The following is a 57,671-nucleotide window of genomic DNA, read 5'->3' on the forward strand; positions in this document are numbered from 1 at the left end:
GGTTTTCCAGTCATGCCAAGCTCCGTTTTCGATTTGAATGATTGCCTGAGATTGTTCACCTCTTCCTCACTTTTCCCTCCTATGGTCATATCGGACTCTATCCAGCCGGGGGCAATGGCATTGACTCTCACGTGCCAGTCCATCAGGTCAAATGCAAGTCTTTTAGTGAGCATTGTTATTGCGGCTTTTGTCATGGAATAAAATGTTGTTCCCTTAGCAGCAGTTCCAACACCTGCATTGGATGCCAGGTTAATAATAATTCCATGCTGTTTTTTCAGGTCTTCAATGCATTCCCGGGTTGTGTATACTGGCCCCATAAGATTTACGTCAAATATTTTTTTCACTCTGGCATCATCAAACTCATCCCATGTGATTGCGCTGAGAATTCCCGCATTATTAACTAAAATGTCTATTGTTCCCATTTTCCTGTGTATTTCATTTACCATGTTGCGAACTGCTGCATGGTCAGATACGTCAGCCTGGAAAATTTCAGATCCAGCGAGCATGTTTTTTAATTCCATAGCCGATTTCTGGTCCCTGTTATAATTGATTGCTATTCTTGCCCCTTCAGAGGCAAATTTCATGGCTATTGCCTTTCCCAATCCCCGGGAAGACCCGGTTATTAATACTATTTTATTGTCAAGTTTTCCCATGTTTATAATATATTTCCAGATTATAAAAGCCTTATTCTTAATGAAAAGATTTTAAAACCCTGCAAAGTAATTTCAATGTTTCGCCAGTTCAACTTCAAAGAATTTATATATCTATTTTAAATTTGATTTTAATGATCAATAACTATGAGGCAGTCTACAAAAAACAGCATTATGGGCTTGTGGGCAGCCATTCTGCAGTGAAAGTATGCCACTGGACGAAAAGCGAATTGCTGGGCAAAGCACCATGTTATAAAAATACATTTTACGGAATAAAATCACACCAGTGCATACAGATGACACCGGCGTTGAACCAGTGCTCCGAAAACTGTGATTTTTGCTGGAGATTCCAGGGATTTGATTCAATGCATATAAATGAGGAAGATGATCCGGAATTTATACTTGAAGAAAGCATAAAGGCGCATCTCAAGCTTATTTCCGGCTTCAAGGGCAATCCTAAAGTAAAGAAGGAGCTTTTCGAAGAGGCTTCACATCCAAGGCATATGGCAATATCATTGACGGGCGAGCCCACATTGTATACCAGGCTGGGTGAACTTATAGAAGCGGCTACCAGGAGGGGAATTACAACATTTGTTGTAAGCAATGGAACAATGCCTAAGGTGCTTGAAACACTGAACCCGTTGCCTACCCAGCTATACATCACGGTAGCAGGGCCTACAAAGGAGATATTTAACGATGTGCTTCACCCCGCAATAGGAAATGCCTGGGAGAACTTCAATAAAACTCTTGATTTGCTGCCATCACTGGATACAAGGACGGTAATAAGGCATACAATGGTAAAAAATGTTAATTTCCCATTCTATGACGAATATGAGAAAATGGACAGGAGGGCAGACCCTGATTTTATCGAATCAAAGGGTTATGTGCATGTAGGCCAGTCCGAAGGCCGGCTTACTGCTGAAAATATGCCTTCCCATGATGAAATTATGGAATTCTCGTCAACACTTGCAAAAAGGCTTGGATATACTGAATATGCGGATAGATTTGAAAGCCGCGTTGCAATGATAGCAAAACATCCTGAAGATGCAAAAATAGATGTGGACAGAGAAATAAGGAAAACACTTGATAAACTTGAAATAACAGAAAATTAAATTATTTTATCTCTATTTTGCTCAGTTGTTTAACCGGTTTTTTTGTTTCCTGGTTGTTGCCTATTATTCTGGACCCGAACCTTAGAAGTTCAATTCCTCCATCGAAAAATTTCTTGCTTTCTTTAACTACTGTGCCCACGATATGTGGCACCTCTATATTTATCTGTATTATAGTTTTTTGATCCATGTATAGTAATCAACTTAATGTTATATATAGGTAACCATCCTTCAATTCTGCTCCTGATGGCTGGAGGTTGGCCATGGTCTGGGGGAGGTACAGTATCCGTTTCCAGTTGTTTACTTCCACTATGAGTTCCCCGGTTTTGTTGTAGAGGTTGAGATTTTTTTTATCTGCAAATGGCAATTTCAATTTTACAACACTGTTCCCATTTTTCCTGATGAACTCCAATGGTTTACCCTTATAAAAAACGGAATATGGATCAAGGTCGCCATACAGGTCCTGGCCAAATTTTAAAGCCTTCTCCTGCCCTACCAGTTCATTATTCTGAAGATAGCTTTTCAATATTTTTATTTCCGGGAATGCAGCGTCAAGATCGCCCAGTATTCCTGACTGTGTTTCCCTCCATTTCTGGAAAAAATCACCGGTGTCTTCCGTATATATTTTATTGGCTATCACAGCATCCACAGGATATCCATATAAAAGGAGATAGGTAAATGCCCTCTTTGTTTCATTAAAAGACATCTGGTCTGCGTTTGTTACAAGCCTTATGGATGTTATATCCGGGTTCTCAAGTATTGTGTGGATATCTCCAAGATCATCGTAAAGTGTTTCCGCACTTTTAAATACCTTATCATTTGGCATGGGTATGCCAGAAAATGGCCTCATCAATGGCCTTGCTATCTTTGCTGCAGTCCTGCTAATGGGGAATACTTTCTCCATGTACCAGCGCATTACCTCTGGAAACGAAAGCATCCTGAGCGCCTCGCCTGTTGGTGCGCTATCAACCACAATAACATCATATGAGTTATTTTTAATATAATCGTTTATGTAAAGCAGGTATGTGGCCTCCTCAAATCCAGGGAGTATTGCTATTTCATCTGCAGATATGGGGTCAAGTCCCTGATACTGGAACAGGGCAGTTAAATATTCACGCAAATCACTCCAGTGGGATTGTATCGCATCGTTGATGTTAACTTCCTGGGCAAATAAATTTTTGGATATCTCTGTCGGAGATGATTTAATTTCAGCCTGGAGGGAGTCCCCGAGGCTATGTGCAGGATCGGTGGACATCACTATTGTTTTCTTATTCTGCTTAGCCAGCATGGATGCGGTGGAAGCCGCCACAGTTGTTTTTCCAACTCCTCCTTTGCCTGTATATAATAATACTCTTGCCATTCATATCACTCCTGATTCATTAATTCTATCAACTACTATAAGCGCCAGATCCATTAGAAGGCCCAGGTCATCCGATCTCCCGATGCCATTCAGGTTTTCAACGGATTTTAATATGTAGTCCTTTGCAATTTTAAATGTGTACTCCAGAGAACCGGATTTAAAAAGTATATCACGGAACTTGGATTTATAATCACTGTCTGTGTATTTTCCTGTTAGTATGTTAACCAGTGTACGCTTATTCTCACCGGTAACATGAGATAATGCGTGTATTATGGGAAGTGTTATCACATCATGGTTAAGATCAACCATTGTAGGCTTCCCCATTTCCTTTTCATTTCCAACAATATCAAGTATATCATCTGTTATCTGAAAGGCCATCCCCATATTGTAAGCAAATTTGCTGAGCTTGTCCCTTACATTGTCTGGTGCCATAGCCGCTATTGTGGCACCTTCAGCACATGCTGAAAAGAAATAAGCAGTTTTGTTCATTATAATTTTGTTATACGTCTCTATATCCAGAGACAGATTGCCAATATTCAATGCTTCAATTATCTGGCCTTCCGCAAGATGCGATGAACCATCGGCCATAACCTTTGAGACAACTTTTCCGTATCTCGACCCAAGTTCATATGCCTTGGCAAAAAGGTAATCGCCAACCACAATGGCATTGTCTATGCCATACCTGGATGCCAGTGTTTCGCGCCCTCTCCTGTATTTCGATTTATCTATAATGTCGTCGTGTATGAGGCTTGCTGTATGTATAAGCTCATAGCCTGAAGCAAGGTCAAGTATACTGTCATAGGGTTCGTTGCATGAAATTTCATAGGATAATATGGTAAGCAGTGGCCTGAAACGTTTTCCACCTGCGTCTATGGTATACTTGGACATTTCAAAAAGATATGGTTGGTCAGTTTTAATAGCCTGTAGAAGCCTTGAGTTAACCTCATTTATTTTGTCCCGTAAACCATATTGCCACTCATAGAAATTTTTCATTGAAACACCAGAGATATTTTATGTATTGAAAATTATGATTTAAGGTTTTGTAGAAATTTTTCTAAATTGAAGGTATAAAACTTTATTTTGCCAGGATTATTTCAATTGATGAAACATTAGATGGCCCGTTTTCTCCCTCAAGGGTTTCTGTATCAAGCTTTATACTCTCGTATTTCGCAGTCTGTATAAATTTATGTTTCGTAATTTCGGCTATATCTACTGCCTTGCTTATAGCTTTCCCCCTTGCTTTAATCACAATTCTAGGCATATCAGAGTTGTTGAATTGTGTCACTATAGCCAGTACATAGTTCATAGTTGGTTTTTTCCCCACAAAGATTATGTTTTCTTCAGACATGTAAATTACCCAATTGTTGATTTATTATAAATATATAATAATATCGTTACAAACTATGGCAATTATATCCTGTTGTGCAAACAACATTAATTGTCCTGATTATCCTTGCAATTGGCATGAAAAATAATTATTCTTCTGACCTAATATAATTACTACAGGCTACATATTCATTTAAGCCGTACCATGGTATCTGTATTTACCACGCCTTTTAAGTCCCTGATTTTGTCCACCTCCATATTAAGCTCTTCTATGGTGTTTTTTGATATTCTCACAGCAACGTCAATGCTTCCGGAGAATTCGTATATGTCACTGTAGAGGCTTTTTAAAGTTTTTAATGTGTTTGACGCTTGCCTGGAATCAAGTTCTATCAATACAATGCCTTCAATTGATAAGGAAGTTTCTATGGTAAATTTCCTGATAATGCCACTATTTACAAGATTCATTATCCGCTTTCTAATTGTGCCTTCTGAAACATTAAGCTTCCTGGCTATTTCCATATTTGTTTCACGTGAATCTTCCCTCAAAAAGTCAATAATTTTATAATCGGTCTCATCCATGATACAGAATTGCCGGAAGAGATTTAAATCTATTTGTACGAATATTTTATTATCTGTACAGCCCTTTATCTGTATCCGCCTTTTTAGCTACAGATTCTTTAGGAACCCGCATCATCCTTATCATAGGGGCAGCATTGATGCTGTACTGTGGAAGCCCGGTATTCGGGTCATTTCCTACTTTCATTATTGACATGATTTCAGTCTTGATTTCCAGTACGGTTCCATCTTCCAGTGTCACGCGTATCCATTTAGGCTCTTCGTCCAGCTTGAAGCCCATTACTGCATTGTTATTATCATCCATAATATCTTAGTTAAATGTCTTATAAATATTATACTATGTGCATTTGCATTGTCCGGTTAGCTCTTAAAAAAACTTATTAATCAAAAACATATTAGCTGCATGTAAGCAAGGGTAACTAAGCTTGGCCAAAGGTGTAGGACTTAAGATTCTATCTCGAAGGAGTTCGCGGGTTCAAATCCCGTCCCTTGCATAATTCTAAAAGTATAATGGAGAGTTAACCTGTATTTTCATGTAATAACATTATAAAAATTTAAGTATTATAATTTAATTATTCGCAGGTGGTTTAATCGATTACACTAATACTAGAAAAGGGCTTATAGAAATACTTTCATCTACCGTAATCTGGGGGTCAATACCCCTATTTGCAATATGGTCACTGTTACCATCCCCAATATTTGTATTCTTCAGGGTTTTAATATCTGCCTTATTATTGACAGTAATACTTCACAGGGATTTGAAAAGCAATATCAGGAAGTTGTTTAATCCTTATATAATACTTTCAGGAGTACTATTATCATTAAACTGGGTATTTCTGTTTTATGCGGTATTTATGATACCGGTATCTGAAGCGATAATATTCTATTATACCGGGCCGGTAATAGCAATACTATTTTCACCATTATTAAAGGAGAAAATAGGGAAAGGTGGATTATTGAATATCAGCATATCGTTCGCCGGCATAATAATTATGTCTGCAGGTTCGCTTTCTATAAATATAATTGGAATTCTGCTGGCATTATTTTCGGGAATAACCTACGGTTTACTGTCAATAACAAGCAAATTTTCAGCAAAGTATGTGAGTTCAATGAATTTAGTATTTCTCCAATCCATAATCTCTATGATAATATTATTGCCATTCGTCTTTGTCATCAGGTTTACCATAAACTATGACGTAATAATAATTATAGTGATCTCCGGATCTGTTCAGACCGTTCTGGCCTTATTTTTATGGTACGATTCGCTGAAAAATCTAAATATACAGATTGTTTCAATACTGAGTTATCTTGACCCGGTATTTGCAATAATTTTTGCCCTTGTTTTTCTCGGGCAGATCCCTTCACTGTATACTATAATTGGTGGAATATTGCTAATAGGAAGCGGGATGCTGGTTACGGGAAATACAATAAGGAAATATAACAGGCATTTAATAAACAATATAAATAATACTTAGAGAGTTCATTAAGTACCGGTGACATATAAAAATAGGGTGAGTACTGTATAAGAAATAACACATACCAAAAAGCAACTGTTAGAAATGCGTAAAAAATTTCCAGTAAACTATATCAAGCTATAATGACATGTAAATAATATTCCCCTTATCTATCCGCTCATCTTTATCCGGGAAATTTATAATTTCTTTTTAAAATCATTATAGTCTTTATATATAGATATAAGAAAAGAATCTCTTGTCAGCTTGTGTTTATTTGACCATTCAACATCCTTCTCTATATATGATAAATGGCTACTCTTATTTTCATTGGAAATATAATCGTCGCCATGCATATATGCCGTTATATTTTTTACTATTTCATCTGCGTCTACGTCCTTTAACAATCCCAGGGATTGGCGCATTTTTATCATGCGTATTTCCGATTCATATGTTGCACGGGCAATTTGTTCTACTGACATCCAATTTGTATAATAATTTAAAAAATCTGTCCAGATCTTTCCATTTTCTAAAAGATTAAAATAATCCGTTATGGTTTTTGCAGTAATTTTAAAGCCGTAAGTTTCCGGGTGTTCGTATATCAATGACCCGGGGTCTATGAATGGAGTGAGTGGAGATATAAATGTATAAAGCTTTTCCTTAGCACTGGAAAATTTTTTCATTAATTTTTCACTATAATCAATATCTGCATTAACATCATTAACAGTTTGGCCACTCATGCCTATAGTGAAATAAACATCAATTTTTTTTGCTCCCGCGGTAACAGCGTTTTGAAGAAAATCTTCAAGACCTTTATTGCTGTATGGTCTTCCGTTTCTATTTCTTATCACTTCGCTGGAAGATTCTGGCGATATTTCAACAGTAAAATCTGGAAATCTGTGGCTAAGTTCATTTAAATACTCTTTACCAGGTGGGGTAAAATATTCTGTTAAAAGTGGCAAACTAACTTTTCTATCTTTTAATTCCTTGAAAAGTGAGGAATAAAATTTTTCTCCAGCATTGTTCATATCACCTGTAATAAATACCGGGCTCCCGAGCATTTCTTCCACAAGTGATATCTCTTCTGCTATAACTGAAGGCTTTCTATACAGGGGTGCAACACTATTATAATTATTCTTATAAGCAAAATTAGACCCCCCGCAGAATGCACAGTTAAAACTACAACCATGTTCTATTACGGTCATAGCTTCTGTGTTATCCAGCCATGAAGCATATGGCAGGTGTCCTTTAATGTCATGATATTTTATTGCGTTTTTCATCAGAAGGCCATAATTCAAAAAAACATCGTCTATAGATGAATATTCTATTTTGTTATGGATTATCCTGTTATTCTTTCTGTAAATCAAATTGGGGACGCGATCAAGTGCCTGATAACTATCCTCTGCGCCAGCAAGTTTGACAATGTTTGTTTCCTGTAGGTCGCCTTTCAAAATATAATCTATATAACCATAATGTGTCATTATGTCATCGGCAAAATAACTGGCAGAGAAACCACCAAGCAATACCTTTGAATCTGGATGCAAATCTTTTATAATTTTTGCAACTTTTAAGGCGCCATTTGCATGTGGGAGCCAGTGAAGGTCAATACCATATATTTTTGATTTGACATGTTTCAGGTATTTTACCGGATCAAACGATGCTGATGAAACCATCATGGCTGCTACATTACATATTCTCGCATTGTAACCTGAACTTATAAGTGAGTTGAGCATACTTATAAATCCAACTGGATACATCTCAAATACAGGGGTTGATGGAATAACATCACTAATAGGCCCCAATTTAATATCCCGGGTTCTGAAGTCAAAAATGCTGGGAGCATGTACTAATGATATATCTGCATCCATATAAATGATACAATTTGAATATATATAAACATATGTTTATTACCTATGGCGGGCATTGGTTATATGTAATATTTTTGAATCTGTTATAGAGAGTATAGAAATACGGGATTTGCAATATAAATGGCTCAGAAGCCAATTGAGGTGTACAGAAAAATATCTAAAAGTACTACGAGTTCTTATACCTGCATGGTAATGGGCAGTCGCTCAATGACCAGCATAGGTATATAAGATACATTTTAATATTTCAGTTGCATATTAATTAATATGGGGGCCTTAACGTTGAAGATTGCAGTTGTAATAATGGCATTATTGCTTCTGGCAATGGTTATTTTCGGTACTATTTTTTATTGAAAATGCCGCGCGTTTGATAAAACATATAATATAGAATGGTGCCTGAGATTTATACGTTGATCCGCAGAAAGGCGTCGGATGTAAATATAATAAGCTAGAAAGAAAAGAGCACTGGAATTACTTATAGATTTTACAGACTCGCAAGAATTAAAATATGTTTATGTGATACTTGGAAGCCCGTGTGGGGTAATTTGGATATCCTGAAGGCCTGCGGAGCCTTAGATTCGGGTTCAAATCCCGGCGCGGGCGTTATACAGTAAGTTTCAGGCAAATAATTCATGATAGAACTGTATAAATAACCCCCTTTTCACTGTAGAGTCTGTTTTCTGCTTCATCAAAAACTACACTATGTATTCCTTCTATTATTTCATCAGTTACTTCCAGCCCCCTTCTTGCGGGGAGGCAGTGCATAAATATATAATTTTTATCTGCAAAATCGGCAAGTTCTTCATTTACCTGGTATCCCTTGAATAGTTTTTCTTTCTGGTCCTTTTCTTTTTCTTCGCCCATGGACACCCATACATCTGTGTATATAATATCGGCCGAATCTACCGCTGTTCTGGCATCCCTTAATATCTCTATCCTGCTGCCGGTTTTCAATGCAAGGTCCTTAGCCCTGTACAGTATATCTCTGTCCGGTTCACGGTGTTCCGGGCAGGCAACTGAAATGTCCATGCCTGTCAATGCAGCACCCAGAAGCAGGGAATTGGATACATTGTTTCCATCACCCACATATGCCAGTTTAAGATTTTCAAGCCTGTGCTTCTTTTCCATAATGGTCATAAAATCTGCAACAATTTGCAGAGGATGTTCCATATTGTCCAGTGCATTCAGTACCGGAACATCGGCATATTTTGCCAGTTCCCTGACATTCCTGTAATCATATGCCCTGTATGAAATAATATCCAGGAATCTGGACATGACCCTTGCTGTATCCGCAATAGTTTCACCATCGCCAAGGTGCATTTCATGTGGGCTAAGGTATATAGCATGCCCGTTGAGCTGTTCCATTGCTGCCTCAAGGGATATCCTTGTCCTTGTACTGGGTTTCTCAAAAATCATGCCAAGCAATTTCTTATCTGAAAATTTTATTGTCCTGTCCTTTTTCAATTTTATAGATGTGCCTATTATCTGATCAAAATCATTTTCCATATCTGCTACTGATAGAATGTCTCTTTTCATAGATGGAAAGAAAGAAAATAAATTTAAAACTTTTTATTTATGATATCGGTATAAAGCGTAATTGCGGCTTTGCTTCCATCGCCAACTGCTGTCGCTATCTGTTCTTCGCTTCCTGCAAGTACGTCGCCTGCTCCATATATGCCAGGAATATTTGTCCTTCCCTTTTCATCTGCTATAATAAATCCGTGCTTGTCCAGTTTAACCCCTATGTTTTTGAGGAACGATGTCTGTGGTATAACGCCAATATAGACAAATATTCCATCGAGGTTCTCTGTTTTTTCTTCCCCTGTAGCAAGGTCTTTGTATTTGAGTCCTGTAAGTTTTTTGCCATCGCCGATGAATTCTTCAGTTTCCGCGTTAAGTATGAATGGAATTTTCTTTTCGTCTATTGATTTTATATACGCATCCTCGCATTTTTTTATTTTTGAGTGTGCTATTATGGAAACGTTCTTTGCTATGCCCTTCAGGTAAAGTGCTGAGATAGCGCCGGAATTTCCGCCACCAATGACTGCAACGTTCTTGTCTTTGAAAAGATAGCCGTCACATGTGGAACAATAGGATATGCCCTTTCCATAATACTCGTCTTCGCCTTTAACATTCATCTTTCTATGGGTTGTCCCTGTTGTTACAATGATGGCTTTCGCTGTAAAGTCTGATCTGTTTGTAATTATCCTGAACTTATCCCCCTCCTTTTTAATATCACGTACATCAATTTCAGTGATAATTTTTCCATACTGGGCATAATGTTTTCTGAAATCTTCAGCCAGGTCTGCGCCCTCTATAGCTTTATATCCCAGATAATTTTCTACCAGAGGGGATACTGCTGTATTTCCTCCGGGAACTGATTCCCTTTCCAGTATAGCTACGCTCATACCTGACCTCTTGATGTAAACACCGGCTGAATAGCCTGCCGCACCAGCCCCGATGATAATTACATCATAATCAGTCTCATAATCCCTTTCAGTTGAACTAATGTTAAATTGCATCATTATAAATCACCTTTAAAACATTGTAAAATCGTATATATACTTTTAAAAAATAAAAAAATTATAAAAATTAGTATCCGCCCATGCCTGGAGGCATTCCGCCACCCATGCCGCCAGCTCCGCCCTGTGGGGCAGATGACTTCTTGCTGGCTATTACATCATCGATCCTGAGTATCATGGTGGCAACTTCCACAGCGCTTGATATTGCATGGGTTTTAACACGGAATGTGTCGAATACCCCTGCCTTTATCATATCTGTTATTTTGTTTGCTTCCATGTCAACACCGAAGTTTTTGTTTCCCTTCTCGTGCTCTGACTTAAGAGATATCAGAGTATTAATAGGATCCATCCCGGCATTTTCTGCAAGTGTCCTTGGAATTATTTCCAGGGCCTTTGCAAAGGCTTCTATGGAAAGCTGCTCCCTTCCGCCTACGCTGTTGGAATATGACCTTAGCTTCATTGCAAGCTCGGCCTCTGTGGCTCCTCCGCCTGGAAGGTATCTTCCATCTTCCTTTGTTATTGCAACAACCCTTATTGCATCGTTAAGGGACCTGTCGATTTCATCAACAACATGTTCTGTTCCGCCCCTGATAAGTATATTGACAGCCTTGGGATTTTTGCATCCTGTTACAAATGTCATCCTGTCGTCCCCTATTTTTCTTTCCTCAACGGTTTCGGCTTTTCCCATGGTTTCTTCGGTTATGTCATCAAGGTCGGTTATCATTTTTGCGCCTGTGGCTTTTGCAAGCTTTTCCATATCGCTCTGCTTTACCCTTCTGACACCGTATATTCCATATTTGGCAAGATAGTACTGTACTGTGTCGTCTATTCCCTTCTGGCAAAGGACAACATTGGCTCCTGATTTCTTTATCTTCTCGGCCATTTCCTTTAATGTGTCGCTCTCCTGGTCAAGGAATTCCTGTATCTTTGATGGGTCTGTTATCTGTACCTTGGCGTCTATTTCGGTTTTCTTTATTTCAAGTGCAGAGTTTATAAGTGCTATTTTTGCATTTTTTACAACAGAAGGCATTTTTGAGTGAACCTTTTCCTTGTCAATTATAAGCCCGTTTATGAATTTTGTATCTGCTGCGCTTCCACCGCTCTTCTTGTCTACTTTAATATTTGCGGTATCAACTATGATTTTATCTCCATCTGTTTCAGTAACAGAGTTTATTGCATTTACAACAAGGTCTGCAAGAAATTCCGGTGCAACTCCTGTGTTTTTCCCGGAAAGTGCTGTTATAGCTATCTTTCTGAGCATAGCATCATCCTTTGCACTTACAGACATTGCTAGAAGCTGTTTCCTTGCTTCCTCTGCAGCCAGATGGTACCCATCAGCTATAATAGTTGAATGCACTCCCTGGTCAAGCAGGGCTTCTGCCTGTTTAAGAAGTTCGCCAGCAAATACAACAACAGTTGTGGTTCCGTCTCCAACTGCTGTATCCTGGGATTTTGAAGCCTCAACAATCATTTTTGCTGTAGGATGGTCTACATCCATTTCTTTCAATATGGTTGCCCCATCATTGGAGATTATTATATCCCCTATTGAATCAACCATCATTTTGTCCATTCCCTTCGGGCCCAGTGTTGTCCTTACTGCATCTGCAATTGCCTTTGCGGCTTCAATGTTGTTTTTCTGGGCATTCTTACCCTGTTGCCTTTCTGTACCTTCCTTTAATATTAATATTGGCGTTTGACCTGACATCATAACAATCGATTCATAAATATGTTCTTCAATATAAATGTTTCTAAAATTAAAATATTTAAATTAAATGTATAGAATAATTTTAATCGTTTTCCCCGGATAATGTCTTTCTCCTGCTTTCTTTCTTTACCTCGGATGGCAGTCTCCCGAGCCTGTAATCCCCTGTATCAACAAATTTAATCAGTGTGGCAAGGTGCGGGTGTATTTTTTTAATCTCACTGTAAATATCAAGTGCAACCTCCCTAAGGTCGGGATGAACCTGCTGGTTGGACCTCAGTTCTATGAAATATGTTAATTCGTTAAGGTTTGAACTGAAAACTACCGGGTATTTATATGCATATGGAACAACGTACTGGGCAATTTTTCTTCCGGACCTGCCCATAATATCATTATACAGTATGCGCGCTTCATCCATTAATTCTACATATCTGGATCTGAGTTCAGGAATCTTTCCGAGATTTTCTGGAATATCGTATCCATATTGTGTGGATAAAGGTTTTCTGATTATTGAGAAAAAGCGGTGGCGCTGGAATTCCCTGAAGGCGCCGTAGTTCATATTTACTTCGAATGAGTAGGTTATGCCCTCAAAGGCCCTGCCAAGCTTATGCCTGCGATTTCCCCTCAATGATTCGAGTTCCTTTAGAATGCTGTACTGTTTTTCCGGTGGGATATCTACATTGCTGGAACCTGCAGAACTGCCATATAGCAACATTCCTGTAGCAAGGTCTATTGCCCTTTTTTCATCCATAAAATTTATAACTTTTATATCGGGCACCTTTGCTGTATCATTTGAAAAAGAGTTGCCAATAGAATCCCTCGCGTTATTATACTTTATCTGTGCTATTCCATGGGCAGATACAGCATCTTCTATAAGTTCCGGGAGCTCTGGCTCAAGCTCTCTGTATATTAATTCCCCGTATTTCTCTGCCTCAGGTGTCCCGTATGCCTTAAGCCTTTCTATAAGTGATATGAATGCACGCCCATTGCCGGATATGCCAATATTTGTCAATGTGGAAGCAGGCAGCAATGCCCTTATCTCATCCAGTACTGCAGACCTCAGGGAGGATTTGTATGACTTTGACAGTGTGTTTTCATCCACGGATTCCAGATTCGTGTATTTATAATTCTTTCCGCCGATTTCAAATGTGAAGTTTTCTATTGGATTTGCATCTTCCATGTATTTCATCATCTCAGGATAGGCAGCGGAATAAAAGTCAAAAAGATCGTTGCAGTAGCTGTTATACTTGGATTCCATGGCTCCTACGCCGGCATTCTCTCCCCGGAGAAACAGGTAGTTTCCATTAACTTTTTTGTTGTATTTCACATACCTTGATGATTTTTCCAGATATGAAAGGCCTATCCTCGGTTCCTCTATGACCTTGGTGACTATGTTGGAAACGTTCTGTATTCCCATCTGTGCTGTGGTTAATTCTGCAACTGATTCATCGCCATAATCCAGAAATATTCTCTTATAAAAATTGCTTGCCCTGTCAGGATTATTTTTAAATTCCTTCCCGTATACCTCCCTTATATCAAGATTTGCGGTTCTGCTATATCTTGACATGAGAGCTCCCCTGTCTATCATATCAGTCTTTATCAGGAAAACATCCCGGTCATTATTGGAAAAATCGTCCATGAAAATAGTATCAGTCCGGTGGATAAAAATATAACGATGCATATTAATTGTATTATGATAATAGCTATATAATATTTTTATATGGATAGTATATATCCCTTTATGAAATTGATAGTTTTAGGAGGATCAGGATTTGTTGGAAGCAACATCTTGAAGCAGATGGATGCCGAAGAAAAGGCTTATTTTTCAAGAAATAACTCGGATGAACTTGACAAACTTGGCATAAAATATATAAAAGGCGATGTAAGGGAATATGATGATGTAAAAAGTGCCATAGCCGACTACGATGTTATTGTCCATGCAATTGACGTACTTGCGGAAACAGAAGAGACACATGAAGACCTGTCATTGAAAGGGGTTAAAAATGTCGTAAATGCCATGCAGGAACTGAGGGGAAACAAGAAACTTGTATATTTTTCAGCCATAAATGCGGATAAGGGAAGCACGGACTATTTCAGGTACAAAAGGCTGGGAGAAGATAATGCAAACCTGCTCAAGAATTCATTAATAATCAGGCCTTCAACTATGTTTGGCCCCGGAGACAAATTTACGAAGATGCTTATTGAGGTTGCAAAGGGAAAAGTTCCCATGTTGCCAAAAAGTGGCAATATGGCTCCGGTACACATCAATGATGTTATCACGGTAATAAAAAATTCCATGGAAAGGTCAGGTACAATAGATATATGCTCCAGGGAACGCGTAACATTTGCTGATATGTTTAATATTGTACGTGCTAAACTGGGCATGCCACCGGTAAAGGAGATTTCATCTATTGTATTCAAGCCATTTGTCGGATCTTTGCAGAAGCGCGGACTGCTGACAAAGGAACAGTTTTACATGCTCCAGCTGGATTATTACAAAGAGAATACATCTTTATTCAGGTATGTCAAAGAGCCCATAACATTTAAAGATTATATAAATTCAACCGACATAAATAAATTATAAAAGTACGTTGCCCATGGCTTCGTTATTTATCATATTTATCAATTTTTGCATGAACTCAAGTGGGTATTCTGTTATATGATCTGAAAAATCAGGCAATTTTGACAATCTCCATAGATATGAGAGCGCTATGCGCAGATTTGATGCTGCAAGCACAAGGTACGCTGTATATTTATCACCATTATCCATCTTCTGATCAATATCAATCCATTCCTTTGTTTCCCGCCTCAGCTGCTTCCTTACATTATCGGCGAGAACGGTTTCATTATCGTATAAATTTTGATTCAGTGTGTCCAGTATATCCAGCATAGTCCTTAATTTTTCAACGTTTCTTGCCTCTGATACTGCAAGCCCTAGAAAAGATTTAACTATTTTTACATGTGATTCATAGAGAAAAAAATCATGGTCAGGGGGCAGGTTCCTGTCAATTAATTCACAGTATTCGCCTGATTGTTCGTCTTCCATAATAGTGAATTTAAATGTGTTTAATTAAATTATTCAATAAAATGTAACTACAATAGCTCCGGGCAGATTCGAACTGCCGTCTGCTGGTCCAGAGCCAGTAATGCTTGGCCACTACACCACGGAGCTGTGTATAGTTATTGCTATTTGATATAAAAATATTAATAAATTATAACATTATTGTGTCTGTATGTTTTCACTGGGCAATGAAATCAAGCTTACTGTTTTTGGATCCTCACATGGGCCTTACATAGGCGGCACGGTGGACGGGCTTCCTGCAGGATTGGCAATTGATCAGGAATTTATACAGAAGTGGCTTGACAGGAGAAAACCCGGGCAGAGCCTGATTACAACTCCGAGAAATGAGGACGATAAAATAGAAATAATTGGTGGAAGCAGGAAAGGATTCACAGATGGCTCCCCGCTTGCCTTTATTTTTAAAAACAAAGATTATATTGATAAGCATTATGATGATTTAAGGGACAATCCACGCCCCGGGCATGCAGATTTAACAATGTTTTACAAATATGGCGAATACAGGAATTATGAAGGGGGCGGTTTTTTTTCCGGAAGGATGACAATGCCGCTGGTTGCTGCAGGCGCTTTTGCAATGGGCGTTCTGAAGAGATATAATATAAAAATAGTTACATATATAAAATCCGCAGGGGGAATAAGCATAGACAATGAACCACAGGAAGATGAGGATTATGTGTATGGCTTCAGTACACGGATGCCGGATCGGGAAAAAGATTCATTGCTGTATAATAAGATATTAGAGTCCATAAAGAATGGAGATAGCATGGGAAGCGTGATCAGCACGCATATATACAACGTTCCGCCAGGAATCGGCGAGCCATTCTTCAATTCTGTTGAAAGCGAAATATCAAGGGCAATGTTTTCCATACCGGGATTAAAGGCTATTGAATTTGGTTCAGGATTCAAGTTAGGCAATATGTATGGTTCAGAAGCAAACGATGAATTTTATGCGGAAAATGGAAAAATACTCTCAAGGACGAATAATTCCGGTGGCGTACTTGGTGGCATCACAAATGGAATGCCGGTGGTGTTCAATATAGCCATGAAGCCCACATCCTCAATCAGAATCCCCCAGAAAACAGTAAACCTGAAAAGCATGGAGCCCTCTGAGGTGCAGGTAAAAGGCAGGCATGACCCGTTTATATCTTTCAGGGCGGTGCCGGTGATACAGGCAATGGCTGCATTTGTTATGCTTGACCTTATAATGTGCAGAAAATCCTTATAGATGCAAAACCATGTAGCGGAATGAAAAGGACGAGACAAGTATTGATATCAGCAAAATGAAAGCAATAGAATATTTAGCCTTGCGCAGTGATGCAATAACTATCTCCATGAGGTTATGGAATGCATTTTCTTCCCCCATTGTAACGGTTATATTTTCTGTATAGGTGCCTGCTGTTGCAGGTGACGCATCTTCAATAGCCTGCAGGACTGTCCTGTTTATAAGGTCTGCAACCACCTGTGGCTCACAGTGCATGCCCAGTGGGTTTATATCCAGTTCACTCACATTTACAACATGGTTGTCAGTTGTATAGATATCCATGTTTTTTACCCTCTTATCAACACCACTTCTTGCCATCTTTATAACTTCCCTTCCTATATTGTTGGAATCTGTAAGCACTATTACATTGTAATAATCATTGATTTTTATTGCCAGTACCTGAACTCCCATAGAAGCAAGGCCATCGATTTTTTCATAATTTCTTGCATAACCAATAATGGCAGGATATGTGGATCCGGTTGCTTTAAATTTTTCAATAAGCGGGTTTATTATCATGTCGCAGTTATCAAGTTCCTTAGCATCCCTGGTAAAGCTGTTCTGTGCATCAAGCAATGCAAAATTTTCTGCACCGTTTTTTTTCAGGGCAGCTACAACTTTCAAGCCTGCATCAATGGAGATATCGTCAAATTGCTTCTTAAATGGTATTACTGCCGAAATACCGGAATTTCCAAATTTCTGAAGTGAAACGTCATAACCATCCACATTAAATTTTACAAAGTCGGATACTGTATCTGAATATTTCATTTTTTTGATTGAATCCTTAACAGATTCCGCTATGTTTTTTATATCATTTTTCCCGCTGCAGTTATTGCTATTGGTAGTTGCGGTGTGGAATACCATAATATTGTCCCTGCCCATCTCTGAACTGATCTTTACAGGAAGGTTGCTTGTGCATAGATTCCCAAATGGACCAGGATGGACATACGGGAATACAAGGGTGACAAGGTCTCTGTTTTCCTTTCTAATATTTGTGGTAATGACCGGAATTTGCCTTTTCTTGTTATAAACATGGGTAAAGAATTTCTCGCCTATAGCCCCATCATTGTCCCTGTTAAGGAAAAAATCAATGAGTTCCGATGGGCGTGATTTATATTTCCTTGTGAATCCTATTGTGGTAAATACCAGGAATATATAGGAGAATAATACGTATATTACAGTTGCAGCAATAAGTGGTATAATGAATTTTATTGCAATTTTGCTTATGTCATAGAAAATTAAAGCTATGATTATATATGAAAATGTATAGTTCATTGATAGTGTTGCAGCCAGGTATATGTTTGATGGATAATAAATGTAAAGGACAAGAAATCTCAAAAAAGCCGGAAATGCAATAGCCAGTGCAAGGATATAGTATAAGGGCATCCGTATAACTGGATATAAAAGGACACCGATCCAGAAGAATAGTGTTACCAGTGTAAGGGATATAAAATCCAGATACATAATCCGGTTATTGTTGAATTTTTTATTGGTAAGCTTTATGGTTAAAGCATCCAGCAATAAGAAGAAGATGAAGGGCAAAATAGACATGAAGGAAAGTGCATCAAGATTTCTAAGTATAATGCCATCTATTAAAAATATAGCAATTATTGGAATCAGAAAATAATACCATTTTGGTGATTTTTTGATATACCTTGAGAGCCCTGCAAGGGTTTTTTCTTTCTGCACACCCGGGAATTGAAATATAACATATAAATTATTGCGATTTTTAGCTATTAGCACACCGTTAAAAATTTACCCTCATTATTTTAAATTGTCCGTAGCCAGTAAGTACCCTTATGAATTTTGGAACTGAAATATCTTTATCAGATATGTCTACAGCTAATCCGCTGAGGCTTATAAGTTTCTCCGGGGTGGATATAACTGATATATTTTCAAACCCTGCCTTTTTTATAATTCTGCCTGAAAGTTGCTGGTTCCCCCTGCCAAGGAGGAATCCCTGGCCACCTATAATTGATATTATTATATGCACACTGCCAGAAGCGGCATACCGGTATATGTCCTCCTCGCCTGCATCCTCCACTATAAGCTTTTTGCCCTTAACTATATCAAAACCAAGCATATTGGTATGGAACCCCAGAGATGTTGTTATAGCTTTGCATGTGGTTCCCGGGCCTATTATGTAATAAAAATCATTAACCATATTGTCAATAATATATTCTGCCATATCGTAGGAAGAAGATGGTGGATATTCCGCCTTTGAGGAACTGATTATTCCTGAAGAATCCGGAATTTTTAATGTTCCAAACTGTTTAACATCCAGTTTCCCGCTTCTATATTCATCTTCATTTATGTCTGCTACCCCTGCATCCTTGAGAGTTATCTCATTTCCGCAGAAATTATCGAATACATCTATTGCATGCTTTACATTCATAGAAAATACAGAGCTGTACATCTTTACACCGGCAGGTATTCCAAGCACAGGCAAATCTGTGCCTGACCTCAGGATATCCCTTGCCGTTCCGTCTCCGCCCAGGAAACATATAATATCGGCTCCTGCTGCCGAATGTATAAAATTTATTGTGTCCATTGCCGTTGTTGGATTTCCCGGAGAATATGAAATTGTGTATTTCAGATTAGCCTTATCCATTTCCAGTGCGCCCATTGGCCCATCAGGGACTATAAATTGTATATCCCTGCATTTAATTCCGGATAAAAATTCTATGGCACGGCCTATTGAAACAGATTCACCAATGTTCTGCAGATGCATATTGTCTGAACCCTTATTATTACGGATGCCTCCGTATCCGGCCAGAGGGTTAACAAAGAATGCTGCCACTTTTACTTTCATGTCCTACCACTTAATTTTATTGAGTTTTACTATCATATTTTGTTCTGGAGATTGCCATGGTACCCAGGTTATACTATTATATTATAGAATAAAAATTTTTACTGGCAAATCTTTCAATTGAATCCTTATAATATTAATAAAAACCGGTGTGGTACTACTATTAATATCTGTGGGCTTTTTAGCTGTTAAAAATCTCATGCACTGCCATTTTCTCTATTATGCCGTACAGATTGGTTGAATTAACCACAAAATCAGCTGCATCAACAAGCTTCCTGGTGCCGGGGTTAAATGCCACAAAATATTTTGACCTTCTTCTCATTGATAAATCCATATAGGAATCGCCTACGCTTACTGTCTCTGCAGGGGATATGCCATACCTGGATTGTATATCCTTTACATTAGTATCCTTCTTTGCAGGGTCCACATTTTTAATGAAACAATGGTTTTTAACATTGACCTCATTTCCAATAAAATTGTCTATGCCAAACAATTCGGAAAGGTACCCGGCAAATACATGGGAACCTGCCGAAACTATAGCTGTTTTAATATTACGATCCTTAAGGTATCCAATAGTCCTCGCTATATTTGATGTTACGTCGTTGAGGTTTAGATAGGTCATGATTTTTGTTTCTGTTAAATTTTCGTATAACCTGTCCGGCACTCCATTCTGGTATATGTAATCAAATGTTAGTTGCATTCCGGTGCCTGTAGTGGTTTTATTCATTGACCTGTTTATTATAACATCCCATGAATTTCTATTCTTTAACAGTACCCCATCCATGTCAAATACCATCAGCTTTATGTTTTCCAGATAGTCTGCTTCTGGATTTATATTCGTTTTCTTTTTTCTATCTACTATTTCTATCATTAAATATATATTATAACCATATATTAAGCATTTACTATATATTTTATATTAATATATATACAATAATCCATCAATCCATGACGGAATATTTAATTTATTATTTTTATACAAAAGATATGGGATAAACAATTTATATCTCTACACTATACACTCTATAATGTCCATTGTGCTGTTGCATTATGTATTATTTAATGCAAAGAGGAGTTTATTTAACCCGGGGTGGTTCCTATGAGCATTTATTACATCATAGAATCTGCCGTTTTACTGATTTTGTTATTCGTTCTAGCTCTTAAATTCAGGATATTTGACCTCAAGGGAACTATTGCAGCACTTATTGTTGGCGTAATCATAGTTGTCCTGGGTTCCCTTTACTGGTTAATTTTAATGCTAATTTTTGCCATCACGGCCCAGATGGCCACCAAGTACAGGATTAAGGAAAAGACAAAAATGAAGCTACAGGAAGGGGAAAATGGTGAAAGGCACGCATCAAATGTAATATATGCTGCAGTTATAGGTATAGCGATTGCTGCCATGCATTTTGCGAAGATTGGAGGGTTCCCCTATTTTCTTATATTTGGTGTTTCATTCGCTTCGGTCAATGCAGATACTTTTGCTTCTGAAATAGGTGTATTTGACAGCAAGGTGTATATGATCACAGGATTTAAAAAAATAACGCCGGGAGTAAATGGAGGTGTGTCACTTCTGGGAGAAGGTGCAGCGCTCCTGGGGGCTTTTATAATAGGGTTATCGTATATTATTCTGGATTTTCATGGATTTGCGATTATACCTCTGTTGGCAATAACAATCCTCGGATTTGTTGGATGCCAGATAGATAGCATCCTGGGGGCGGTATTCGAGAACAAAGGAAAAATGTCCAAGGGGCAGGTAAATGCAGTATCAACGTTGCTTGCAGTTGCCCTCGCCTTTGTTATATTTATCTGATGCATGACTATTTTTTCAGTTATGTTTATTAATGTTTTTTAAATAACGTATTATGGCAAAAATATTCGTAATACTGACAAAAGGAAAGGATGACCTAAATATGGTTAATGTTGCTGCCAACTTTTCATACAACGCTGTAAAAAATGCTGGAGCCACAGTAAACTTTATGTTTCTTGGAAGGGGAGTTGAGAATTTATTAAAAGATTCAAATGGAATAAAACCCATAATAGACCTTGTGGATAAGATGAAGTCTGAAAATATAGAGGTTACCTATTGCAAGGTATCTACAAAGGGATTGGGGTTAAGTGAAGAACAGATGCTGGGGGGCATAGAACCTGTAATGGGCGGTGTCCAGACGGCTAAAAAAATAGATGAAGGTTTTTCTGTAATTACCTTCTAAAATACATTATTTTATTATCAGAAATATTTTCTGTTCGTTGCAATAAAAACAGTAGATTTATTAAATATTGTGTTTTAGATATGTATGTACGATGCATGGAATACTCTATGTGCTTTAGCTTTTACCGCGGATAAAATAGAAGTGCCAAAGTCAATAGGCAACCCTATGGAAACAGGATTATTTGTAAGATCTGTGGGTTCTCCCAGAGGACAGATCAGGGATTACAGGGGAAACGTTGATGGTTCAAACCTTGGCATCCATGTTGTTGAATTTCTAGGGCACTATGAAGTGCATGTAGACCGTTTTGACCCATACAAAAAACCTGTTGAGCATTTAATTGTTGATAGCCCGGGGACACTTCTGGAAATACCACTGCTTTTGAGGATGCTGAAAAAGAAGTAACATTGTCAAGTTGAGGCATAATTTCTGCCACATCCGGTATATTGTTCCTTTCATACAGATGTATTTTCTAAGTATTAATTTCAACTCCTGTTATTATTGCTAATGGTTGCCTTTTTCAAGTTCCAGAAGCTGCTTTTTAATTGCAACGCCTCCACCATAACCTCCTAAACCGCCATTGCTTTCTATGACTCTATGGCATGGGATAATTACAGCCATGGCATTTGCACCATCTGCATTTGCTACTGCACGTACAGCTTTTGCATTGCCTATATTTTCAGCCAGTTGCAGATAAGATATGGTGGTTCCGTATGGTATTTTTAGCAATGCATTCCACACATTTTTCTGGAAATCTGTTCCAACCATTAACAGTGGAATATAAAATTCTTTTCTATTTCCATCCAGATATTCCGCAACTTGTTTTTTAGTCTCTGCGAGTATTTCATCTTCTTCCTCTAAAAAGTTGGCTTTAAGCCCTGTTTTTATCCTGTTGTCAATGGTTGTTCTCTTTTTGCTATGCCTGAAATCAAGTATGCATAGATTGCCTTCAAAAGAACCAAGTATTAATTCACCAATTTTTGTTTTAAAATACTGTATTTTTATATTATTATTCTTCAATGCATATCATCCCCTTAATCATTTATAGTGTATACTGGCTATTCTTAGAGATATTCTCTACTAAATATAAACATATTCTTTGTAATAATTGATCGCATCCGGCAATTTACATTGAAATAATAAAAAATATTGTGTTGTCCTGGTATGGAAATATTTAAAAATTTTATTAATTTTTGAGTTTTTCAACAAGTTGAGGAACAATGGTAAATAGGTCTCCTACAAGGCCATAATCGCATTCTTCGAATATTGGTGCACTTTTGTCCTTGTTTATTGCTATGATAGTTTTTGAACCTCTGATTCCGGCTATATGCTGTATCTGACCGGATATACCAAGTGCTATATAGAATTCAGGCCTTACCTTCTTTCCTGATAGCCCTACCTGCTTATCCTCGCTAAGCCATTTATAGTCCAGGCAAACGGGCCTTGAACCTGATATCTCTGCATGCAAAACATCTACCAGCGGCATTACTTTTTCTATATTTTCCTGGCTTCCCAATCCCCTGCCAATTGAGACTATTACCTTTGCATTTCTGATATCTGTTCCAGCAGTTTTTTTGCTCTTTACATCTACTATTTTGTAATCGCTTTTTTCAAGGGTTAAATTCTTAACTTCAGATTTTTTGTCCGCTTTCTCAGCTTCGCATATCCCGGGTGATACGGTAAACATTTTGAAATTGCTTTCTTCCTCAACAACTGTTTTCCCACCATGGTAGAATCTTCTGGTAATGTTTTTTTCTTTATGTTCGAAAGAGAATATTTCTGGCATGCACTTCATTTTTAGCTTGAATGATAGTATTCCAGCCAGTTCCCTGCCCATATTTGTGGATGAAATAAAAATAAAGTCGTAGTTATTTTTTCCAATATAGTCAGCAAGGAATTTACCAAGATTGTCCACAAAGCCATTGCTGTAAAAGTATACAGTATTTGCCCCATACTCAGGCAATTCCTTATTTTCCTGTGATATTACGTCTATGTCCATCTTTCCCCTGAGATAAGTAATTATCTCCATAGCATTTTTTGGTTCGTTAGAAAATACCAGTGCTTTCATTTCACCACCTTCAATATTTTAGCAACTTCATCTATGCCTTTCCCATCCTCGTATATAATTTTCTTTCTCTCATTTTCCGGTGCCCTGTCGGAAAGTATTTTTGTATCATCTTCATATCCGGGGTTTCCATCCACAATATTAATATTTTTCTTGCCTGCCATCATAATTTGCATGACTTTCGGGAGCCTTGGCTCATTTATTTCCTGTGCCACAGAAACCACTGCCGGGAGGCCTGTTTCAACTGTAACGTCTTCATTTTCTGATTCCACTGTAACGTTTGCTATTTTATCCTTGACTTCTATATTAATAGCATTTGTTATTACATTTAAATCCAGTTCAGAAGCCAGCAAGCCTGCTAGAAGCCCGGAATAGGAATCGGATGACTGGTCTCCCAGAATAATAATGTCGTATTTTGCCTTTTTCAGCTCGGCGGCGATAACACCGGCGGTAACCAATGGGTCTGATTTCTGGTATCCTTTTATAACTGTGCCTTCATCCACGCCCATTGCATATGCTTCTTTCATTGTGGATGTTGATTTTTCAGTTCCAAAAATAAACCCTGTGACCTTCCCACTGTATTTTTCCTTTAACTGAACTGCCGCTTCGATAGCGTTTTTGCTCAGAATGTCCATTTTCAATGGGAGGTTGTCCATGATTGGCTCATTTTCGTCGTTCAGTTTGATCTGGTCCATATCGACCGTTTGCTTAACAAGGACTGCAATATCCATAATAGCCCATATTAAAACCCTATTTAATTTTTTCAATGTAGGAAATAACGCCTGTATACCATTATACATATTTCCTGAATTTTCAATATAATATTGGATGTTCATAGTATTTTATCCTAATTTATGGAAAAATACTGCCATTTTTATGGTTGGATATGAGAATTATATTTCATAAAAGATTAATTATTTTTCAAGGTTTGCCCTGAATTCAGAAGATCTTCTTTCTATTATCGCTGTAATTTCATTGATGTCTTCCTCTTTCAGCATGAAATTTTTATTTATGGTTTTATTTTTATCAATAACTCCCATTGTAAAACTACCGAATATATAACCCTTGAGAAATGAGATAAATTCATCTTCATTTTTAAAATTCCATAATTTATATGCTTCCTTTGAATTAATTTCTATTTCATCTATAAATTTTTCCAGGTCTCCTCTTTCCATAGATTTTAATGCCATAAATATAACAATATATAATAGAATAAATATTTTTTGTGATTTAAGGAATTTAATCTATAATTATAAATATTATAGATCACATTTTCCAGTTGGGCATGCGGGGTCGAAGGTTGCGCCGAGCTTCAGAAGTTTGTCTGGCATTTTCATTGTCAGGTCAATCTTGTGCTCTTCATCACTTTTTTTCTGGTTTGTGCCTGCATATAATACCTGCTGTGATTTGCTCCTGTCACGGTATACTGTAATTCCCTTGCAATGCAATTCCTTTGCCAGGCGGTATGATTTCGCAATATCTTCCCTTGTCGCATCAAATGGAAGGTTAATTGTTTTTGATACCCCAGAGTCACAGTATTTCTGGAATGTTGCCTGCATAAGCACGTGCCAGTCCGGGTCGATCTCCTGTGCAGTAATGAATAGATTTTTTACATCTTCCGGGAGATCCAGATTGCCGAGCTTTCCGGTTTCCGCTATCTTTTCCATTAACTCCTGTGTCCAGAGATTTCTGGATTTCAGGGCATTTTCAAGCAGTGGGTTCACTTCCAGCAATTCCTGCCCATTCAATACATGCCTTACAAATGCAAGGGCAAATAGTGGCTCTATGGATGAGGAGCATCCGGCTATTATGGATATTGTCCCGGTAGGTGCTATTGTTGTAGTTGTTGAATTTCTCATTTTTATGCCTTTTTCCTCATACTCTGATCCATACCATCCAGGAAATACGCCCCTTTCCGCTGCAAGCTTCTGTGATTCCATATGCGACTCGTCATTAAGGGTTTTCATCACATTCTCTGCAAATTCCAGGGCTTCATTGCTGTTATATGGTATTCCAAGCATTATAAGCGCATCGGCAAATCCCATTATGCCAAGACCTATTTTCCTTGTTTTCCTTGTCATATTTTTTATTGATTCAACAGGGAATTTGTTGGCGTCTACCACATTTTCCAGGAATCTTGTTGCCACATCAATGGTTTCCCTATACCTTTCATAGTTAAATTTTCCATCCTCGACAAATTTTGCAAGATTTATTGAGCCAAGGTTACATGATTCGTAAGGCAAAAGCGGCTGTTCACCACAGTTGTGCACTACTATTCCGTTAGCTACAAATGAATGTGTAGAGGGTTCAACCAAATCGTATACATCTTCCCTGCCTACGTATTCAATTTTATCAACACGGGCTAACCAGGAAGGCTTTACTGGAGCTTTTTTGTAGCTATTTACAGCCCCATTAAGCTTGCTGTTCTTCCTTTCCGATATAAAGCCTATAGAATCTGCATATTTTATCAGATTTTCAGCAGATATGTTTAATTCGTGGAAATCCTGTGTCGCATATAGCCTCATCTCCCTGTTTGAATCGGGCAACATTCTCATTCCGGCTTTTTTACGATTCTGATATATCCTGCTGTATATGCCAAAGTTAAGCAGCAGCATCTGAACCTGTTTTAACAGGTTTAAGCTGATTGATCCTAGCCTGACAGAATGCCTGGATTTTTGCCCGGAATATACAGTGCCATCTGCTTCGAATAAAGCCTGTAAAAAGCCTCTTTGCAGTTCCATGCTCCCTGCAAATACCTTATCAGGAACATTTAACTTTTCTTCTATTAGATCGTATTCAGAGGCAAATTCCTTTAATCTTTCCGATGCAATTGTTATGCAATTTCTACTTTCAATATTTACCATTCCCACATTATATTCCCGATTGTTTGTAGCAGGCCTTACTATATCATTTACATATTTTCTAAAGGTGTCGGCAAACACACGATCCTGGCTGTAAAAATTCAGAACAGCACGGTCATTGTTATTCCCATTGTTGATATGGCCATCGCCAACAAGCCAGCCAAGAACTCTGCCTTCTTCCAGTGTGCCAGAGCTGCCAAAGGAACCTCCTTCATTTAATATCCTTATTTTTTCATTCTCTTTCAGGTTCAAAGCCTCTGTCCAGCCATTCTTTTCGCTGTATATTTTATGATCTCCTGTAACTTTTATTTCAAAGCCTTCCTTTGTCTGTATTTTATATATATCCTTAAACCCTGTATATATAACATTTGAGGATGGCTTAAATTCGCCGCCAAATCTTCCATCTATTTTTACATTCAGCGGGTTTCCTTCTTCGTATAGTTGCCTGGCCTTTTTTACCCCTTCAGATGTAAATATTTTTGTATCCCCTGTAACGCATGGGTTGGTTGATTCGATATATCCTATGTTTTTTACGGGATTTTTCTTATTGATTTCGTCAAGGAATATCATACCTGGATCTGCTGTTAACCATGCATGGTCAATGATAGAATTCCAGAGTGTAGTTGCCTTCACCCTGCCTGTAACCTTTCCATCTCTTGGATTTATAAGGTCTACATTCTCATCATTGTCCAGTTTTTCGAAGAATTCGTCATTGACGCCAACCGATATATTGAAGTTGCTGAGAATTTTGTTTTCTACATCTTTGCTATTTATGAAATCCATTATATTCGGATGGTTGTAGTTCAATATGCCCATATTGGCTCCCCTTCTCTTTCCGCCCTGTTTTATAACATCAGTGGTAACATCGAATATTCTCATAAATGATACAGGCCCGGAGGCTACACCCTTTGTTGAGGCAACTATGTCGTCACTTGCCCTGAGGCGGCTGAATGAGAAACCGGTACCTCCTCCAGATTTATGTATTTCCGCTGTGGCTTTAAGTGTATCAAAAATTGAATCTATGCTGTCATCAACAGGTAGAACGAAACAGGCGCTCAATTGCCCCAGTGGCCCTCCTGCGTTCATAAGTGTGGGTGAATTCGGGACATATTCAAGTTTGATCATCATGTTTTCAAACTTTTCAATCCAGTAATTTATCATATTCTTCTTTGTTTTGATAAAATCTATAAATTCAGTGTAGGTGCCATCAATGGCCTTTTCCTTTTTCAGTTCATTGAATGCCCTTTGAAGCTCCTCATCCTGGGTTTTGGTTATACCTGTATATACAGTTCCCTTCTCATTTAATTTTCCAGTTTTTCTGTATGATATATAATCATAAAGACCCTGTATTATCCCCAGATGCACTGCAACCCTGTGGAACATCTGTTTGGGAGTTTCAATTATCTTGCCCTCTGAATCCTTGAACAGGTATCTGGCTTCAAGTACCTTAACGGCATTTAAGCTCAGTTTCAGGTCATCTTTGACGCCGATAAATTCTTTTTCCTGCCTTATTGTGTTTCTCTTTTCCCTGTAGAGGATATACGCTTTTGCTGCTGCGATATAAGAAACGTCGTTTATCCTGCGTGTCATTAAAACTTTTTCAACAGTATCCTGTATTAACTCAACTGTTGGCACTTCTGAAGAAGTTTCAAGTTCCTGTGCAACATAGTCTGCAAGCTTATTTGCTTCTTCCATGGACCCGATTTTCACGGAGAGCATGGCTTTGAATATGGCCATCGCTATTTTTTTCTTATCGAAGGGCACGCTGGATCCGTCTCTTTTAATTACTGTATTTAAAACCTTATTCATCTTGCATCACGAGTGTAAGAACAAAAGCACATGAATAGACTTAAAGTTTTTTTTTACTGGATATGTTATCATAGTAAAAGACTATGTTACCCATATTGAATAAATATATTTGAGCTAATTAGGTAATAAATAAAATATATAGTTATTATAAAAGTATATACATTTATCCATAATAAAAAGGGTAATGTTTTTGAAACAATGATTTATAACATATAATGGATCTTGATGAATATATATCCAGGTTGAAGAGTTCTTCAGCAACACCAGGAGGCGGCTCCGCATCTGCCATATCATCCATATTCGCTGCGTCGCTTAATTCTATGGCAGCATTGCTTTCTACCGGGAAGCCTAAATTGTCAGCATATGAAAATGATTTCAAACAGATATCTGAAGAATCAGACAATATTATTGAAAAGTTAAAAATCCTCAGCAATGAAGATGAAAAATCATTTCAGGGCATTATGGATGCATTGCATATGGATAAGGCCGATAAAAACAGGAGAACTGCAATAGATATGGCAATTCAAAATAGCATCGGGGTGTCTTGGGACATTGCCAGAATTTCTATACATAATATGGAAAATGCACTTTACCTCTGTGAACATGGAAACAGAAATTTAATCACAGATTCTATAACAGCAGCATATATGGCATACGCCACAGTGCATACATCATTAAACAACATAAAAATAAACCTGAAGTTCCAGAAATCCGTGGATTTTAAGGCTGAAGAGCTGTTAAAACTCAAATTTTTTATGGAAGCTGTGGAGTTTGTTATGGAAAAAGTTAAAAAAATAGAAAGTTCAGTTATTCCCTGAACAAAAATTTTTACTATATAATTGTTATTATCACACAATGTTACAGGATATACAGGAAATTTTGAAAAGTTTAGGAATAAATGATTACGAATTATATGGAAAATATGCCGCAAAAATTGGCATTTCAAACTGCAATGGTGGAAAACGCCATGGAAAACTGATACTTATGACTGCAATGACGCCCACGCCTGCAGGTGAAGGCAAAACAACAACTGCAATAGGACTTGCCCAGGCATTGAAAAAATTAGGCAAAAATGCTGGTATTGCAATACGTGAGCCTTCACTTGGCCCGTGCTTCGGTGTTAAGGGAGGGGCAACAGGCGGTGGCAAATCCACAGTGGAACCCTCAGATAAAATTAACCTTATATTTACAGGGGATTTCCCCGCAATTTCGGCTGCGCATAATTTACTATCTGCAATGATTAACAATCATATATATTTCGGCAATGAACTTGGCATTGACCCTAAAAAAATAACCTTTCCAAGGACTGTGGATATGGATGACCGGTCCTTAAGATCAATAATAGTGGGAAATGGAGGAAAAAGCAATGGGGTTCTGGCAAATGATTCCTTTGTAATTACAGCGGCATCCGAGATAATGGCAATAATGGCACTTTCGAAAAGTTTCCAGGATCTGAAGAACAGACTGGGAAATATAATAATAGGATATACGCCAAATAATCGCCCTGTCTTTGCTAGGGATATAAAGGCAAACGGCGCTATGGCAGCGTTGCTGGCTGACGCACTGAAGCCAAATATTGCTCAGAGCGTGGAAAATGTGCCAGCAATTATACACACAGGGCCATTTGGAAATATTGCCCATGGAACTTCAAGCATCCTTGGAGATTATGCAGCACTGAATATGTTTGAATATACTGTTACTGAGGCAGGATTTGGATCAGACCTTGGCTTTGAAAAATTCATGGATATAGTAACAAGGGAGGCAGAATTGCCGGTAAACGCTGTGGTTATTGTCGCTACAATCAGGGCTATAAAGCACCATGGCAATGCGGAAAATATAGATTCTGAAAACCTACCTGCTATTGAAAAGGGTATTGGTAACCTCCTTGCACACGTTAAAAATGTGAGGAATTTCGGGATTGAGCCTGTTGTTGCATTGAATATCCACCCCCTGGACACCGAACAGGAAATTAAAAAAGTATGCGGGCTGCTTGATTCTGCCGGAATAAAATATGCTGAATCAAGGGTATATTCCAGTGGAGGGGAAGGTGGCGTTGACCTTGCCAGAAAAGTCCTGGAATCTATAGGTGAAAATAAGATTAATTATGCATACAGCATGGATGATCCCATAAAAGCCAAGATTGAAAAGATAGCTAAAACAGTTTACGGCGCAGATGGGGTAGAATATTCAAAAGAAGCACTTATGGATATTAAACACGCAGAACGTAACGGCTTTTCCTCATTCTATGTATGCATGGCAAAGACACAATCTTCGTTATCCGACAATCCATCTTTGATAAATGTACCTGTAAATTTCAAAGTAAAGGTGAATTCTGTGTCTATAAATGCCGGGTCAAAGTTCATAATACCAATACTGGGAAGCATAATGACAATGCCAGGGTTGCCACGCCATCCTGCAGCCGAGAACATCGATATAGATGATAAAGGAGTTATCACAGGTCTGTCATGAATATTCAAATAGTCAACTACTTAAAGTTTATTTAGGCATACCTAATTATCAGGAATGGAAAGACAGGTAAAGAAAAAGCCTGTTGCTAATGCATATTACATTTCAATCGGCGCCATTAGCATTTTCGTTGCAAGCTACAATATAGCTATAATATCTGTAGCACTAAAACCCATAGAAAATGCATTTCAAACCGGCACCGGTATAGTATATCTTCTGGGTGCATTGATATTTGTTGGCGCCATGATAGGTGCGATAATAAGTGGGGTATTTTCTGACAGGTTTGGCAGGGTCAGCATACTTACAATAGATATAGTAACGTTTATAGGTGCAGGCATCGGGAGTGCATTATCCACCAATATCGCAATGCTGATGTTTTTCCGGACACTGGTAGGAGTTGGTGTTGGAATTGATTATGTTGTAATTTTCACATATATTTCTGAGATTCTTGCCACAAAAAATTCTACAAGGAATTTAGCCCTGATAATGTTCTTTGCCAATTTTGGAATATTATTTTCTTACCTCATAGGAGGAACGTTGTTGACTCTTGGATCTACAGGCTGGAGATATGCACTGCTCTCCGGAGCCATATTGGCAATAGTCCCCCTGATTATGAGAAGCAGGCTCAAGGAATCCACCCTATGGAAATTTAAGAGAATAAAGTCTATAAAAACCATATTAAAAGATGTAACGTCAAGGGAAAACAGAAAATATCTTTACAGATTTTCCATTCCATGGTTCCTTTACCAGATTGGGGACCAGAGCCTTACGATGTTTCTGCCATTTATACTTATATCTGCACTGGGTATTTCTGTAGTCAGCGGGGCGTTTTCGGCTGTGCTTGTCAAAGCATTTACCATACCTGCATCAATAGTAGCATTTTTAATCATACAGAGGCTTGGAACAAGAAAACTCCAGGCTACTGGATTTATTATAAGGTCAGTATTTCTCGGGATACTTGGGTTCGGCCTATATTTCGCATTAAGGTTTACCGGAATAGAAATTATAATACTTCTGGGATTTGCATTCTTCTTCGGTTCCATGGGGCCGGATAAGACCACAGTAATAATGCCAGTTGAAAAATATGACGAATCGATTCGTGGTTCAGGGCAGGGATTCAATGAAATGGCCGGGAGATTTGGCGGGCTTATAGGTATCCTTGCATTTGCCCTCTTCGGGATGGCGGGCATAGACATAGGGCTTATATTTCTATCCATCACGTGTATTCTCGGATTCATAATAACGGTTATATGCCGAGATAAAAATATAGTGGAAAATATTTCTAAAAATGCAAAGGAAGAATACTATGCCAGGACAAAGTAAACATCATTTACAATGAAAACCTGAATTTCCTTACTGTTATTCATCGATTTAATCAATTTTATAAAATTTAACTAAATTATTAAATATCTCATCGTTACCAGCAAGGATTTTGCCATTTCGTATATCCTATTTATTGTGAAAACACGTGGTTCTATATCAATTGGCATATAAGGGTCCATGAATTCTATTTCACTTCTGGTTGAATCTGTAATTATTATAACATCGTCATCTGAAAATGGAGTATAATCTCTTCTGGCAAGAGAACCAATCAAAATTGTTAACAATGAACCTTTTTTAATTGAATTATTTCCATATTCAACAAGTTTTTCAAAAATAAAAGGGTAATTAATTTCGTATGTTCTTGTTGCAGAATTCGAATATTTCCTTTGCATAATTTAAACACCTCTTTGCGTCTTCTATTGAGTAGTACTCAAACGGGGACCCCTCAGTATAATAATCCGGGTATCTTGAACCTATATACACTCTATCGAGTTCCATTGCTTTGTCAGCTAGACTCTTATCTATATCAAATTCTGTAAGTTGCAACAGCATCCTTGATACAGAATGGCTCCATATTTCCTTATTTATTGAATGGTACAAGGCTATCACTGCTTTCTCAGCAGATTGCTGGGATGCAAAGCAAGCCCATTCGTATTTTTCATTATTTAATGAGCCTTCAGCCTCTTCGAGATCCCTTTTAGCCTGTTTTAGCCAATCCATCGATCTTGATGGCATTTATTTACTATAATTAAAGTCTTTATTAGCATTTCTATGATTTTGTGGTTCTTAAATTTCTGTTTTTATGTAAATTTATTTTCTTATGGAAATTATCAAGGTTCTTTTTCGGTAGTACATATAATTTGTATAAAATTCTGTAGAAACTAAAGAATATTAGAAATTATGTTCGTCTACTCAACAACATTTTCCGGTGAATTTTATAGTTTAGTAGCTGCCGCTGCCTATACAATCATAGGAACTGCTATAATTCTAGGTAATCCATAATGTATACATTATAACAGTTATTTACCTACTGTATGCAACATTTGCATTTACCAGTTTCCCTGCCTTGTTCGCCTACGTTGCACTGACAATACCGCAGAAATTTTGCACCAGGCCCAACGCACTTGTATGTAATTTTGGCAATATAGTTGGGGATCTATAGACATTGCAATAGTAACAATCCTGCTCTATGCCCATGTGGCACTTTACACATCGCTGCTTGTAATGCTAATATTCTCTGTCATTCTATAATTATGCTCCCATCAAAAATGAAGCAGAAAGAACTGGCATCATGGATTTGAAAAGTTAATTTTATAAATTTATTAGCCTTTACAAATTTCTGAACAGGTAACCTCCAATCATTCGGAAAATGAATTGACATAGCATCGTATATAACATTTAAAAATTGGAAACTGTCATGTATATATGATAACAGAAAGTTCTAAAATTTAACATATGAAAGTAAATATTACAATAAAAAACAATATCACTGAAAATATCAGGAGTTCCCGGTAGCAGATTACCGGTTTATACGGCGCCGGTTTTTAAGGTACTGTTCTATAGAACCTGCAATAAGAAACGATATGGCCAAAAATATTAATGTTAAGTCTATAACATCGAATATAAAGGTTTTCTGAATGGATAAAGGGATAGTGTTAAATATTGTAAGTGCGTTCAAACCTGTAAACGATAACATCAACATCACAAAAATCTCCTGGTATTTATTATTAAAATGGTATTTTATCATGCTATATTACCCTCATATAATGTCACTCTATGTGAGCCGTATTCGTTATAACTATTAGGCACGGCACTTGCAGGAGCATTAATCCAGGTATATGGAACAAACCATGCATGTGCTTCATAGAAATATACTCCATTGTTTCCTCCCTCTTCATCAAAAAATGCGATCGTAGCGGCTCCTATCACCGCTATTGCTGCTAAAGCTCCCATTGAACCGATTCCGCTTAATGCGCCTATAGCACCTATATATGTTATTAAGACTTCTGTATTACTCTCACTAAATGCACATGCCCATCCAGAAGGGCCAGTACTCCTTGTTGCGTAAAGATCAATATATACATCACTACTAATTCCTTTAACTGATGCTTTATTGACATTATGATTTAGTATAGTTATGTTATAATTTCCGGATTTTGAATATAATGGTATCACACTATAATTGTAATTATTACCATGCGTATTATTTACCAATAACGATTCATGGAATAACTGACCGTTTTTATATATATGTAATAATTCTCCAGTTACATTATCTGTGCCATTATAAAACGTGTAAGACATTGTTAATACTGTATTATTAGAAACATCGGTAACGGCGTTAACGTCATTAGCATTATTAAATACCTTTGTATGGCTTACATTATGGAAATCTTTAAAATCATATTTATTTAAATAGTAATTTAACTCCGGTATATGTGTTTTATCAACAGTATTATTTTCGTGGTTAAAATATATTAAGCCCATAAATCCACTCATCATCATAATTGTAGCAAGCAATAGTGCGACCATAATTTTTCTATTTTCACGCTTTACCATAATAATAATATTATTAATTAATATATAAATTTTTCTACATAAACTATGGCAATTATTGACTGTATATAATAATTTTGAATTTGTTATAGGGATTAGAGAAATACTGGATTTACAATATAATGGGTCCAATAACAATTGGGGTATACAGAAAAATATTTCAAAGTACTGGAATTTCCAGTTCCTACATCCTAATCGGGCAGACACTCAATGATGGCCATAGTACATAAACTATTGTGTGTGATAGATAGAATACCTTACAGACCTATCATTTATAAAGAATTAAAAATATAGTAAAAAATATTTCAAAGGAATTAAATAAAGAATTTTATTCTAAAACAAAGTAAACATCGTTTACAGTAAAATCCTGGAATTTTTTGAATTTTGCAATTATATCCATCCCGATTTTAATTTTGCCGGTATCATCTGCATAAAGCCTAGACATAAAAAGGGAATCTATCCCTGGAAACTCAACAAGGACAAGCGTAAATGGCACATCGTTCCGGAAGCTTTCCCCGGAGTAGTAGCATGTCGTGAATGAATGTATTTTGCCCTTCAGGGGAAGTTCTATGTCCTCTGTTTCTGCACCACAATACATGCAGTATTTCCTGTATGTCCCGTATTTATATCCACATTCCGGGCATCTGGAACCCAGAAGCTTATTTTTTCCCAGGGCTATGAAAAATGGCGAATCCTGGGCATAACTGTGCCTGTATTCAGTATTATAATTCCATTCAACAACTGCAGGGTCTATCTTCATAAGTTTTTTTCCTGCCATTTAAACCGCCTCCATTATTGTAACCGCTTCATATGCCCCTGTTCCAGCATGGCTATGGATTAGCCCACGGGAAGGGGGCTTAACCTGAAGCTTTCCGTTACCCATGTGTTTTTGCATAGAACCCTGGAGCTGCCAGAAAGCGTATACTGCCTGCATTATCCCGGTTGCGCCTATGGCATGCCCGGATGCCTGGAGCCCTCCTTCCATATTCACTGGCAGGCTGCCATCCAGTTCAGGATTGCCCTCCTCTATAAATTTGCCTCCTTTGCCATAGGGGCAGAATCCCATATCCTCATATGCCTGTATTTCGGCAGATGTGTATGCATCGTAAAGTTCAGCGAAATCTATTTCCTTTTCCGGATTTTTTATGCCAATTCTGTCATATGCCATTTTAGCTGCTAGCCTGCCGGCCCTGAAGGAATGGACGCCTGGATATTTAAGTCCTCTGTACATTGCGCTGTTTTCATTCGGGAGCAGGGGGACATCACCGAATGGCCTGTCTGCCAGCCTCATAGTATCGCTTGATGATCCTATGGCACTTATGAGTACCGGTTTTCCGGAAAATGATTTTGCAACTTCCTCTGATGCCAGTATAGCGCAGGCAGCACCATCCGACATCAGGCAGATATCCAGCATCCTCAATGGGGTGGAAACAACAGGAGATTTTAATACATCATCTACTGTAATATTCATAGGTGCCTGTGCAAATGGGTTATTGATGGCATTTCGGTGGTTTTTTACCGATACCATTGCCATCTGTTCCTCTGTGGTACCGAATTCATACATATGCCTTGTTGCCATTAAAGCGTAATATGCGGTATAGAAACCTCCCAGTGGATAATCGAAATTTGCATCGCTTCCCAGAGCTATTATATCGTTTCCCCTCCAGGTTCCAACATGTGACATGTTTTCAAAGCCATATGCAAGGCATGTGTCCATATTCCCCGAAGCGATTTCTTCATAGGCGGTTTGAAATGCAAGCCCCCCTGTGGCTCCACCGCCTTCGATTCTCTTGGATGGCTTTCCTGCAAGCCCGATAAAGTCATTTGACATGGCACCTGCTATTAACTGCCCCTGTAGATGGTCAGAGAAGTATGCAGATACCGAACCATCTATGTCTTTTACACTCATGCCTGCATCCTTTAATGCGTAATCAAAAGATTTTTTGACATTAAGCCTGAAATCTTCCCTGAAATTTGATTTAACAAATTTTGTCATTCCTCCAGCTATCATATAGACTTTTTGCGATTTATTTGACACTTTTTCCACCCTTTCCGTATTTTTTTATTAAGGCCTCACTTATTACCTTTTTCCTGATTTCATTGGTTCCTGCGCCTATTGTTAGCAGTATGGAGTCCCTGAACACACGTTCTATTTCAAAGTCTTTTATGTAACCATAACCGCCAAAAATTTGCAGGGCTTCCCTTGCTATGTATTCCGATGACTCGGATGCATAAAGTATTGCGGAGGCAGCATCCAGGGAATCCATCCGGTCTTCCTGCACCCTTTTTAGAGCTTCCATGGCAAAAAGACGGGAGGATTCAAATTTAGTATACATGTATGCAAGTTTCTCCTGTACCAGCTCAAAATCACTTATAGGCCTGCCGAACTGTTTTCTCTCGGACGCATAGCCTATTGCAAGATCCAGTGCCCTCCTTGCTATTCCTATTGAATTGAATGCAAGTACAGCCCGCTCCAGGTTTAAGCCGCTTAACAATACATTTCTTCCCCCATTCAGTTTTCCTACTATTCTGTTCTCCGGCAAAATAATATCATTGAAGAATATTGTTCCTGTAGGTGAACCCCTCATGCCAGTTTTATCGAACTCCTGGCCCCTGGAAAATCCCCTGTCAGAGGATTCAACCACAAATGGAGTTATGTTTTCCCCGGTTCTAGCATAGACAAGAAAAATATCTGCATATGGGGCATTTGTAATGAATGTCTTGCTTCCATTCAATATAAAATTTCCTTTATCCATTGTTGCTGATGTTTTCATTGAAAGTGCATCCGATCCCGATGAGGGTTCTGTCATTCCAAGTGAGCCTACGTGTTCCCCGGAACATAGCTTCTCTAAATATTTCTCACGCAAGTATTCTGACCCGTTCCTGTAGAGATTGTCCAGGCACAGGTTGCTGTGCGCCCCATATGAGAGCCCTAATGAACCTGATGCATAGCTTATTTCCTCCTCTATGATGGCCTGGGATACGTAATCTGACCCTGATCCACCGTATTGCTCCGGAATGGTTACACCCAGATAACCCTCCTTTCCCATCTTCCTGAAGAGTTCCCTCGGAAAGAAATTCTCCCTATCCATTTTTGCTGCTACTGGAATTATCTCCTTTTCTGCAAATTCCTTTGCGCTCTGCTGAATCATAATATATTCATCTTTCAAATGCACACCTTACAAAAAGATAATTTCACGCTATATAAACATGTACAGTGGAACAAATTCATAATTTCATGGGCAAGAAATTTTTTATCCTTCAAGGATGAATCTATGAGAGTTTAGCCTTTTACTTTTGTCCGGATTTAGGAAATATTTGAATTATTCCTCTATCTGGCTGTTATATTTTCTCTGATTTATCTGGTCAAATTTAAATTTCCTCGTTCAAAAATTGCCATTTTTCTAATCTGTCAGGATAGATTCAAAGTCTTTCCATAATGCCTTTCAATGTCAAGATATTTTATTCTTTTAAACTGTTTAAAAGGAATATAAAGAGGGTTACAGGTTGGGTATTAGTTCAGAATCTACCTCTTGGCAAATAGAGAAGTTATGCTATTATTATGGATAGAGAACTGATAGTTAAATTTCTACTGAATATAGAAATATATATATATATCTATGTGTTAATAATACTATGAAGAAGAAAATAATAATAGGTGTATTAATGGTAGCTATATTTTTGATGTCAGGCTTTAATATTGTTACGGGCATAGAAAATACGGGTGCAAATACTGCGGTTACATCTCTTTCTTCAAACTCTTCAGTGTATAACAAAAATGGAAATAATTTAAAAAATATTGAAAATCAGAAAATTAATATCTATAAGGTAGGCAATTACAGCATATTGTCGTGTAATAATATGCTATCTAGAAATAATATATTAAATGTGGACATAGATAATCATTATTATGAAATAAAGTGGATTGTAAGCATGGTTGCAGGAAACGAAACTTTCCAGTTGCATTTCCATAACTATAACATAATTTATACGGATAATTCAATAATAGTACATGGATGGGATAGATATGCAGGCATATATAATGTATTATCAGTCAATAATAAGAGTTTAAATTCCAATATAGTAATAAAAAGCAATGTAGCAGCCGTATACAACATAAAATTTGTTGAGGGAAATAATATAAAAAATTACAGGACAGTTAAATTGTCAGATAATTACAGTGCATCATTGATAAATGGCATAAAAACATCATGGGCAAATGAAATGGGGATTTTCCATAATGGAATATTAAGAATAAACAATAATTCATACATGCTTTCACTTAATTTCAACAATATAAAATTAAACAAAGGACAGGCATATTCAATAGATCCCGCAATCAAGCCAATGCGATTGCCTGTGGAACCATGTACAACTACACTCACATTTAAATTATACGATAACACACTCACTAAAATAGATATTTATAACATTAAGAATGAAATCATAGTTGACGGAACAGATATTTCTTATGATGCATATTATTGCTTAATTGATACAGCTAACTGGCATAAAGTTTCATGTTCAACTAGCCATGGAAATTATTACAGCACTATTAACGCGTGTTTCATGGGTTATTTCGGAACATTTTGGCTAACCGCAGTAAGTACAGAAATATCACTTAGTTCTGGGGTATTTCATGGAACTATAAAGATTGCGATACTTGAATTGGTTGATAACGTATGGATACCGTATAAAAGTGAAACAGTTGTCAATAGTCAGATATCTGCTGCTACGGATAATTCTTATAAAGAATATATAATATCATGAGATGTAAAAATGGCAGGTATACTATATGACATAATGATCGAAAGCGTATCTTTATTTGGTATAATTTTCTGGATTGTTTTATCTATTGTACTTTTTTTAGTTTATAGAATGTATATTTCGAATAAAAAAGCAATTATATCCTCAATAGTTATTGGACGAATATTTACTATTTTATCAATATACCCGGTAAATTCAATAGTGATTAAAAGTATATGCCCCGGTCCTGGATATGGCCAGTTTTATCCGCTTACTTTTATGATCTTTATTTCTTTTATAAATGGATTTGCATTTTCCTTAATTATATATTATTTTTATAATTCTAAAATAGCAATAAAAATTGGAATACTAACGTTTGCAATATTATTTCTTGCCATTAATATTGCGGCTGCTCCTGCTTAGAATTATAAGAATATCCAATTTGTTTTTTTGTCTCTTTGATGCCTGACTGGATTTACATGCCATTTCCCTTATTACATTTTTTAATTTTATAGTTATATATCATATTAAGCAGGAGGAATAGCTATTTTTCAAGCAATAAGTGAAAAAGGGCGATATTTAAGCTATTACAGATTAATATCTGCAAATGGAAGAATAATATTTTCACTGTATTTTGCTTTTAAAACGGAAACGGTTTCATCTGTAAGATGTACCGGCACCAGTTTCTTCGCATGGCTTTCTCCGAAACCCTTTATTGCCGACGAGTAAGTAGAGTGTTTCCAGAATTTTGCTATTTCAGCATCTTTATCCGTATATGTCATTTCATGCAAAAGGATATCTGCATTTTCCCCTAAAAGTGGAATATTATCGTTATAGGCTGTATCTCCCGTATAGGCAATAGTATTACCACGGTATTCCAGCCTGTACATATTGTCCGGAATGATATGGTTCCCTGAAAATGCTTCTATGTAGTCATTCTCACTTTTGTCTATAAATTCCGTTTTAATCTCGTATACTTCCCCATTATTGTTTATCTCCACATAATTGGGTTTTACGCTGAACATATAATTATCCGGGGTATTATATATCTGCAATATTTTTTCTGTATTTTTTCTTATTCCTTTTGGTCCCATGATTGTCAATTCATCTTTTACATTTCTGGCTCCCCTGTACCAGAGTATTTCAGCAAGGCCGCCGTAGTGGTCAAGGTGCATGTGGCTGATTAGCATTTTATCAATTTTTGCAGGGTCAATCCCATTTTCAAGCATGGATTCAATTGTATGTGGCCCGCAGTCAAGGACAATATGCCCATCAATTATAATTGAAACGTTCCTTTTCCCTGCCTGTATGTGTGATGACCAGTTTCCTAAAAATTTAATTTGCATTTCAAATCATTCCTCCTATTTCCTGTTCCGTTTATTGACATATACAATCAAGCCAACCTTTTAATTAAATATTCTCCATATATAAACCATAGGCATATATATTCCAGTATAGCTTATTTGGATTTTTCTTAAATACGGGGCATTTATAGAACGCTATGGGGTATAACGCTCTGGATAATGCAAGGATAAATTCTCTGCATAAGAAAATCACAGCACTTTCGGTTGGAGGAACATTCCTGGATGGTTACGATATTTCAATAATATCTGTAGCCCTTATAGTTATGTCCAAAACTGCATTTGGGCTGGATACTGATTTTGGCAAAGCTATGATAGCGGCATCTACAACAATAGGAATGCTCGTCGGCGCAATTCTGTTCGGGTACATAACTGATCTGTACGGCAGGCGGACAATGTATATGTATGACATGGCTTTATTTATTGTACTGACAGCAGCTGAAGCATTTTCATGGAGCTTTGCCTCATTGTTTATTATGAGATTTATCCTCGGACTTGGATTAGGTGCCGATTACGCTATAGGTACAACAATAATCGGGGAATTTTCTCCGGTGAAATACAGGGGGAAACTGCTGGTAACCAACGTGCTTTCATGGTTTTTAGGTGCAGCAGTAGCAGCAGTAACAGGATATCTTCTGCTCCCGCTGGGAAATGAGTCATGGAGATATATGTTTCTACTTGGGATAATCCCGGCCGCCATAATTCTGGTACTGAGGAGGGATGTTCCAGAGTCGCCCAGGTGGCTAAGCAATAAGGGCAATGCCAGTGAAGCTGAGGATATAGAACGGAGGTTGACCGGCACTTCTGATAATTTAACTGCAATTAAACGTGATAATAAGAACCCTTTGAAAGAGCTGCTAAGCAGAAAATACATAAAGAGCCTTCTTTTTGTGGGAATATTCTGGTTTACATTTGATGCGGCATTCTATGGAATAAGTATATTCAGCCCCACAATACTGGAATTGCTGGGTTTAAAAGCAAGGTTAGCGGTGCTTGGGTCTGCTGTTTTTGATACATTTGCAATAATTGGAAGCTTAATAGCAATTCTCCTGATCGATAGAATAGGCAGGAAAGGGATAACAATAATTGGATTCTCCGGTATGGTAATATCACTCCTAAGCCTTGGAATTATAACATTTTACGTTCCTGATAGGTCAGCATTTATAACAGATGGAATCCTCATATTTGCACTGTTTCTAATATTTTATATAACTGAAGCAATAGGACCAGGTTCTACTGATTTTGTTTACCCGGTAGAACTTTTCCCCACGGAAGACAGGGCAAGTGCACAGGGATTCGGGACATCAGTTAGCCGTATCGGGGCTATTCTTGGCATTACAACGTTCCCGTTTATTGTTTCAATCTATGGCTTCAGCACCAGCCTTTTCTTCTTCACCGGTTTATCTGTAATTGGCTTGCTTGCTACCATATTCCTTGCTACTGAAACAAAGGGAAAAACACTTGAGCAGGTTAATGAAATAGAGGAGGGAAAAATTAGCAAATTTAAAGCCGGGGCAAAATAATTTTAAAATTTTTTGTAATTTAAACATTAAGCTAAAAGCCATAATACGTTAATTTATATATTTTCCATTCAGGTTTCATTCAAAGCATATATATGTATCAACGCAATCCAAATCTATGTTAAGTTATGATAGAATAGTCAGAGCAGGAAATGAGATAAAGGGGAAGATACATAGAACGCCATTATTCCATTCAACAACATTCAGCAATATGTTTTCATGTGACGTTTACTTTAAAATGGAGAATTTTCAGAAGACGGGGTCTTTCAAATCCAGAGGAGCTATGGAAAAATTTTCAACGTTGACCGCTGAACAGAAAAAAAATGGAGTAATAACCGCCAGTGCAGGAAATCACGCACAGGGAGTGGCTTTTGCGGCTTCCTATTATGGCGTTGATGCAAAAATTGTCATGCCTGAAACAACACCGCCTGCCAAGGTAAACGCTGTCCAATCCTATGGCGGCACAGTTATACTAAAGGGCAATAGCTACGACGAAGCACATGAATATGCGGTACAGGTTTCAGTGGACGAGAAAAGGGAATTTATTGAAGCTTATAACGATGAGGATGTTATCGCCGGCCAGGGAACAATAGGCCTTGAAATTTTAGAAGATGTGAAACCGGACATTGTAATAGTGCCAATAGGTGGTGGAGGGCTTATTTCAGGGATATCATTTGCAATTAAATCAAAAAACAAGGATATAAAAATAATAGGGGTAGAGTCCGAAAAGGCAAATGCCATGGAATTATCTATAAAGGAAGGCAAAATAGTTCCATACACCAGCAACGATACAATTGCTGATGGAATCGCCGTAAAATATCCGGGAAATATAACATTTGAACTGGTAAAGAAATATGTGGATGGAGTTGTTACAGTATCGGATGAGAATATTGCATATGCACTATTCAAGCTGCTTGAAAGGGAAAAAGTGCTTGTGGAGCCTTCCGGCGCAGCTGGCCTTGCAGCATTATTTGAAAATAAAATTGATGTTAAGGGCAAGAAAGTTGTTATTGTACTTTCAGGAGGGAACGTAAACTTCCTACTGCTGTCAAACATAATATACAGGGCGCTTGAAATGGAAAACAAGTTGCTTCGCCTTGAATTCAATCTGCCTGACCACCCGGGTATAATGGAAAAAATAGTAAATGCCATATCATCTTCCGGAGCCAATATATACCATGCTGAGGTGGATAATTTAAACAAGGATACGCCTATAGGATACCAGTATCTCCTATTCACAATAAACATCCTTGACAAATCGAGAATAGATGAATTGCTCGGGAGCCTCGATAAACTTGGCTATAAATACCGGATAATAGGATAGGCAATTAATCCCTTATTATTTCAAAAGAATCAAAATTAGCATCATCGGCTGGCATGGATTCAACAGATGATAATTCTGCTAAGGGGATTTTTCTGCAATAGCCATCCATAATTGATATCATTTCCTCATCCCCTGAAAACACAGCAGAAACAGAGCCATCCTGATTATTTTTAACCCAGCCTTTTATACCCAGCTCCATTGCCTTTTTCTTCACATGTGCCCTGAAGCCAATTCCCTGTACAGTGCCATGAAATACAAATTTAACTGTTGACATAATGGATCATCATACTTTTCAATAAATTTTTTTCTCATAGCTTATTTTCAATGTATTCCCCTACAATTTTACGGAGTGTCTTTCTTAATATTTCCGACAGTGCTGCGGTTGAAATGTCTAACTGTTCCGCTATTTCAGTCAGGCTCAGCTTCCGTTCCGGGTCAAAGTATCCTTCGTCGTATAGCCTGACTATGATCTCTGCTTCCCTGTGTGTTATGCCGAAATTTTCTTTAAAATTTATATTGCCAATAGAATAAACAATGCCATTCATTTCCAGCATATGCTTTAATTCCAGTAATTTGCCATAGTTCTGGAATAGTAGCCGGTAACTAATCGCGGATGAATTGATAGCTTTGCTTCCAAGTATTATGGAATCCAGTGAGCCTATTATGGAGCATGCACTGCAACATGATGATTTTGCCCATATTGTTTTATTCCCCGTTTTCAATGTGCTGCTGGTGAGTTTTTTTATTCCTTCCAGGGCTTTTTCAGCATCCTCTGCTGATTCAAATGTTATCCTGTGTGTTGTGCTCTTTCAATCTATCTTTAATCTTTCTATACCTGCACCTTTGAAATTCTCAAATATATAATTTGTAACATCACAATCTGATCGCTCAAGCGTAAATTCTGCTTCTACCTCCCTGTTAATTTTAGCCAACATTATCTTATTGCAAATATGCATAAATATCTTTCATAGGTGTATAATAAGGATATACCTGATATATAAGGTAGTTCAATTAAATACTTTCAATTAATATAATTTTGATTAAGATGGGAATTTCATATCCAGTTTGGGATAGTGCAATGTTCGCGTATACAATTTCTGCGCATATCATTATAGTTGCCATCACACTGGCAATGGCGCTGATGATAACCATTACCGAATATATAGCACTTAAACATAAAAATAAGTATTATGAGGCTCTGACCCATAAATTGAGTATAGCATTGGTAATAAATTTCGCTATTGGAACCGCTTCTGGAGTGTTTATGGCTGTGGAACTTATGCTATTCTGGCCAGTCTTCATGAAGCTGGTTGGTGCTGTAGCAATGCTGAGTTTCTATGCAGAGGTTTTTGCATTTCTTGTTGAGTCCGTTACCCTTATGGTATATGTTTACTTCTGGGATAATTTCAAAAACAGGTGGAACCACTGGCTGGTAAGCTGGGGAATTTTGATTGGAACAGGAGCATCTGCATGGCTTATCACCAATGTAAATGCATGGATGAATACCCCAACCGGGTCGTTTAACATTGCAAAATACATGAGCAGCGGAGAAACTATTATAACAGGAGTTAACCCCTTAAAAGTTTTTTATGAGCCGTCAACAGGGGCAGAACTATTCCACATGTTTATGGCAATGTATTTTGCGGGTTCTATGGCGCTTCTTGCATACTTCGCATATAAGTACCTGAAATCAAAGAATGAAAATGAAAAAATAATAGACAAATTAGCCATGAAGATACTTTCAGCAATAGGAATTGTTGATATAATACTCATAGGAATAAGCGGTTCAATAGAATTATCTACTCTACTCACAGTGGAGCCATTAAAATATGCAATGCTGGAGTTGAATTTACACCCTGTTATGGCAGGCGCTCCAGAACATTTATTCGGTTTTATATCAAATGGAAAAGCTGTTGACTTCATTCCACTTGCAGGCATACAATCGCTTTTAGCATATCCATTGACCAAGGGAAATGCCGGATACATACCGGGATTATCATCTTACCCAACATACACATGGGCACCATCGGTTATACATAGCACCCTGGACCTTATGGTTGGATTCGGCTTATTGATGGGATTATTCTGGTTTATAGTCCTTGTGCTAAGAATAATGAAGAAGGATATATTCAAAATGAAATCCATACTCTATGGATTTATTGCCTTAGGATTTCTTGGTATTTTCACCATGGAAGATGGGTGGTATACAGCAGAAGTTGGAAGGGTGCCGTATATTATACTGATGCCGTATAATTCTGCAGGACAACCGATAGTAGCAGGCCACTATGGGGTAATGACAATAGCCCAGGCAGCTTCAACTTCCACTATAGTATGGTATTTAGGGATAGTTATAATATTATTCTACCTGATAATAATACCATTCACATTCTACTTCAACGCAAAGGTACTGAACCTTTCAAATGTGGAGGAAGAGTTGAGGAAGGCAGAGAGGGATTTAAATCTCCCTGAAACTGGAAAGGACGTAAATAGCCTAAATGCGGGGGCGAGATAAATGTCATTTTCATATCTGGAAGCTAACGGCGTGTTCTTAAAGATAGTCATTGCAGCAATGGTTACATTCCTGTTTTCTGAATTCATAGCAATATATCCCATATTCAGCAATTATGAAAAGCATAAAACAGTAGTGCTGAAACACATAGTTCCAATATGGGAAATCACAGGAACTATGATAGTATTTTTTGTTGTGGAACTTGAGCTTATATATTCCGGGCTGGTACCGATATCCTCATACCTCTTTATACCTGTAATAGGGCTGTTCGTTGCTTTGCTCATATTAAGGAATGTGGCAATAATATATTCGGAGTTCATATGGAAGAAAGTTGACAGCAAACCCCTGATGATGTTTTATTCAGCTGCAACATTTCTAATGGTTATAGGATTTGTAACTGCAATTGCGGCATTGATGGTAGGAAACAGTGTATCAACGGCAATTCCATCATTGCCTCCATTACTGCATCTGGATCTTACTAACCTGTCAAAATCCTATGTTGACTATATTGCATTGCTTACAGCTCCGGTATACTCTGCAGTTTACTGGGAATTCCTGTTCGGCACATTATTTATAGCATTCGGGATGTCACAGGTATTCTACAGAATAGCTAAAAGGACAAGTTACATACCGCTGTTTACAATAATACTTGGATTATTCCTGAATGTAAATGCATGGAACGTGGTTGCTACGCTAGCAGGTGCAAAATTCATGGGAGATTATATGATTCTGCCCGTTATAATAACTATAGCTATACCATTGCTATATATGTATAAGCCAACAACGAATTTAGCTTCATACAAACCGTTCTGGTTTATTGTTATGACAATTGCAGTATTATTCCTTGAATTGCCAATAACCAGGATAGCCGGTGGGGCATACTCTATTAACACTTTTGCTTCTCCAAACTCAATGCTGGTTGCCAATTTCTGGCTTAGCATGATAGGTGGTATATTATTCCTGCTGCTGATGATAATGTATGCATATGTGTACAACAGCGGCAGAATGTCTATAAATCCTGACAAGATTGAAAAAACAAACAAAAGCAATGCAGAGGCCACTGAACAGGCAGGAAAGAATGAAGCACAGAAAAATTAATTTTTTAAATTTTTATTAATATTTGCTTATTAAGGTTACAACATCTTCATCATTTACTTTATAGTCAAGGCCAACCCTTGCTTCTATCTTTCTGGTAGGCCCGGTTATTATTGCATAACGGAAGGTAGAAATCATTTCCCTGCTTATCTTTCTGCTTACATCCCGTATGGTGGCACCCTCGCTTAATATCAGAGGCCGTTCATAGTCCACTTCCCCGGATTTATTTCTCATATAAACCCTGACCATGTCAAGTGTTTTATAAATCATATTCTTCATGCTTTCCAGATTATGCCCGGTCTCTGCGGATACTTCAATATAATTGCCAAAGTCTTTCAGCTTTCGCTTCAATTGTTCCTCATCGTGTGGCATATCTATTTTATTAACAACCATGAAAGATTTTATGTAAACTATGTTTCCCTTAAAAAAATCTATTAGATCGTCCATATCAATGTTTTCCCTTATGTATATATCGCCATTGACTATCTTGAACTCTTTTGCTATGTCCCTTATATCTCCGTTGTCAATATCCACATTTCTGGGCTTATGTATCCTTAATCCGCCATAATTGGTACGCTTAAATGCTATGTTTTTCTTTTTCCTGTTCAGTACAATCCCTGCTTTGTAAAGTTCAGCAATTATCCTGTCAAGTCCTTTTAACTGGATATCAGTTACAAGCACTATAAGATCCACATTCCTGATGGTGCTGATGATTTCCCTTCCCCTGCCTGCACCCAGTGCAGCATTGTCTATGATTCCTGGAAGGTCAAGTATCTGTATCTGGGCACCATTATAATTTAGTGTTCCTGGAATAACTGTGAGTGTTGTGAATTCAAAATTCCCTACAGTGCTTTTCTTATTTGTAAGGGCATTCAGAAGAGAACTTTTTCCTACATTTGGATATCCAACCAGTGCCATCGTGGCATCCCCGCTTTTAGAAACGGAGAAACCATATCCACCTGATTTTTTATGTGATTCTTCTTCCAGTTCAAGTTTTGACATTCTTGCTTTGAGCAACCCTATATGTTTTTCTGTAGCTTTATTCTTCTGGGTTTTCTTAATTTCGTCTTCTATTTCCTTTATCCTTTCCTGTATTGTCATTTTCTCACTTTTAACTCATAAAGCAATATGGCCTCAAAATCAAAACTCATAGATTTAAGTTTTATGAATTCATACTTCCGGTTTTTCTCAATAAATGATTCTATATCTGTTAAATCGGACAGAATCAGAAAAATATTGCCTCCTGGATTCAGATATTCATGGGCTGTTGCGAGAAATTTGCCGGTTACGGCAAAGCCATCCTTTCCACCCGCCCACTGGGGGCTCTCGCCTTCAACAGGCAGGTATGGCGGATTAAATATTATTGTATCGTATTTTCCATGTATATTTTCAAAGAGGTCTGATCTAACAATTTCCATGTCCACATTATTGATAAATGCGTTATGCTTTATGAGATTTATTGCCTCCGGTGAAATATCTGCAGCTGTAACACTATGGCCTTGTCTGGCCAGTGTGATGGCTATTAAGCCGGAACCGGAACCCATTTCCAGAACACTTTTCCCGCATTCGGCATTATCCAGGATAAGGTAAGTATCATCTGAGGGTTTATAGACATCATCGGAATAATCTATATTAATCATGATTCTCAATAATACTATAAAGATATTTTATGTTTATTGAATTTTTAGAAGTTTGCTGCCTATGATGAGATAACCCTCGACGTTCCTGCAGTTTTTATTATTTCATAGGATGCATCTGCAACGGATATCAATTCGCTGTGGTGCGTGATCATTATCATCTGTGGCACTATGTTTTCGCCTTTCAATGAATATAATATAATATCTTTCAAATTGTTCCTCCTGTCCTCATCCAGAAAATTTGTTGGCTCATCCATAATTATGATGCTTATTATTTCCAGGACGTATTCTGTTACGGACAATCGTATTGCTATTGCCAGTGCTGTTTTTTCTCCCCCGCTGAGTGATTCAAGGGTCTGTTCCATAGAGTTCTGGGTGACTTTAATGTCAAAATTTTCATCTATGGAAATGTCATCAAAATCCAGGTTGAATGATTGTAGATACTTTCTTGTGAGGTTGGTCATGGAAGCGGATGCGTCTTTTCTGATTATGGACTGTATGCCATTGTAATCAAAGGCTTCCCTTATTTTCCCCAGTGTTGATATAGCTTCCCTGGTCTTTTTATATTTTTCTGCATCCTGTTCAAGATTTTTAGCATTTTCCTCTGTTTCCTCTATCCGTTCTGTATATGAGTCCACCAGTGTCTTCATTTTTATGTTTTCCTGGTATGCAGACTTATACCGGGATTCTATATTACCGGCCTGTTCATCTATGCCATCATACTGATGCATTGCCGATTGTTTATTTTCCATTTCAATACGCAATCCTTCAATAGATTTCTTCCTATTCTCGATTTCATCCTTAATCGATTCCAGTTTTGATTTCATTTCCCTGGACCGTTCTACTTCAGTTTTAAGGCGATTGATTTCAGAAGAGATTTTGCCTGTATTCTGATATTCATTATATTCCGGCACAAAGCCAATTTGAGATAGCAGTTCATTTATCCTGTTTTTAAATGTGGTAAATGATTCTCCTGCTGCTTCAATTTCTTTTTTGATTGCCCCGGGGTCCATACCGGAGATTATGCTGCTGTATCTGATATATTCATTTTCATATTGCTGCAGTTCTTTTATGGCTTTTTCCAGATTCTCGTTTTCCGCCGAAAGTACATTGAATAATTCATGCCCTTTAGATGCGTTTTCAATGGTATTTTCCAGCTCTTTCTTCTCAGTTTCTAAAGATTTGATTTCGTTAATGTAGGATGCTGCAGTTTCAATTTCCTGGCTTCCAAAAATTTTATACCTGTCCTTAAGCTTCTCCTGATCAGATTCAACTGAGTTTTTCTCCAGTTTCAATTTTTCTATGTCACCAATAATTTGTCCTGCTTTTTCGTCATATTCTTTAGATATTGATTCCATATGATCCGGAGTCAGGTTTGTGCCACACAGGGGGCATGTGCTTTTGCCTTTCAGTGTTTCCATATTCTCCCTGACCTCAGTAAGGGTTTTGCTGTATGATGCCACGTTTGATTTTATTTCCGAGATTCTGGATGTTTTTTCTGAAATTTCCCTGTTGATTTTTTCCCTGATTGGCCTGAAATTTTGTATATCTTCCAGGCTCAAGCCGGAGGATTTTAAATAATTGTCAACATAATTTTTCATTTTATTCAATCTATCTACCATTGATTGAATGTTGCTGGATGCACTCAGGTATTCCTCGTGCATTTTCCTGCTTTCCTTTATTTTTTCACTGTTCAGTGTATATTTATCGTGCATATCCGAATACTTTTTATGGTATTCCGAAAGCTTTTCAAGTTTTCCGGCGTAATCAGAATATTCTGATAGTCTTTTATTAGCTTTTTCCATGTCCTTTGCTGCACTGTCCATTCCCGATTTCTCCAGAAAATACCGGTTAATAAAATCCATTTTTTTATAATATGGATTCTCCTGAAGTTCTGTTACCCTTTTCTCGATTGAAGTGATTTCAGAAATTTTTGCAGATAATTCCACTGATTGGCCCTCCCTCTCTTTTATCTCATCCAGATATTTTGAAATATTGGCTTTTATATTTTCTATAACAGTTATATACCGATCTCTTTCTTTCTGTTTTGCCTTTAATTCTTCCAGTTCCCCGTAATATTTTTCGGATTCAATTTTAGCCCGGGACATGGATTCAAATGCTGTTTTTTTCTCTTCCTTAAACTTTTCAATATCTTTTTTTGCCTGATCAAGCCTCTCACTGGAGTTTTGAAGCAGGATCATTTCTTCCCTGAATGCACCAATGATTTCCCTGAGCCGGTCAGCGCTCCTTGAAAGTGATGTGAGCCCTATTATATCGGAAAAAATTGTTTTCCGTTCCTTCGGGGTGCCGGAGATTAATGAATCCATCTGCCCCTGCTCTACAAATACTGAATTTTTGAATACTTCCCTTGAAACATTCAAAATTTTTGTTATCTCAACGTTTACACCTTCATATGTTTCAGCTACTATTACACCGTTCTTTTTAACAGATGCAAGCCTTTCTGCATTTTTTGCCTTCTTAAGGCCGAAGTGCCGGTATACTTCGTAATGTTCACCATTTACATTGAAATTCAATGTAATTTCGAAATAATTCTTTCCCTTTTTTATCAATTCATTGTTTTTTTCATTATTCCTTGACTCAGCAAATAATGCGAATTTTATTGCGTCAAGTATGCTGGTTTTTCCGGCACCGTTCTTTCCTGTGATTATATTAATGCCCTGTTCAAAGGTTATTTCAGTATTCTCGTGTGATAGAAAATTTATAATTTTTATGGATTCTATAATCATTATTCCACCTGCATTATCTCCCTTATTAACCTGTAGGATGTTTCATTGTCCTCATTCTTTATTGAGTTAAATATATTTTCAGCCAGTGATGCCATCTGGTCATCTTTGAAATAGGCTTTGAAGTAATCCTGCAGTTTTGACATATTGGGTTTTTCCTCAATGCTTTTAACCTCTTTTTCAAACACAGGCCCTCTTATTATGACGTTTTTAAGTAGCAGCAGGTTTGCTTTTACATCATCCCGGTCTGCGTCCCCGTGGATAGTTAATGATATAAGCGGCTCTTTGCCGTTTATTCCCGGAGTTTTCAGTATTTTTTGCATATCGTCCATATAGCTGGCATAATTGGTGTTTACAGCATTCAGGTATCTTGTAGATTTCAGTTTTACCCTCTGTGCATCTATTTTTCCATTTTCTATGTCTACAAGGTTTACTGATTTCCCGTTCCTTAAAAAATTTTTAATTTCATTTGTGCTGTTCAGGTCAGTAGACCCTGCATATGAAAATACCGGATATTTATCTGTTATTAAATAAGAATCATGTACATGGCCAAATGCAAGGTATTTATAATTAACAGGAAGGTCTTTAGAATCTACCTCACAGGCTTCCGGTATAAGATATGGTGAAACGCCCTGGTGCGACATCATTATGGAATTTTTATACGATTTTGCTTCAACATCGGCCTTTCTATATTGCTCCACAAGATTGTTTTTCCTTAGCCCTTTCATGTTTGATATACCGGAAAGCAATATGTCTTCACCACCATAATTTATTACGATGCTCTGCAACTCCTCGGTTCCAAGGAGCTTTACTCCCAGAAAATCAAATATTCTGGAAGCTACCTCATCCGTTCTTTTGGGCCGGTCATGGTCCCCCATTATCAGGTACATTGTTTTATTTTTTTTATAAAGCTTTATCATTGCTTTCTTAAATTCATTCATTGCCCTGTTTGAAGGTGACCATGTATCGAATAAATCTCCGGTATGGACAAAAAAATCTACATTTTCCTCAAGGCCGAAATCTATTGCCTCATTGAATGATTCATAGAAATCTTCTTCCCGCAAATCCATCATATACTGGCGGTATCCCAGATGTGTATCTGATAAATGGAGAAATCGTGCCATTAAAATTCACCCAGGAGGTCCTTTGTCTTTTTCCGTATTTCTGAAGGGTCATTCTTCTTCCTTACCTCTTCCCTGGCTTCCCTGAGCAGTGTTATTACGTCAATATCTGACCCACCTGCCATGGTTTCCCTGTTTCTGATTTTGACAATAGCTGGCATTTTGACAATTTCCCCAACTATTATGGCTTCTCCAGTGTCAAGGGATGGAAGGTCTTCCATCAGATAGCCTGTGATGTTCTCACTGCTTTCCAGTATGGCATTCTGGTCCGAGGGGTTGGTAACACGTAGTATTATCTGGGAATTGCACTGGCTCAGCACATCTGCATCTATTTTTCCCGGGCGCTGGGTAATGACCACAAGAAATATTCCGAATTTTCTGCCCTCACCTGCAATCTTCTTTATCATTTTTGCTATGTTGCTATTGCTTCTGGGCGGAACAAAATTATGTGCCTCTTCAATGAAAACGAATACAGGATATTTGAATTCAGATGATAATTTAACATCGTAAATGGAAGAGAGCACCCGGTAAGAGAAGTAATTTGCCAGGAACTGGTCCATGCCGGATAAATCCATTACAGACATCTTTCCAGGGCCAAGGTAATCATTTATCCCGGTTGTATAATCCTGGAATATGTCCTTAATTTTTTTCAGGAATGTTAGCCTTCCGCGGATTTTCTTATAGTCTTCCGCCGGGAGTGATTCAGCAGTTTCAAGGAAATCGTTCAGGTCCTTCTTTCCCTTCATTTTCTTGTATATGTCATCAACTATGGAAATAAGGTTTGTATAGCCCTCCTTTATATCCATTATTCCCTTTACGTCGTCCGGGGTAAGGTCGCTGAATCTTATCGTGAAATTATTTATTATGCCCACATCGTTGTTTGTATACCGCCCTGTGCTCAGTGGCGTCCTGAATACACTGATGCCCTCAGAGTAAAATTTCCCATCTACACCTTTTTTCATGAATACATAATCTGCATGTGGGTCAAGCACTATTATAGATGCGCCTTTTTTAAGTAACTCTTCCATTATTACAGATGCCGTATGGCTTTTCCCGGCTCCAGTCTGTGCCAATATAGCAAGATGCCTGCGCAATCCATTCACGTTAAGTGAAACATTCACATTGTTGTCCGGCAACGATCCTATATTCAATGATTCTTCCATGTTAAAGGAGAATACTTTCTGAAGTATTTCATCACTTGCCGGGTATACAGGCATACCAGGCTTTACTATTTCCCTTGATTGGGCGAGATAACCATCCTTTAGTTTTCCAAGTATTGTGGATATGCATATATTGACAAAGTCATTCATCCCGGTTTTTGCATATTTATCAATGCTCTGGTAGTCCATGCCATCATTCATTAATTCACTTTTAGATTTTATTTCCTCAATCCTTCCTATTACTATCTCATTTTTAATTTTCAGGTAAACATATTCCCATTTTTTTATATCGCTATCATCCGATATGACAAATTGGAACCTTCCTGAAGTATTTTCACCGATTGTGTAACCTATCTTAAGCTCTGATTCTTGCACGCCTTTCACCCCTTGTTTCATAAAATGGTATTCCCAGTTTTCTTTCCAGTGCCCTCATATATATCTTCTCCATTTCAACGGACCTGAATTTGACCTTCTTGTCCACATCAACCAGCCAGAGGTTGTAAACCTTATACCCCGTATAACCATAAAATAATATATTTATTATTTTCTCGTCCAGGTTGTATGGCTTGCGGTCAAGGTCCTCTTTTATAAAGCCCTTTGACAATACCTGCACCTTTATGGGCAAATCTACAGGGTCTGGCAGGATATCAAAGGAAACATAATTTATATCCGTACCTTCCAGATTCTTCCTGTACATCACGGGAGTTGTATATCCACTTTCCTCTGCAAATGATTTTATCAGGTAATGGTCATTTCTGTAAATTCCAGATTCCTTTTCTTTTATTTTCATAGTTTCTGGATCGTTGCGTGCAGTTTCCAGAAGGTACTTTTTAAAGCATTCAGTATAGCTGCTCTTTGCCATAAATATGAGTGTTGTGCCTTTCTCGTAGGATTTTCTTATAAGTTCCTTCAATGTTTTCATGTATTCATACATAAAATTCTCATATTTTTCTATTGGAAGCGTTTCTATCCTGTGCGACAATCTCCCCTTTAAAGATCCATCAACAAAGAGATATTCAGGAGAATGTTCATCAAGAAACTTTAACATTGACTTATGTTCTGAATGCTCCATAAGAAGTATGGTAAAATTTCTCTGATCCACAGGGTCAACGGCAACGAGGTCAGCATGAAAATCCGATGTTACCTCATTGTTGTAAAGGGTAAATGCCCTGACAATCACAATATTTTTTCCATTGTAAAGCATCCTGAGAAATTCAGAACTGTCTGTTGCAGCAGCATCTATTTTTCCAGGGTCCGATGGCTTAAATTTAATATAATTGGAATTAAAAAGGTCACGGTAAAATTTGTATATGCTTGACGTTTTGTCCAGTTTCAAATCCTTTTTCATTGAATCACTGTTCCTGTCAAGATAATTCATAAAATCTGAAAATGTATCCATATAAATAACAATATATTTCATTCAAAAATAAATCTTTCCATATGTGTGCCTGTTTGCCAGAACTGCAAAGTCCATAGGGCAGGCAAATATTTATCCTGAAATCTATTGTAAAAATTATATAGGCGTAAAGTTTTAAAACCATATCTACATTATTGCTAGCTTATATGGATAAATAAGATGTTGATGAAGGTGCTGTTGTGTTTCAAAGTGTAAGGGTTGAAAATGAAAATATGGATAAGGTTATTGATATAGTAAAATCTAAAATCAATACCTACGAGGTTCTTGCCAACCCTGCAAGCATGAAATTCCTTTTTTTCGACAGCGACAATCCTGACATAAACACACAGTTTGACGAATTAAGGAAAATTCTGGTACCTATGGGGTACATACCGTTTCTGGTACTGGATGTTGAGCATTACGTTGAAGTGGGAATACGCCCTAAAGCTTCGTATAGGAGCAACAAAGTTAATCTTATTATGCTTATACTCACACTGGCATCAACAATATATGTTGGTTCTATATATGCCAGCAGCTTTGTACATCCCGGCACATTCGCAGAGGAATATAAACTGCTTTACGGATTTGTTTTCTTTTCACTTCCATTGATGTTTATACTGGGAATACATGAAACTGCACATTATATTGTTGCAAGGAGGTATAAGGTTAATGCATCACTGCCATTTTTTATTCCGTTTCCATATTTAATAGGGACGTTCGGAGCATTTGTTTCACTCAGGGATCCTGTCCCCACACGAAAGGCAATGGCAGAAATAGGTGCAGCGGGCCCTATAGCTGGTTTCCTGGCGGCTGTTCCCCTCCTATTTCTTGCCCAGTACCTGGAGGGCATTTTCAAGCCAATAGGCAATTACATACCGTTCATTTTAAATTACCCTGAAATTTACCACATATTTGGAATAGTTGAACCTTCCAATGTCCCCATATTCCCCATGGTTTTTGCTGTGTGGGTAGGCATGTTTGCAACTGCAATGAACCTTATACCGGCAGGGCAGCTGGATGGAGGGCATATTGCCAGGGGCATACTTGGCCCGAGGTCATATATATTAGGGTATATCTTCATAGGGTTCCTGTTTTATCTAACGATAACATATCATTATATAGGCTGGCTTTTCCTTGCCCTATTCGTTATCTTTATGGGGATGGCCCATCCGCCAGCCCTGAATGATTGCGAGAAAATATCCAGAGTTGATATCGGGATAGCAGTCTTCTGCCTGGTAATGTTTGCGCTTACCTTTACTGCGCTGCCGATAAAACCCTAAAAAATTAATAACTAAAAACAGATACAGACTAAGGGGCTTGTGGTCCAGTGGTTATGACGCTTCCCTCACACGGAAGAAATCGCCGGTTCAAATCCGGCCAGGCCCATTTAATTTTCAGGAAAACCATATTTTATGATAAATATGCATGTATACTGCTATTCTATTTATTGAGACGATTCGTGTTAGATTTCTTGAAGAGAAAAATTTTTATAGAAGTTTAAAATTACCTATTGCTTTGTATTTATTGGAGGTGGTAGAAATGACTGCGAACAATGATACAAGCCAGGTTTCTAGGGAAAAAGAGGGACGGAAAGTTGAAAGTGGATACGCCTTCAAGGGGGGCGATATCAGTATGGACAGGTTTTCAGAGATTGAGGCCATAGGAGAGAAAATCGGGAACATATGGCAAGACAATGATCTAAGTATACTGGACCTGAAAACATTGATGCCATACCTTGCGTCTATGGTATTCCTTGAGGCGGGGGATTCTGATTTTGATATTCTTGATTACATAGACAACTACATGAAGCCTGCGATATTCGAATTTAACCGGAGATTGAGAAACTCAAGGAAATTCAAGAGTTTTGATAACAACACAGCTGTTACAGCTTAAGGTAACAGCTTTATTTATAATTTAAACATGCCTATTATAAATCATATTTTTATGATTTTAGACTCCCCTTAGAAATTTGTAATGATTAAAACGGCCATGTTTATTTTACCATGTTGTGTGGATTTGTTATCCAGGTTGGTTAATTAAATTGTTTTTCTACATGATAGT

General features: G+C 37.7%; 55 protein-coding genes and 4 tRNA genes (1 of these 59 running past the window's edge). 21 read left to right on the top strand and 38 right to left on the bottom strand.

The genetic code is table 11. The features are described from left to right. Positions 1 to 653: the 5' portion of an SDR family oxidoreductase gene (locus fad_RS07440; RefSeq protein ID WP_009886650.1), read on the bottom strand. It extends 115 nt beyond the left edge of the window; the window shows 653 of its 768 coding nt (coding positions 1–653); it begins with the start codon at positions 651 to 653; its stop codon lies off the left edge, out of view. Between the two features lie 131 nt (positions 654 to 784). Between fad_RS07440 and twy1 the strand changes: the two genes are divergently transcribed. Then, positions 785 to 1,762, top strand: coding sequence for a 4-demethylwyosine synthase TYW1 (gene twy1, locus fad_RS07445; protein ID WP_009886651.1), 978 nt, complete (start codon positions 785 to 787; stop codon positions 1,760 to 1,762). 1 nt (position 1,763) lies between these two features. Here the strand turns inward: twy1 and fad_RS07450 are convergent, their stop codons facing one another. The 6 genes from fad_RS07450 to fad_RS07475 all read right to left on the bottom strand — a co-directional run bounded on the left by fad_RS07450 (position 1,764) and on the right by fad_RS07475 (position 5,325). Beyond that, positions 1,764 to 1,949: a hypothetical protein gene (locus fad_RS07450; RefSeq protein WP_009886652.1), complete on the bottom strand. Its 186-nt coding sequence runs from the start codon at positions 1,947 to 1,949 to the stop codon at positions 1,764 to 1,766. Positions 1,950 to 1,958: 9 nt separating this feature from the next. Continuing rightward, a complete protein-coding gene (locus tag fad_RS07455) occupies positions 1,959 to 3,119 on the bottom strand; it encodes an ArsA family ATPase (RefSeq protein WP_009886653.1) in 1,161 nt (386 codons plus the stop codon). Continuing rightward, positions 3,120 to 4,112, bottom strand: a complete 993-nt coding sequence (locus fad_RS07460; RefSeq protein ID WP_009886654.1) for a polyprenyl synthetase family protein — start codon at positions 4,110 to 4,112, stop codon at positions 3,120 to 3,122. 82 nt (positions 4,113 to 4,194) lie between these two features. Further along, positions 4,195 to 4,467, bottom strand: coding sequence for a DNA-binding protein Alba (albA, locus tag fad_RS07465; RefSeq protein ID WP_009886655.1), 273 nt, complete (start codon positions 4,465 to 4,467; stop codon positions 4,195 to 4,197). 167 nt (positions 4,468 to 4,634) lie between these two features. Beyond that, positions 4,635 to 5,024 carry a winged helix-turn-helix transcriptional regulator gene (locus tag fad_RS07470; RefSeq protein WP_009886656.1) on the bottom strand — a complete coding sequence of 130 codons (390 nt, stop codon included), beginning with the start codon at positions 5,022 to 5,024 and terminating at the stop codon, positions 4,635 to 4,637. 49 nt (positions 5,025 to 5,073) lie between these two features. Then, positions 5,074 to 5,325: a hypothetical protein gene (locus fad_RS07475; protein ID WP_009886657.1), complete on the bottom strand. Its 252-nt coding sequence runs from the start codon at positions 5,323 to 5,325 to the stop codon at positions 5,074 to 5,076. 105 nt (positions 5,326 to 5,430) lie between these two features. On the opposite strand from fad_RS07475, the gene fad_RS07480 reads away from it, so the two are divergent. Next, positions 5,431 to 5,515: transfer RNA gene (locus tag fad_RS07480), tRNA-Leu, on the top strand. A gap of 126 nt (positions 5,516 to 5,641) precedes the next feature. After that, positions 5,642 to 6,496: a DMT family transporter gene (locus fad_RS07485; RefSeq protein ID WP_256378730.1), complete on the top strand. Its 855-nt coding sequence runs from the start codon at positions 5,642 to 5,644 to the stop codon at positions 6,494 to 6,496. Between the two features lie 176 nt (positions 6,497 to 6,672). Here the strand turns inward: fad_RS07485 and fad_RS07490 are convergent, their stop codons facing one another. Continuing rightward, entirely contained in the window at positions 6,673 to 8,340 is a 1,668-nt protein-coding gene (locus fad_RS07490; protein WP_081142941.1) for a TIGR04190 family B12-binding domain/radical SAM domain protein, read from the bottom strand. Between the two features lie 526 nt (positions 8,341 to 8,866). Here fad_RS07490 and fad_RS07495 point away from each other — a divergent pair. Continuing rightward, positions 8,867 to 8,940 (top strand) — tRNA-Arg (locus tag fad_RS07495). A gap of 27 nt (positions 8,941 to 8,967) precedes the next feature. On the opposite strand, the gene argF is transcribed toward fad_RS07495, so the two are convergent. The 4 genes from argF to fad_RS07515 all read right to left on the bottom strand — a co-directional run bounded on the left by argF (position 8,968) and on the right by fad_RS07515 (position 14,200). Further along, complete coding sequence (gene argF, locus fad_RS07500) at positions 8,968 to 9,873, bottom strand: ornithine carbamoyltransferase (RefSeq protein WP_081142942.1); 906 nt, start codon at positions 9,871 to 9,873, stop codon at positions 8,968 to 8,970. Between the two features lie 23 nt (positions 9,874 to 9,896). After that, complete coding sequence (locus tag fad_RS07505; protein WP_009886661.1) at positions 9,897 to 10,862, bottom strand: NAD(P)/FAD-dependent oxidoreductase; 966 nt, start codon at positions 10,860 to 10,862, stop codon at positions 9,897 to 9,899. Between the two features lie 67 nt (positions 10,863 to 10,929). Beyond that, a complete protein-coding gene (thsA, locus tag fad_RS07510) occupies positions 10,930 to 12,567 on the bottom strand; it encodes a thermosome subunit alpha (RefSeq protein WP_019841453.1) in 1,638 nt (545 codons plus the stop codon). A 79-nt stretch (positions 12,568 to 12,646) separates the two neighbouring features. Further along, positions 12,647 to 14,200 carry an FAD-dependent thymidylate synthase gene (locus fad_RS07515; RefSeq protein ID WP_236940565.1) on the bottom strand — a complete coding sequence of 518 codons (1,554 nt, stop codon included), beginning with the start codon at positions 14,198 to 14,200 and terminating at the stop codon, positions 12,647 to 12,649. A gap of 102 nt (positions 14,201 to 14,302) precedes the next feature. Here fad_RS07515 and fad_RS07520 point away from each other — a divergent pair, with 102 nt between their 5' ends. Continuing rightward, the gene (locus fad_RS07520; protein WP_009886664.1) at positions 14,303 to 15,145 is read left to right on the top strand and encodes an NAD(P)H-binding protein; all 843 of its coding nucleotides are present in this window, start codon (positions 14,303 to 14,305) and stop codon (positions 15,143 to 15,145) included. Here the strand turns inward: fad_RS07520 and fad_RS07525 are convergent. Continuing rightward, entirely contained in the window at positions 15,140 to 15,607 is a 468-nt protein-coding gene (locus fad_RS07525) for a DUF1940 domain-containing protein (RefSeq protein WP_009886665.1), read from the bottom strand. The two genes, fad_RS07520 and fad_RS07525, sit on opposite strands and share 6 nt — an antisense overlap. 53 nt (positions 15,608 to 15,660) lie before the next feature. Next, positions 15,661 to 15,733 (bottom strand) — tRNA-Gln (locus fad_RS07530). A gap of 61 nt (positions 15,734 to 15,794) precedes the next feature. Here fad_RS07530 and aroC point away from each other — a divergent pair. After that, positions 15,795 to 16,865, top strand: coding sequence for a chorismate synthase (gene aroC, locus fad_RS07535; protein ID WP_081142944.1), 1,071 nt, complete (start codon positions 15,795 to 15,797; stop codon positions 16,863 to 16,865). Here the strand turns inward: aroC and fad_RS07540 are convergent. The 3 genes from fad_RS07540 to fad_RS07550 form a co-directional block, all read right to left on the bottom strand. Then, positions 16,860 to 18,587: a DUF2070 family protein gene (locus tag fad_RS07540; RefSeq protein ID WP_009886667.1), complete on the bottom strand. Its 1,728-nt coding sequence runs from the start codon at positions 18,585 to 18,587 to the stop codon at positions 16,860 to 16,862. The genes aroC and fad_RS07540 overlap by 6 nt on opposite strands. A gap of 58 nt (positions 18,588 to 18,645) precedes the next feature. Then, positions 18,646 to 19,710, bottom strand: a complete 1,065-nt coding sequence (locus tag fad_RS07545) for an ATP-NAD kinase family protein (protein WP_009886668.1) — start codon at positions 19,708 to 19,710, stop codon at positions 18,646 to 18,648. Between the two features lie 178 nt (positions 19,711 to 19,888). Next, a complete protein-coding gene (locus tag fad_RS07550; protein ID WP_009886669.1) occupies positions 19,889 to 20,578 on the bottom strand; it encodes an HAD family hydrolase in 690 nt (229 codons plus the stop codon). Between the two features lie 228 nt (positions 20,579 to 20,806). Between fad_RS07550 and fad_RS07555 the strand changes: the two genes are divergently transcribed. From fad_RS07555 to fad_RS07565, 3 genes are all read left to right on the top strand, one after another. Further along, the gene (locus tag fad_RS07555; RefSeq protein ID WP_009886670.1) at positions 20,807 to 21,520 is read left to right on the top strand and encodes a DUF92 domain-containing protein; all 714 of its coding nucleotides are present in this window, start codon (positions 20,807 to 20,809) and stop codon (positions 21,518 to 21,520) included. A 52-nt stretch (positions 21,521 to 21,572) separates the two neighbouring features. Further along, the gene (locus fad_RS07560) at positions 21,573 to 21,920 is read left to right on the top strand and encodes a DsrE family protein (RefSeq protein ID WP_009886671.1); all 348 of its coding nucleotides are present in this window, start codon (positions 21,573 to 21,575) and stop codon (positions 21,918 to 21,920) included. 84 nt (positions 21,921 to 22,004) lie between these two features. Continuing rightward, positions 22,005 to 22,322, top strand: a complete 318-nt coding sequence (locus fad_RS07565) for a hypothetical protein (RefSeq protein ID WP_081142946.1) — start codon at positions 22,005 to 22,007, stop codon at positions 22,320 to 22,322. A gap of 99 nt (positions 22,323 to 22,421) precedes the next feature. Here fad_RS07565 and fad_RS07570 read toward each other — a convergent pair whose 3' ends face one another. From fad_RS07570 to fad_RS07590, 5 genes are all read right to left on the bottom strand, one after another. Next, positions 22,422 to 22,937: a methylated-DNA--[protein]-cysteine S-methyltransferase gene (locus fad_RS07570; protein ID WP_081142947.1), complete on the bottom strand. Its 516-nt coding sequence runs from the start codon at positions 22,935 to 22,937 to the stop codon at positions 22,422 to 22,424. Between the two features lie 166 nt (positions 22,938 to 23,103). Further along, positions 23,104 to 23,985 (bottom strand): electron transfer flavoprotein subunit alpha/FixB family protein, encoded by an 882-nt coding sequence (locus tag fad_RS07575; RefSeq protein ID WP_081142948.1) that lies wholly within the window; start codon positions 23,983 to 23,985, stop codon positions 23,104 to 23,106. Beyond that, positions 23,982 to 24,713, bottom strand: a complete 732-nt coding sequence (locus tag fad_RS07580; RefSeq protein WP_236940566.1) for an electron transfer flavoprotein subunit beta/FixA family protein — start codon at positions 24,711 to 24,713, stop codon at positions 23,982 to 23,984. Before fad_RS07580 ends, fad_RS07575 begins: the two co-directional genes overlap by 4 nt. A 183-nt stretch (positions 24,714 to 24,896) precedes the next feature. After that, positions 24,897 to 25,172 carry a hypothetical protein gene (locus fad_RS07585; RefSeq protein ID WP_019841458.1) on the bottom strand — a complete coding sequence of 92 codons (276 nt, stop codon included), beginning with the start codon at positions 25,170 to 25,172 and terminating at the stop codon, positions 24,897 to 24,899. A gap of 69 nt (positions 25,173 to 25,241) precedes the next feature. Further along, positions 25,242 to 28,652 (bottom strand): LAGLIDADG family homing endonuclease, encoded by a 3,411-nt coding sequence (locus fad_RS07590; RefSeq protein ID WP_081142950.1) that lies wholly within the window; start codon positions 28,650 to 28,652, stop codon positions 25,242 to 25,244. Between the two features lie 215 nt (positions 28,653 to 28,867). On the opposite strand from fad_RS07590, the gene fad_RS07595 reads away from it, so the two are divergent. From fad_RS07595 to fad_RS07605, 3 genes are read left to right on the top strand one after another with little or no spacing between them, the layout of a single operon-like run. Further along, a complete protein-coding gene (locus fad_RS07595) occupies positions 28,868 to 29,470 on the top strand; it encodes a cyclodeaminase/cyclohydrolase family protein (protein WP_009886682.1) in 603 nt (200 codons plus the stop codon). 37 nt (positions 29,471 to 29,507) lie between these two features. Further along, positions 29,508 to 31,121, top strand: a complete 1,614-nt coding sequence (locus tag fad_RS07600) for a formate--tetrahydrofolate ligase (RefSeq protein WP_009886683.1) — start codon at positions 29,508 to 29,510, stop codon at positions 31,119 to 31,121. Between the two features lie 54 nt (positions 31,122 to 31,175). After that, positions 31,176 to 32,441: an MFS transporter gene (locus tag fad_RS07605; RefSeq protein WP_009886684.1), complete on the top strand. Its 1,266-nt coding sequence runs from the start codon at positions 31,176 to 31,178 to the stop codon at positions 32,439 to 32,441. A gap of 71 nt (positions 32,442 to 32,512) precedes the next feature. On the opposite strand, the gene fad_RS07610 is transcribed toward fad_RS07605, so the two are convergent. From fad_RS07610 to fad_RS07640, 6 genes are all read right to left on the bottom strand, one after another. After that, the gene (locus fad_RS07610; protein ID WP_009886685.1) at positions 32,513 to 32,833 is read right to left on the bottom strand and encodes a nucleotidyltransferase family protein; all 321 of its coding nucleotides are present in this window, start codon (positions 32,831 to 32,833) and stop codon (positions 32,513 to 32,515) included. Next, the gene (locus fad_RS07615) at positions 32,787 to 33,176 is read right to left on the bottom strand and encodes a HEPN domain-containing protein (RefSeq protein ID WP_048074036.1); all 390 of its coding nucleotides are present in this window, start codon (positions 33,174 to 33,176) and stop codon (positions 32,787 to 32,789) included. Before fad_RS07615 ends, fad_RS07610 begins: the two co-directional genes overlap by 47 nt. A gap of 1,008 nt (positions 33,177 to 34,184) precedes the next feature. Beyond that, positions 34,185 to 35,000 carry a hypothetical protein gene (locus fad_RS07625; protein WP_019841460.1) on the bottom strand — a complete coding sequence of 272 codons (816 nt, stop codon included), beginning with the start codon at positions 34,998 to 35,000 and terminating at the stop codon, positions 34,185 to 34,187. A gap of 325 nt (positions 35,001 to 35,325) precedes the next feature. Then, a complete protein-coding gene (locus fad_RS07630) occupies positions 35,326 to 35,775 on the bottom strand; it encodes a Zn-ribbon domain-containing OB-fold protein (protein ID WP_009886689.1) in 450 nt (149 codons plus the stop codon). Then, complete coding sequence (locus fad_RS07635) at positions 35,776 to 37,008, bottom strand: thiolase C-terminal domain-containing protein (RefSeq protein WP_019841461.1); 1,233 nt, start codon at positions 37,006 to 37,008, stop codon at positions 35,776 to 35,778. It abuts the gene before it with no gap. A gap of 16 nt (positions 37,009 to 37,024) precedes the next feature. Continuing rightward, a complete protein-coding gene (locus fad_RS07640; RefSeq protein WP_019841462.1) occupies positions 37,025 to 38,167 on the bottom strand; it encodes an isovaleryl-CoA dehydrogenase in 1,143 nt (380 codons plus the stop codon). Between the two features lie 466 nt (positions 38,168 to 38,633). Here fad_RS07640 and fad_RS07645 point away from each other — a divergent pair, with 466 nt between their 5' ends. Both fad_RS07645 and fad_RS07650 read left to right on the top strand, forming a co-directional pair. Continuing rightward, on the top strand, positions 38,634 to 39,767 hold the full coding sequence (locus fad_RS07645; RefSeq protein ID WP_048074037.1) for a hypothetical protein: 1,134 nt from the start codon (positions 38,634 to 38,636) through the stop codon (positions 39,765 to 39,767). A gap of 9 nt (positions 39,768 to 39,776) precedes the next feature. Next, the gene (locus tag fad_RS07650; protein ID WP_009886693.1) at positions 39,777 to 40,166 is read left to right on the top strand and encodes a hypothetical protein; all 390 of its coding nucleotides are present in this window, start codon (positions 39,777 to 39,779) and stop codon (positions 40,164 to 40,166) included. Positions 40,167 to 40,330: 164 nt separating this feature from the next. On the opposite strand, the gene fad_RS07655 is transcribed toward fad_RS07650, so the two are convergent. Then, a complete protein-coding gene (locus fad_RS07655) occupies positions 40,331 to 41,089 on the bottom strand; it encodes an MBL fold metallo-hydrolase (protein WP_009886696.1) in 759 nt (252 codons plus the stop codon). Positions 41,090 to 41,244: 155 nt separating this feature from the next. Between fad_RS07655 and fad_RS07660 the strand changes: the two genes are divergently transcribed. Then, positions 41,245 to 42,627: an MFS transporter gene (locus fad_RS07660; protein WP_009886697.1), complete on the top strand. Its 1,383-nt coding sequence runs from the start codon at positions 41,245 to 41,247 to the stop codon at positions 42,625 to 42,627. A gap of 115 nt (positions 42,628 to 42,742) precedes the next feature. After that, entirely contained in the window at positions 42,743 to 43,948 is a 1,206-nt protein-coding gene (ilvA, locus tag fad_RS07665; protein ID WP_081142951.1) for a threonine ammonia-lyase, read from the top strand. Positions 43,949 to 43,952: 4 nt separating this feature from the next. On the opposite strand, the gene fad_RS07670 is transcribed toward ilvA, so the two are convergent. The 3 genes from fad_RS07670 to fad_RS09550 form a co-directional block, all read right to left on the bottom strand. Next, positions 43,953 to 44,222, bottom strand: coding sequence for an acylphosphatase (locus tag fad_RS07670; RefSeq protein WP_081142952.1), 270 nt, complete (start codon positions 44,220 to 44,222; stop codon positions 43,953 to 43,955). Between the two features lie 34 nt (positions 44,223 to 44,256). Next, entirely contained in the window at positions 44,257 to 44,670 is a 414-nt protein-coding gene (locus fad_RS07675; RefSeq protein WP_081142953.1) for a helix-turn-helix domain-containing protein, read from the bottom strand. Between the two features lie 87 nt (positions 44,671 to 44,757). Then, positions 44,758 to 44,883, bottom strand: a complete 126-nt coding sequence (locus fad_RS09550) for a hypothetical protein (protein WP_257788213.1) — start codon at positions 44,881 to 44,883, stop codon at positions 44,758 to 44,760. A gap of 110 nt (positions 44,884 to 44,993) precedes the next feature. Between fad_RS09550 and fad_RS07680 the strand changes: the two genes are divergently transcribed. Both fad_RS07680 and fad_RS07685 read left to right on the top strand, forming a co-directional pair. Further along, positions 44,994 to 46,460, top strand: coding sequence for a cytochrome ubiquinol oxidase subunit I (locus fad_RS07680; protein ID WP_009886701.1), 1,467 nt, complete (start codon positions 44,994 to 44,996; stop codon positions 46,458 to 46,460). Continuing rightward, a complete protein-coding gene (locus tag fad_RS07685) occupies positions 46,461 to 47,555 on the top strand; it encodes a hypothetical protein (protein ID WP_019841465.1) in 1,095 nt (364 codons plus the stop codon). Positions 47,556 to 47,570: 15 nt separating this feature from the next. On the opposite strand, the gene fad_RS07690 is transcribed toward fad_RS07685, so the two are convergent. From fad_RS07690 to fad_RS07715, 6 genes are read right to left on the bottom strand one after another with little or no spacing between them, the layout of a single operon-like run. Next, positions 47,571 to 48,653 carry an OBG GTPase family GTP-binding protein gene (locus fad_RS07690; RefSeq protein ID WP_009886703.1) on the bottom strand — a complete coding sequence of 361 codons (1,083 nt, stop codon included), beginning with the start codon at positions 48,651 to 48,653 and terminating at the stop codon, positions 47,571 to 47,573. Further along, positions 48,650 to 49,192, bottom strand: coding sequence for a HemK2/MTQ2 family protein methyltransferase (locus fad_RS07695; RefSeq protein WP_009886704.1), 543 nt, complete (start codon positions 49,190 to 49,192; stop codon positions 48,650 to 48,652). The genes fad_RS07690 and fad_RS07695 overlap by 4 nt, the downstream gene beginning before the upstream one ends. 59 nt (positions 49,193 to 49,251) lie before the next feature. Next, a complete protein-coding gene (locus fad_RS07700; protein WP_009886705.1) occupies positions 49,252 to 51,936 on the bottom strand; it encodes an AAA family ATPase in 2,685 nt (894 codons plus the stop codon). After that, positions 51,936 to 53,057 (bottom strand): metallophosphoesterase family protein, encoded by a 1,122-nt coding sequence (locus tag fad_RS07705; protein WP_081142954.1) that lies wholly within the window; start codon positions 53,055 to 53,057, stop codon positions 51,936 to 51,938. Before fad_RS07705 ends, fad_RS07700 begins: the two co-directional genes overlap by 1 nt. After that, positions 53,057 to 54,589: a helicase HerA domain-containing protein gene (locus fad_RS07710; protein WP_081143177.1), complete on the bottom strand. Its 1,533-nt coding sequence runs from the start codon at positions 54,587 to 54,589 to the stop codon at positions 53,057 to 53,059. The genes fad_RS07705 and fad_RS07710 overlap by 1 nt, the downstream gene beginning before the upstream one ends. After that, complete coding sequence (locus fad_RS07715; RefSeq protein ID WP_196795594.1) at positions 54,570 to 55,613, bottom strand: DNA double-strand break repair nuclease NurA; 1,044 nt, start codon at positions 55,611 to 55,613, stop codon at positions 54,570 to 54,572. Before fad_RS07715 ends, fad_RS07710 begins: the two co-directional genes overlap by 20 nt. Positions 55,614 to 55,810: 197 nt before the next feature. Here fad_RS07715 and fad_RS07720 point away from each other — a divergent pair, with 197 nt between their 5' ends. From fad_RS07720 to fad_RS07730, 3 genes are all read left to right on the top strand, one after another. After that, complete coding sequence (locus fad_RS07720; protein ID WP_196795595.1) at positions 55,811 to 56,890, top strand: site-2 protease family protein; 1,080 nt, start codon at positions 55,811 to 55,813, stop codon at positions 56,888 to 56,890. Between the two features lie 33 nt (positions 56,891 to 56,923). Next, positions 56,924 to 56,996: transfer RNA gene (locus fad_RS07725), tRNA-Val, on the top strand. A 153-nt stretch (positions 56,997 to 57,149) separates the two neighbouring features. Continuing rightward, positions 57,150 to 57,503 carry a hypothetical protein gene (locus fad_RS07730; protein WP_155951147.1) on the top strand — a complete coding sequence of 118 codons (354 nt, stop codon included), beginning with the start codon at positions 57,150 to 57,152 and terminating at the stop codon, positions 57,501 to 57,503. The last annotated feature ends 168 nt before the right edge of the window (positions 57,504 to 57,671 follow it).

It is taken from the genome of Ferroplasma acidiphilum (assembly GCF_002078355.1).
GTDB classification, from domain to species: Archaea; Thermoplasmatota; Thermoplasmata; order Thermoplasmatales; family Thermoplasmataceae; genus Ferroplasma; species Ferroplasma acidiphilum.

What these genes read in the sequence shown, in the direction of transcription:
- twy1 (WP_009886651.1), top strand. Translation starts at nt 785, where the DNA reads ATGATCAATAACTATGAGGCAGTCTACAAAAAACAGCATTATGGGCTT.
- fad_RS07450 (WP_009886652.1), bottom strand. Translation starts at nt 1,949, where the DNA reads ATGGATCAAAAAACTATAATACAGATAAATATAGAGGTGCCACATATC.
- fad_RS07455 (WP_009886653.1), bottom strand. Translation starts at nt 3,119, where the DNA reads ATGGCAAGAGTATTATTATATACAGGCAAAGGAGGAGTTGGAAAAACA.
- fad_RS07460 (WP_009886654.1), bottom strand. Translation starts at nt 4,112, where the DNA reads ATGAAAAATTTCTATGAGTGGCAATATGGTTTACGGGACAAAATAAAT.
- albA (WP_009886655.1), bottom strand. Translation starts at nt 4,467, where the DNA reads ATGTCTGAAGAAAACATAATCTTTGTGGGGAAAAAACCAACTATGAAC.
- fad_RS07470 (WP_009886656.1), bottom strand. Translation starts at nt 5,024, where the DNA reads ATGGATGAGACCGATTATAAAATTATTGACTTTTTGAGGGAAGATTCA.
- fad_RS07475 (WP_009886657.1), bottom strand. Translation starts at nt 5,325, where the DNA reads ATGGATGATAATAACAATGCAGTAATGGGCTTCAAGCTGGACGAAGAG.
- fad_RS07490 (WP_081142941.1), bottom strand. Translation starts at nt 8,340, where the DNA reads ATGGATGCAGATATATCATTAGTACATGCTCCCAGCATTTTTGACTTC.
- argF (WP_081142942.1), bottom strand. Translation starts at nt 9,873, where the DNA reads ATGAAAAGAGACATTCTATCAGTAGCAGATATGGAAAATGATTTTGAT.
- fad_RS07505 (WP_009886661.1), bottom strand. Translation starts at nt 10,862, where the DNA reads ATGATGCAATTTAACATTAGTTCAACTGAAAGGGATTATGAGACTGAT.
- thsA (WP_019841453.1), bottom strand. Translation starts at nt 12,567, where the DNA reads ATGATGTCAGGTCAAACGCCAATATTAATATTAAAGGAAGGTACAGAA.
- fad_RS07515 (WP_236940565.1), bottom strand. Translation starts at nt 14,200, where the DNA reads ATGGACGATTTTTCCAATAATGACCGGGATGTTTTCCTGATAAAGACT.
- fad_RS07520 (WP_009886664.1), top strand. Translation starts at nt 14,303, where the DNA reads ATGAAATTGATAGTTTTAGGAGGATCAGGATTTGTTGGAAGCAACATC.
- fad_RS07525 (WP_009886665.1), bottom strand. Translation starts at nt 15,607, where the DNA reads ATGGAAGACGAACAATCAGGCGAATACTGTGAATTAATTGACAGGAAC.
- aroC (WP_081142944.1), top strand. Translation starts at nt 15,795, where the DNA reads ATGTTTTCACTGGGCAATGAAATCAAGCTTACTGTTTTTGGATCCTCA.
- fad_RS07545 (WP_009886668.1), bottom strand. Translation starts at nt 19,710, where the DNA reads ATGAAAGTAAAAGTGGCAGCATTCTTTGTTAACCCTCTGGCCGGATAC.
- fad_RS07550 (WP_009886669.1), bottom strand. Translation starts at nt 20,578, where the DNA reads ATGATAGAAATAGTAGATAGAAAAAAGAAAACGAATATAAATCCAGAA.
- fad_RS07555 (WP_009886670.1), top strand. Translation starts at nt 20,807, where the DNA reads ATGAGCATTTATTACATCATAGAATCTGCCGTTTTACTGATTTTGTTA.
- fad_RS07560 (WP_009886671.1), top strand. Translation starts at nt 21,573, where the DNA reads ATGGCAAAAATATTCGTAATACTGACAAAAGGAAAGGATGACCTAAAT.
- fad_RS07565 (WP_081142946.1), top strand. Translation starts at nt 22,005, where the DNA reads ATGTACGATGCATGGAATACTCTATGTGCTTTAGCTTTTACCGCGGAT.
- fad_RS07575 (WP_081142948.1), bottom strand. Translation starts at nt 23,985, where the DNA reads ATGAAAGCACTGGTATTTTCTAACGAACCAAAAAATGCTATGGAGATA.
- fad_RS07580 (WP_236940566.1), bottom strand. Translation starts at nt 24,713, where the DNA reads ATGGATATTGCAGTCCTTGTTAAGCAAACGGTCGATATGGACCAGATC.
- fad_RS07585 (WP_019841458.1), bottom strand. Translation starts at nt 25,172, where the DNA reads ATGGCATTAAAATCTATGGAAAGAGGAGACCTGGAAAAATTTATAGAT.
- fad_RS07590 (WP_081142950.1), bottom strand. Translation starts at nt 28,652, where the DNA reads ATGAATAAGGTTTTAAATACAGTAATTAAAAGAGACGGATCCAGCGTG.
- fad_RS07595 (WP_009886682.1), top strand. Translation starts at nt 28,868, where the DNA reads ATGGATCTTGATGAATATATATCCAGGTTGAAGAGTTCTTCAGCAACA.
- fad_RS07600 (WP_009886683.1), top strand. Translation starts at nt 29,508, where the DNA reads ATGTTACAGGATATACAGGAAATTTTGAAAAGTTTAGGAATAAATGAT.
- fad_RS07605 (WP_009886684.1), top strand. Translation starts at nt 31,176, where the DNA reads ATGGAAAGACAGGTAAAGAAAAAGCCTGTTGCTAATGCATATTACATT.
- fad_RS07610 (WP_009886685.1), bottom strand. Translation starts at nt 32,833, where the DNA reads ATGCAAAGGAAATATTCGAATTCTGCAACAAGAACATACGAAATTAAT.
- fad_RS07615 (WP_048074036.1), bottom strand. Translation starts at nt 33,176, where the DNA reads ATGCCATCAAGATCGATGGATTGGCTAAAACAGGCTAAAAGGGATCTC.
- fad_RS07625 (WP_019841460.1), bottom strand. Translation starts at nt 35,000, where the DNA reads ATGGTAAAGCGTGAAAATAGAAAAATTATGGTCGCACTATTGCTTGCT.
- fad_RS07630 (WP_009886689.1), bottom strand. Translation starts at nt 35,775, where the DNA reads ATGGCAGGAAAAAAACTTATGAAGATAGACCCTGCAGTTGTTGAATGG.
- fad_RS07635 (WP_019841461.1), bottom strand. Translation starts at nt 37,008, where the DNA reads ATGATAGCTGGAGGAATGACAAAATTTGTTAAATCAAATTTCAGGGAA.
- fad_RS07645 (WP_048074037.1), top strand. Translation starts at nt 38,634, where the DNA reads ATGAAGAAGAAAATAATAATAGGTGTATTAATGGTAGCTATATTTTTG.
- fad_RS07650 (WP_009886693.1), top strand. Translation starts at nt 39,777, where the DNA reads ATGGCAGGTATACTATATGACATAATGATCGAAAGCGTATCTTTATTT.
- fad_RS07655 (WP_009886696.1), bottom strand. Translation starts at nt 41,089, where the DNA reads ATGCAAATTAAATTTTTAGGAAACTGGTCATCACACATACAGGCAGGG.
- fad_RS07660 (WP_009886697.1), top strand. Translation starts at nt 41,245, where the DNA reads ATGGGGTATAACGCTCTGGATAATGCAAGGATAAATTCTCTGCATAAG.
- ilvA (WP_081142951.1), top strand. Translation starts at nt 42,743, where the DNA reads ATGTTAAGTTATGATAGAATAGTCAGAGCAGGAAATGAGATAAAGGGG.
- fad_RS07670 (WP_081142952.1), bottom strand. Translation starts at nt 44,222, where the DNA reads ATGTCAACAGTTAAATTTGTATTTCATGGCACTGTACAGGGAATTGGC.
- fad_RS09550 (WP_257788213.1), bottom strand. Translation starts at nt 44,883, where the DNA reads ATGTTGGCTAAAATTAACAGGGAGGTAGAAGCAGAATTTACGCTTGAG.
- fad_RS07680 (WP_009886701.1), top strand. Translation starts at nt 44,994, where the DNA reads ATGGGAATTTCATATCCAGTTTGGGATAGTGCAATGTTCGCGTATACA.
- fad_RS07685 (WP_019841465.1), top strand. Translation starts at nt 46,461, where the DNA reads ATGTCATTTTCATATCTGGAAGCTAACGGCGTGTTCTTAAAGATAGTC.
- fad_RS07690 (WP_009886703.1), bottom strand. Translation starts at nt 48,653, where the DNA reads ATGACAATACAGGAAAGGATAAAGGAAATAGAAGACGAAATTAAGAAA.
- fad_RS07695 (WP_009886704.1), bottom strand. Translation starts at nt 49,192, where the DNA reads ATGATTAATATAGATTATTCCGATGATGTCTATAAACCCTCAGATGAT.
- fad_RS07700 (WP_009886705.1), bottom strand. Translation starts at nt 51,936, where the DNA reads ATGATTATAGAATCCATAAAAATTATAAATTTTCTATCACACGAGAAT.
- fad_RS07705 (WP_081142954.1), bottom strand. Translation starts at nt 53,057, where the DNA reads ATGGCACGATTTCTCCATTTATCAGATACACATCTGGGATACCGCCAG.
- fad_RS07715 (WP_196795594.1), bottom strand. Translation starts at nt 55,613, where the DNA reads ATGGATACATTTTCAGATTTTATGAATTATCTTGACAGGAACAGTGAT.
- fad_RS07730 (WP_155951147.1), top strand. Translation starts at nt 57,150, where the DNA reads ATGACTGCGAACAATGATACAAGCCAGGTTTCTAGGGAAAAAGAGGGA.